General features: G+C 69.4%; 49 protein-coding genes and 1 pseudogene (1 of these 50 running past the window's edge). 29 read left to right on the top strand and 21 right to left on the bottom strand.

Annotated elements, in window-relative coordinates; all coding sequences use genetic code 11:
- On the bottom strand, nucleotides 1-102 hold the 5' end (the start) of the coding sequence (locus MTQ12_RS10330) for a carboxylesterase family protein (protein WP_247618546.1). Its footprint begins 1,734 nt before the window's first position; 102 of the gene's 1,836 nt are visible here — the first part of the coding sequence; its start codon is at nucleotides 100-102; the stop codon falls past the left edge of the window.
- A 228-nt stretch (nucleotides 103-330) separates the two neighbouring features.
- Between MTQ12_RS10330 and MTQ12_RS10325 the strand changes: the two genes are divergently transcribed.
- The 11 genes from MTQ12_RS10325 to MTQ12_RS10275 all read left to right on the top strand — a co-directional run bounded on the left by MTQ12_RS10325 (nucleotide 331) and on the right by MTQ12_RS10275 (nucleotide 14,856).
- Nucleotides 331-3,750 (top strand): Rib/alpha-like domain-containing protein, encoded by a 3,420-nt coding sequence (locus tag MTQ12_RS10325; protein ID WP_247618545.1) that lies wholly within the window; start codon nucleotides 331-333, stop codon nucleotides 3,748-3,750.
- Between the two features lie 275 nt (nucleotides 3,751-4,025).
- Nucleotides 4,026-5,240 carry an imidazolonepropionase gene (hutI, locus tag MTQ12_RS10320; RefSeq protein ID WP_247618544.1) on the top strand — a complete coding sequence of 405 codons (1,215 nt, stop codon included), beginning with the start codon at nucleotides 4,026-4,028 and terminating at the stop codon, nucleotides 5,238-5,240.
- A complete protein-coding gene (gene hutH, locus MTQ12_RS10315; RefSeq protein WP_247618543.1) occupies nucleotides 5,237-6,883 on the top strand; it encodes a histidine ammonia-lyase in 1,647 nt (548 codons plus the stop codon). The genes hutI and hutH overlap by 4 nt, the downstream gene beginning before the upstream one ends.
- 92 nt (nucleotides 6,884-6,975) lie before the next feature.
- On the top strand, nucleotides 6,976-7,842 hold the full coding sequence (locus MTQ12_RS10310; protein ID WP_137318425.1) for an IclR family transcriptional regulator: 867 nt from the start codon (nucleotides 6,976-6,978) through the stop codon (nucleotides 7,840-7,842).
- Between the two features lie 204 nt (nucleotides 7,843-8,046).
- On the top strand, nucleotides 8,047-9,303 hold the full coding sequence (locus MTQ12_RS10305; RefSeq protein WP_247618542.1) for a pyridoxal-phosphate dependent enzyme: 1,257 nt from the start codon (nucleotides 8,047-8,049) through the stop codon (nucleotides 9,301-9,303).
- An 11-nt stretch (nucleotides 9,304-9,314) separates the two neighbouring features.
- Entirely contained in the window at nucleotides 9,315-10,052 is a 738-nt protein-coding gene (locus MTQ12_RS10300; protein ID WP_247618541.1) for an MOSC domain-containing protein, read from the top strand.
- Between the two features lie 238 nt (nucleotides 10,053-10,290).
- Nucleotides 10,291-11,475, top strand: coding sequence for a zinc-binding alcohol dehydrogenase (locus MTQ12_RS10295; RefSeq protein WP_247618540.1), 1,185 nt, complete (start codon nucleotides 10,291-10,293; stop codon nucleotides 11,473-11,475).
- 51 nt (nucleotides 11,476-11,526) lie between these two features.
- On the top strand, nucleotides 11,527-11,910 hold the full coding sequence (locus tag MTQ12_RS10290) for a 6-carboxytetrahydropterin synthase (protein ID WP_247618539.1): 384 nt from the start codon (nucleotides 11,527-11,529) through the stop codon (nucleotides 11,908-11,910).
- Nucleotides 11,907-12,950: a glycosyltransferase family 4 protein gene (locus MTQ12_RS15225; protein WP_247618538.1), complete on the top strand. Its 1,044-nt coding sequence runs from the start codon at nucleotides 11,907-11,909 to the stop codon at nucleotides 12,948-12,950. The genes MTQ12_RS10290 and MTQ12_RS15225 overlap by 4 nt, the downstream gene beginning before the upstream one ends.
- A gap of 46 nt (nucleotides 12,951-12,996) precedes the next feature.
- Nucleotides 12,997-13,878, top strand: coding sequence for a hypothetical protein (locus tag MTQ12_RS10280; protein ID WP_247618537.1), 882 nt, complete (start codon nucleotides 12,997-12,999; stop codon nucleotides 13,876-13,878).
- 99 nt (nucleotides 13,879-13,977) lie between these two features.
- Nucleotides 13,978-14,856, top strand: coding sequence for a lysylphosphatidylglycerol synthase domain-containing protein (locus tag MTQ12_RS10275; protein WP_247618536.1), 879 nt, complete (start codon nucleotides 13,978-13,980; stop codon nucleotides 14,854-14,856).
- Here MTQ12_RS10275 and ribA read toward each other — a convergent pair.
- From ribA to MTQ12_RS10260, 3 genes are read right to left on the bottom strand one after another with little or no spacing between them, the layout of a single operon-like run.
- Nucleotides 14,795-16,195 carry a GTP cyclohydrolase II RibA gene (gene ribA / locus MTQ12_RS10270; protein WP_247618535.1) on the bottom strand — a complete coding sequence of 467 codons (1,401 nt, stop codon included), beginning with the start codon at nucleotides 16,193-16,195 and terminating at the stop codon, nucleotides 14,795-14,797. The two genes, MTQ12_RS10275 and ribA, sit on opposite strands and share 62 nt — an antisense overlap.
- A 10-nt stretch (nucleotides 16,196-16,205) precedes the next feature.
- Entirely contained in the window at nucleotides 16,206-17,006 is an 801-nt protein-coding gene (locus tag MTQ12_RS10265) for a CDP-alcohol phosphatidyltransferase family protein (RefSeq protein ID WP_247618534.1), read from the bottom strand.
- Nucleotides 17,003-17,599, bottom strand: coding sequence for a MarR family transcriptional regulator (locus MTQ12_RS10260; RefSeq protein ID WP_247618533.1), 597 nt, complete (start codon nucleotides 17,597-17,599; stop codon nucleotides 17,003-17,005). Before MTQ12_RS10260 ends, MTQ12_RS10265 begins: the two co-directional genes overlap by 4 nt.
- Nucleotides 17,600-17,712: 113 nt before the next feature.
- On the opposite strand from MTQ12_RS10260, the gene MTQ12_RS10255 reads away from it, so the two are divergent.
- The gene (locus MTQ12_RS10255) at nucleotides 17,713-20,139 is read left to right on the top strand and encodes an MMPL family transporter (RefSeq protein ID WP_247618532.1); all 2,427 of its coding nucleotides are present in this window, start codon (nucleotides 17,713-17,715) and stop codon (nucleotides 20,137-20,139) included.
- 129 nt (nucleotides 20,140-20,268) lie between these two features.
- Here the strand turns inward: MTQ12_RS10255 and MTQ12_RS10250 are convergent, their stop codons facing one another.
- Nucleotides 20,269-21,705, bottom strand: a complete 1,437-nt coding sequence (locus tag MTQ12_RS10250; RefSeq protein WP_247618531.1) for an MFS transporter — start codon at nucleotides 21,703-21,705, stop codon at nucleotides 20,269-20,271.
- A 46-nt stretch (nucleotides 21,706-21,751) separates the two neighbouring features.
- A complete protein-coding gene (locus MTQ12_RS10245) occupies nucleotides 21,752-23,029 on the bottom strand; it encodes a C4-dicarboxylate ABC transporter substrate-binding protein (protein WP_247618530.1) in 1,278 nt (425 codons plus the stop codon).
- A gap of 190 nt (nucleotides 23,030-23,219) precedes the next feature.
- Here MTQ12_RS10245 and MTQ12_RS10240 point away from each other — a divergent pair, with 190 nt between their 5' ends.
- Nucleotides 23,220-23,870: a pyroglutamyl-peptidase I gene (locus MTQ12_RS10240; RefSeq protein WP_247618529.1), complete on the top strand. Its 651-nt coding sequence runs from the start codon at nucleotides 23,220-23,222 to the stop codon at nucleotides 23,868-23,870.
- Nucleotides 23,871-24,222: 352 nt separating this feature from the next.
- Here MTQ12_RS10240 and ugpC read toward each other — a convergent pair whose 3' ends face one another.
- On the bottom strand, nucleotides 24,223-25,293 hold the full coding sequence (gene ugpC, locus MTQ12_RS10235; RefSeq protein WP_247618528.1) for a sn-glycerol-3-phosphate ABC transporter ATP-binding protein UgpC: 1,071 nt from the start codon (nucleotides 25,291-25,293) through the stop codon (nucleotides 24,223-24,225).
- 301 nt (nucleotides 25,294-25,594) lie between these two features.
- Between ugpC and MTQ12_RS10230 the strand changes: the two genes are divergently transcribed.
- The 8 genes from MTQ12_RS10230 (at nucleotide 25,595) to MTQ12_RS10195 (ending at nucleotide 34,497) form a co-directional block, all read left to right on the top strand.
- The gene (locus MTQ12_RS10230; RefSeq protein ID WP_247618527.1) at nucleotides 25,595-26,797 is read left to right on the top strand and encodes an acyl-CoA dehydrogenase family protein; all 1,203 of its coding nucleotides are present in this window, start codon (nucleotides 25,595-25,597) and stop codon (nucleotides 26,795-26,797) included.
- Nucleotides 26,794-28,020, top strand: coding sequence for an acyl-CoA dehydrogenase family protein (locus tag MTQ12_RS10225; RefSeq protein WP_247618526.1), 1,227 nt, complete (start codon nucleotides 26,794-26,796; stop codon nucleotides 28,018-28,020). The genes MTQ12_RS10230 and MTQ12_RS10225 overlap by 4 nt, the downstream gene beginning before the upstream one ends.
- Before the next feature lie 16 nt (nucleotides 28,021-28,036).
- Entirely contained in the window at nucleotides 28,037-29,107 is a 1,071-nt protein-coding gene (locus MTQ12_RS10220; protein ID WP_247618525.1) for an aldo/keto reductase, read from the top strand.
- Between the two features lie 65 nt (nucleotides 29,108-29,172).
- Nucleotides 29,173-30,627: an NtaA/DmoA family FMN-dependent monooxygenase gene (locus MTQ12_RS10215; protein WP_265809048.1), complete on the top strand. Its 1,455-nt coding sequence runs from the start codon at nucleotides 29,173-29,175 to the stop codon at nucleotides 30,625-30,627.
- A gap of 25 nt (nucleotides 30,628-30,652) precedes the next feature.
- Nucleotides 30,653-31,990 (top strand): sugar ABC transporter substrate-binding protein, encoded by a 1,338-nt coding sequence (locus tag MTQ12_RS10210; protein ID WP_101652808.1) that lies wholly within the window; start codon nucleotides 30,653-30,655, stop codon nucleotides 31,988-31,990.
- Nucleotides 31,991-32,114: 124 nt separating this feature from the next.
- Nucleotides 32,115-32,942 carry a sugar ABC transporter permease gene (locus tag MTQ12_RS10205; protein WP_247618524.1) on the top strand — a complete coding sequence of 276 codons (828 nt, stop codon included), beginning with the start codon at nucleotides 32,115-32,117 and terminating at the stop codon, nucleotides 32,940-32,942.
- Between the two features lie 124 nt (nucleotides 32,943-33,066).
- Nucleotides 33,067-33,819 carry a carbohydrate ABC transporter permease gene (locus MTQ12_RS10200; protein WP_247618523.1) on the top strand — a complete coding sequence of 251 codons (753 nt, stop codon included), beginning with the start codon at nucleotides 33,067-33,069 and terminating at the stop codon, nucleotides 33,817-33,819.
- Nucleotides 33,820-34,056: 237 nt separating this feature from the next.
- Nucleotides 34,057-34,497, top strand: coding sequence for an NUDIX domain-containing protein (locus MTQ12_RS10195; protein WP_247618522.1), 441 nt, complete (start codon nucleotides 34,057-34,059; stop codon nucleotides 34,495-34,497).
- Nucleotides 34,498-34,522: 25 nt separating this feature from the next.
- Here MTQ12_RS10195 and MTQ12_RS10190 read toward each other — a convergent pair whose 3' ends face one another.
- Entirely contained in the window at nucleotides 34,523-35,611 is a 1,089-nt protein-coding gene (locus tag MTQ12_RS10190; protein WP_247618521.1) for an alcohol dehydrogenase catalytic domain-containing protein, read from the bottom strand.
- Nucleotides 35,612-35,962: 351 nt separating this feature from the next.
- Here MTQ12_RS10190 and MTQ12_RS10185 point away from each other — a divergent pair, with 351 nt between their 5' ends.
- The 3 genes from MTQ12_RS10185 (at nucleotide 35,963) to MTQ12_RS10175 (ending at nucleotide 38,485) form a co-directional block, all read left to right on the top strand.
- The gene (locus MTQ12_RS10185) at nucleotides 35,963-36,736 is read left to right on the top strand and encodes an SDR family NAD(P)-dependent oxidoreductase (protein ID WP_247618520.1); all 774 of its coding nucleotides are present in this window, start codon (nucleotides 35,963-35,965) and stop codon (nucleotides 36,734-36,736) included.
- A 136-nt stretch (nucleotides 36,737-36,872) separates the two neighbouring features.
- Nucleotides 36,873-38,030, top strand: coding sequence for a thiolase domain-containing protein (locus MTQ12_RS10180; protein ID WP_247618519.1), 1,158 nt, complete (start codon nucleotides 36,873-36,875; stop codon nucleotides 38,028-38,030).
- Nucleotides 38,030-38,485 carry a Zn-ribbon domain-containing OB-fold protein gene (locus tag MTQ12_RS10175; protein WP_247618518.1) on the top strand — a complete coding sequence of 152 codons (456 nt, stop codon included), beginning with the start codon at nucleotides 38,030-38,032 and terminating at the stop codon, nucleotides 38,483-38,485. Before MTQ12_RS10180 ends, MTQ12_RS10175 begins: the two co-directional genes overlap by 1 nt.
- A 45-nt stretch (nucleotides 38,486-38,530) precedes the next feature.
- On the opposite strand, the gene MTQ12_RS10170 is transcribed toward MTQ12_RS10175, so the two are convergent.
- Nucleotides 38,531-38,941, bottom strand: a complete 411-nt coding sequence (locus tag MTQ12_RS10170; RefSeq protein ID WP_137318411.1) for a nuclear transport factor 2 family protein — start codon at nucleotides 38,939-38,941, stop codon at nucleotides 38,531-38,533.
- A gap of 179 nt (nucleotides 38,942-39,120) precedes the next feature.
- Between MTQ12_RS10170 and MTQ12_RS10165 the strand changes: the two genes are divergently transcribed.
- Nucleotides 39,121-39,585, top strand: a complete 465-nt coding sequence (locus MTQ12_RS10165; RefSeq protein ID WP_247618517.1) for a DUF3253 domain-containing protein — start codon at nucleotides 39,121-39,123, stop codon at nucleotides 39,583-39,585.
- A gap of 35 nt (nucleotides 39,586-39,620) precedes the next feature.
- Here the strand turns inward: MTQ12_RS10165 and MTQ12_RS10160 are convergent, their stop codons facing one another.
- From MTQ12_RS10160 to MTQ12_RS10135, 6 genes are all read right to left on the bottom strand, one after another.
- Complete coding sequence (locus MTQ12_RS10160; protein WP_247618516.1) at nucleotides 39,621-41,111, bottom strand: sodium:solute symporter family protein; 1,491 nt, start codon at nucleotides 41,109-41,111, stop codon at nucleotides 39,621-39,623.
- Nucleotides 41,108-41,329, bottom strand: coding sequence for a hypothetical protein (locus MTQ12_RS10155; RefSeq protein WP_247618515.1), 222 nt, complete (start codon nucleotides 41,327-41,329; stop codon nucleotides 41,108-41,110). The genes MTQ12_RS10160 and MTQ12_RS10155 overlap by 4 nt, the downstream gene beginning before the upstream one ends.
- A gap of 42 nt (nucleotides 41,330-41,371) precedes the next feature.
- Nucleotides 41,372-42,352 carry a GTP-binding protein gene (locus MTQ12_RS10150; protein WP_247618514.1) on the bottom strand — a complete coding sequence of 327 codons (981 nt, stop codon included), beginning with the start codon at nucleotides 42,350-42,352 and terminating at the stop codon, nucleotides 41,372-41,374.
- A complete protein-coding gene (locus MTQ12_RS10145; protein ID WP_247618513.1) occupies nucleotides 42,349-43,980 on the bottom strand; it encodes an amidohydrolase in 1,632 nt (543 codons plus the stop codon). The genes MTQ12_RS10150 and MTQ12_RS10145 overlap by 4 nt, the downstream gene beginning before the upstream one ends.
- A gap of 182 nt (nucleotides 43,981-44,162) precedes the next feature.
- Nucleotides 44,163-44,909, bottom strand: coding sequence for a class I SAM-dependent methyltransferase (locus tag MTQ12_RS10140; protein ID WP_247618512.1), 747 nt, complete (start codon nucleotides 44,907-44,909; stop codon nucleotides 44,163-44,165).
- 222 nt (nucleotides 44,910-45,131) lie between these two features.
- Nucleotides 45,132-45,371, bottom strand: a complete 240-nt coding sequence (locus tag MTQ12_RS10135; RefSeq protein WP_247618511.1) for a hypothetical protein — start codon at nucleotides 45,369-45,371, stop codon at nucleotides 45,132-45,134.
- A gap of 136 nt (nucleotides 45,372-45,507) precedes the next feature.
- On the opposite strand from MTQ12_RS10135, the gene MTQ12_RS10130 reads away from it, so the two are divergent.
- From MTQ12_RS10130 to MTQ12_RS10120, 3 genes are read left to right on the top strand one after another with little or no spacing between them, the layout of a single operon-like run.
- The gene (locus tag MTQ12_RS10130; RefSeq protein ID WP_247618510.1) at nucleotides 45,508-46,785 is read left to right on the top strand and encodes a C4-dicarboxylate ABC transporter substrate-binding protein; all 1,278 of its coding nucleotides are present in this window, start codon (nucleotides 45,508-45,510) and stop codon (nucleotides 46,783-46,785) included.
- On the top strand, nucleotides 46,782-48,194 hold the full coding sequence (locus MTQ12_RS10125; protein ID WP_247618509.1) for an aldehyde dehydrogenase family protein: 1,413 nt from the start codon (nucleotides 46,782-46,784) through the stop codon (nucleotides 48,192-48,194). The genes MTQ12_RS10130 and MTQ12_RS10125 overlap by 4 nt, the downstream gene beginning before the upstream one ends.
- Nucleotides 48,195-48,215: 21 nt before the next feature.
- Nucleotides 48,216-49,289, top strand: coding sequence for an alcohol dehydrogenase (locus tag MTQ12_RS10120; RefSeq protein WP_247618508.1), 1,074 nt, complete (start codon nucleotides 48,216-48,218; stop codon nucleotides 49,287-49,289).
- A 28-nt stretch (nucleotides 49,290-49,317) separates the two neighbouring features.
- Here MTQ12_RS10120 and MTQ12_RS10115 read toward each other — a convergent pair whose 3' ends face one another.
- The 5 genes from MTQ12_RS10115 to MTQ12_RS10095 form a co-directional block, all read right to left on the bottom strand.
- Nucleotides 49,318-50,760, bottom strand: a complete 1,443-nt coding sequence (locus tag MTQ12_RS10115; RefSeq protein ID WP_247618507.1) for a bifunctional PIG-L family deacetylase/class I SAM-dependent methyltransferase — start codon at nucleotides 50,758-50,760, stop codon at nucleotides 49,318-49,320.
- The gene (locus MTQ12_RS10110; protein ID WP_247618506.1) at nucleotides 50,753-51,883 is read right to left on the bottom strand and encodes an acyl-CoA dehydrogenase family protein; all 1,131 of its coding nucleotides are present in this window, start codon (nucleotides 51,881-51,883) and stop codon (nucleotides 50,753-50,755) included. Before MTQ12_RS10110 ends, MTQ12_RS10115 begins: the two co-directional genes overlap by 8 nt.
- On the bottom strand, nucleotides 51,880-52,590 hold the full coding sequence (locus tag MTQ12_RS10105) for a glycosyltransferase (protein ID WP_247618505.1): 711 nt from the start codon (nucleotides 52,588-52,590) through the stop codon (nucleotides 51,880-51,882). Before MTQ12_RS10105 ends, MTQ12_RS10110 begins: the two co-directional genes overlap by 4 nt.
- Nucleotides 52,591-52,707: 117 nt before the next feature.
- Nucleotides 52,708-54,696, bottom strand: a complete 1,989-nt coding sequence (locus MTQ12_RS10100) for a hydantoinase B/oxoprolinase family protein (RefSeq protein ID WP_137320340.1) — start codon at nucleotides 54,694-54,696, stop codon at nucleotides 52,708-52,710.
- Nucleotides 54,697-54,701: 5 nt separating this feature from the next.
- Complete coding sequence (locus tag MTQ12_RS10095; protein WP_217494891.1) at nucleotides 54,702-56,786, bottom strand: hydantoinase/oxoprolinase family protein; 2,085 nt, start codon at nucleotides 56,784-56,786, stop codon at nucleotides 54,702-54,704.
- A gap of 233 nt (nucleotides 56,787-57,019) precedes the next feature.
- Here MTQ12_RS10095 and MTQ12_RS10090 point away from each other — a divergent pair, with 233 nt between their 5' ends.
- Nucleotides 57,020-57,562: a hypothetical protein gene (locus MTQ12_RS10090; RefSeq protein WP_137318403.1), complete on the top strand. Its 543-nt coding sequence runs from the start codon at nucleotides 57,020-57,022 to the stop codon at nucleotides 57,560-57,562.
- Here the strand turns inward: MTQ12_RS10090 and MTQ12_RS10085 are convergent.
- Nucleotides 57,545-57,671: pseudogene (locus MTQ12_RS10085) on the bottom strand (IS5/IS1182 family transposase); the annotation flags it as partial. The gene MTQ12_RS10090 and the pseudogene MTQ12_RS10085 overlap by 18 nt on opposite strands.

Genomic DNA, 57,671 nt, shown 5'->3' with positions numbered 1-57,671 from the left:
GAGGAACTGCGAGCACCCTGATGCGGCGCGGCCGCGGACGGGGCCCGCAGGCGGTGTGACGAGCGGTGCAGAGGTGCGCGACGCATCGGCGGGTTCGATCATGCTCGCACGCTACCAGGAGAAACATTCGCGGCTGAGACCGGGATCACATCGATCCATAACAGTTCAGACCATAATGATCAGAACTGGCATTCGGTAGGAACCGATGAGTAGTTTGCATGTACACTCCTTGTGTATATCCGGGGAATCAGCAGTCCTCCCCCACCGTCCTCCGCGTCCACGCGCGGTGAGCGCCCCGGGTCGTTTCGCGCACCAGAGGAAGGGACTCCGATGTCCTCCATGTCCAACCGTCGTCCTCGCCGCTCGCTCCGTCGCGGAGCCGCCGGCATCTCACTCGCACTGGCGGTCGCACTGGCACCCGGCGCCGTGCCCACCATCCTCATGGCCCCCGCCTCCGCCGCCGTCAGCGCCGACGGGCAGACCCAGATCGGTGTGCCGGAGTACCGTGCGGCCGGCAACGATATGGTCGACAAGCTCTATGCCGGCGCCGACGCCGGAGTCCCGCGTCCCGGGAACATGGACATCTGGCCCACCGACGACATCAACCAGAGCCTCAACATCCAGACCCAGTCGAACCAGCAGTCCTGCGCCGTGACGATGATGGGCCAGTCCCAGGGCTTCCCCATGCGGGCCGACGGCGTCTACGCCGATGTCGACCGCAATTTCGCGCAGACGACTCCGCGGGTCACGCGCAACTTCTACGATCAGCGTCCGCACTTCGACAACGGCTACATGCTCACCCGCCCCGCCACGGATGCCGATTCGGAGGACAGCCTCACCACCTCCGGTCGCGTGCAGGTCACCAGCGCCGATGCCGGTTACCTCACCCTCGCCATGGACGGCTGGGGCAACAAGATCGGCGTCTCCTCGCCGAACAACATCATGCAGCACTCCCGCCTGCGCCTGGCGACCAAGGAGCCGATCGAGAACTTCCGACTCGTCCTCCGGATGGACGAGCACGCGAAGGTCGACACGCGCATCACCACCATGGGCAACTGGAACGGCTGGTGGGCGCCGGGCTACACGCAGGCTCCCTCCAGCAACTTCACCATCACCTACGAGACCGATGCGGACGGCCTCACCTACGCCGTCATCGAAGCTGACGAGGTGCCGGCCGAGTCGTGGGCCACCGTCACCTTCCGCGGCGAGGTCCTCGCAGATGACTTCGCCGAGGGCGGCCAGCTCTACTCGTGGTCGGCCGCGACTGCGGACTTCTCCACCCTCCAGTGCGAGGCGCCGCTGCCCCAGTGGGACAAGCAGACCGTGCGCCCGGGCGACTCGGTGACCGTCGAGAACACCGGGGACGCCATCCCGCAGGGCACTCAGCCGGATGCGACCACCGCCGTCGCGACCCCGCCCGAAGGCTGGGGCGAGATCGCGATCGACGCCGAGACCGGAGTGCTCACCGCCGAGGTCCCCGGCGACGCGGCCCCCGGCGACTACACCTTCCCCGTCGAGATGACCTACGGCGACGGCACCACGAAGACCGTCGAGGTCACCATCACCGTGCTCCCGATGCCGACCTACGAGGACACCACCGTCCAGCAGGGCGAGGAGAAGACCGTCCCCGTACCCGTCGACCAGAGCGGTGAGCCGCTGCCCGAGGGCACGGAGTTCGCCCCCGGTGAGGGCGGCCCGGACTGGGCGACCGTGAACGAGGACGGCACCATCACTGTCAATCCCGGATACGACGTCCCCGAGGGCGAGTACACCGTGCCCGTCGTCGTCACCCGCCCCGACGGCTCGACCGAGAACGTCGAGGCGAAGGTCACCGTGGAGAACCCGAACGATCCGGCCTACGAGACCGAGACGGTCGATCAGGGTGAGACGGTCACCGTCCCCGCGCCGACGAACCCGGACGGCTCGTCACTGCCGGAGGGCTCGGAGTTCGCTCCGGGTGACGACGTGCCGGACTGGGTGACGGTGAATGAGGACGGCACGCTGACCGTGTCCCCGGGCACGGAGGTGACCCCGGGCGGGCACACCTTCCCGGTGGTTGTGACCTACCCGGACGGCTCGGAGGAGACGATCCAGGTCACGGTGGTCGTCAACAACCCGAACGATCCGGCCTACGAGACCGGCATCGTCGATCAGGGTGAGACGATCACCATCCCGACCCCGGAGAACCCGGACGGCTCCGCGCTGCCCGAGGGCACCGAGTTCGCCCCCGGCGAGGACGTGCCGGACTGGGTGACGGTGAACGAGGACGGCACGCTGACCGTGTCCCCGGGCGCGAATGTGACCCCGGGCGGGCACACCTTCCCGGTGGTTGTGACCTACCCGGACGGAACCTCCGAGACGATCGACGTCACGGTGGTCGTCAACAACCCGAACGATCCGGCTTACGAGACCGGCATCGTCGATCAGGGCGAGACGATCACGATCCCGGCCCCGACCAACCCGGACGGATCCGCGCTGCCCGAGGGCTCCGAGTTCGCCCCGGGTGACGACACGCCGGACTGGGTGACGGTGAATGAGGACGGCACGTTGACCGTGTCCCCGGGTGCCGATGTGACCCCGGGCGGGCACACCTTCCCGATCGTCGTGACCTACCCGGACGGCTCGGAGGAGACGATCCAGGTCACCGTGGTCGTCAACAACCCGAACGATCCGGCCTACGAGACCGGCATCGTCGATCAGGGCGAGACGATCACCATCCCGACCCCGACCAACCCGGACGGCTCCGCGCTGCCCGGAGGCTCTGAGTACGCCCCGGGTGACGACACGCCGGACTGGGTGACGGTGAATGAGGACGGCACGCTGACCGTGTCCCCGGGCGCCGATGTGACCCCGGGCGGGCACACCTTCCCCGTCGTGGTGACCTACCCGGACGGAACCTCCGAGACGATCCAGGTCACCGTGGTCGTCAACAACCCGAACACTCCGATCTACGAGGACGGCGAGGTCGACCAGGGCGAGACGATCACCATCCCGACCCCGGAGAACCCGGACGGCTCACCGCTGCCCGAGGGCACCGAGTTCGCCCCCGGCGACGACACGCCGGACTGGGTCACGGTGAACGAGGACGGCACGATCACGGTGTCCCCGGATGAGTCGGTGACCCCGGGTGACCACACCTTCCCGGTCGTGGTGACCTACCCGGACGGCTCCGAGGAGACGGTCGACGTCACTGTCACCGTGAACAACCCGAACGATCCGGTCTACGAGAACGGTGAGGTCGAGCAGGGTGAGACGATCACCATCCCGACCCCGGAGAACCCGGACGGCTCACCGCTGCCCGAGGGCACCGAGTTCGCCCCCGGCGAGGACGTGCCGGACTGGGTGACGGTGAACGAGGACGGCACGCTGACCGTGTCCCCGGGCACCGACGTGGAGCCCGGCGAACACACCTTCCCGGTCGTCGTGACCTACCCGGACGGCTCCTCCGAGACCATCGAGGTCACCGTCACGGTCACCGAACCCGGCGACAACGGCACCGGACCCGGTGACGACGACAACGGCTCCGACGACTCGAACCCGGGCGACGGCCCCTCGGACGAGCCCGGCCCCAAGCCCGGTGACGACGGCGACGAGGCGCCGAACCAGGACCCGGGTGACCGGGACCAGGGTGACCGGGACGACAGTCCGCTGCCGCGCACCGGAGTCGACGTCGCTGCGACGATCGCCGCCGCGGTGCTCCTGCTCGGACTCGGCGCGGGCCTGATCCTGCGCGCCCGCCGCCGCAGCTGACACCCGGCTCGCCGGAAACCCGGCGGACCCGACACCGCGCCCGCGCCGACACCACGTCGGCGCGGGCGCGGTCCGTTGCGGCCGCCGGGCCCGGTGGACCCTGTGAACCGCGCGCCGGGCACCCAGCGCCCTGATCCCTCCCGGCCCCGTCGGACGAAGTCCGAGATCTCGGACATTCCGTTCTGCGGGGGCGCTGTCGTCCGCACGCGGGTGCGCGACACTGAGGTGTGCGGGTCGAGGAGGATCCGCACCCGTCGACCCGACAGGAGGCGCCCGTGGCCCTGCTCATCACCACGATCCCGGAACTCGTGACGAACGATCCCGAGGCGCCCGACCTCCTCGGCGTCATCGAGGACGCGGCCCTGCTCGTCGAGGACGGCACCGTCGCCTGGGTCGGACCCGAGGCCTCGCTCCCCGCCGAGGTGCGCGCTCGGGCGCAGGAGACCGTGGAGGCCCGCGGCGCCGTGATCCCCGGCTTCGTCGACAGCCACAACCACCTCGTGTTCGCCGGTGACCGCTCCGCGGAGTTCGCCGCCCGGATGGCCGGCGAGTCCTATTCCGCCGGCGGCATCCGCACCACCGTCGCCGCCACCCGCGCCGCCTCCGAGGCCGAGCTCGAGGCCAACCTCGTCCACCTCGTGGAGCAGGCCGAGCGCTCCGGCACCACGACCTTCGAGATCAAGACCGGCTACGGCCTCACCAACGCCGACGAGATCCGCGGCCTCGAGATCATCCGCCGCCACACCGACGAGGCGACCCTGCTCGCCGCCCACGTCGTCCCGCCCGAGTTCGCCGCGGACCCCGACGGCTACGTCGACCTCGTGATCGAGGAGATCATTCCCGCCGCCACCGGCCTCGCGAAGTGGATCGACGTGTTCTGCGAGGAGGGCGCCTTCACCGAGGAGCAGACCGCACGCATCCTCGACGCCGGTGTCGCCCACGGGATGCGCCCGCGGCTCCACGCCAACCAGCTCACCGCCGGCGGGGCGCTGCAGCTCGCCGCCGCCCATCGGTGCGCCTCGGCCGACCACGCGACCTTCGCCTCGGACGAGGACCTCGCGGCGCTGGCCGCCGCGGGCACCGTCGTCACCCTGCTGCCCGGCGTCGAGTTCTCCACCCGCCAGCCCTACCCGGACGCCCGCCGGTACCTCGCCGCGGGAGTCACGCTCGCGATCGCGAGCGACTGCAACCCCGGCTCGTGCTTCACGAGCAGCATCCCGTTCTGCATCGCACTCGCCGTGCGCGACATGCACTTCACCGTCGAGCAGGCCGTCTGGGCCGCCACCGCCGGAGGTGCGGCCGCCCTCGAACGCACCGACGTGGGCCGCCTCACCCCCGGGTCCCGGGCCGACCTGAGCATCCTCGACGCCCCGTCCTACCGCCACCTCGCCTACCGGCCCGGCGTCCAGCTCATCGCCGAGGTGTACCGCGCCGGTGAGCGGATCGCCGGCTCCCCGGCGAAGAACTCCGATGAAAGGGACACCCGATGACGCAGAACTCTCCCCGCCCCGACACGAGCGCACTCGCCGGGCCTGCGGCAGTCGACCTCGACCCCGACGGCCTGACCTTCGCGCAGGTCGTCGCTGTCGCCCGCCACGACGCGCCGGTCCGCGTGCCCGAGCAGGTGCGCGCGGCCGTCGCGGAGTCCCGCCGCGCGATCGAGGCGCTCGCCGATGCCCCGCGCCCCGTCTACGGGGTGTCCACCGGGTTCGGTGCGCTCGCCCAGCGCCACATCCCCGCCGCCCTGCGCACCCAGCTCCAGAAATCGCTTATCCGCTCCCACGCGGCAGGCGTGGGCGACCCGGTGGAGCGCGAGGTCGTCCGTGCGCTCATGCTCCTGCGGGCCCGCACGCTCGCCACCGGGCGCACCGGGGTGCGCACCGAGGTGCTCGACACCTATGTCGCGATCCTCGACGCCGGCATCACCCCCGTCGTCCACGAGTACGGCTCGCTCGGCTGCTCGGGCGACCTCGCGCCGCTGTCGGCGTGTGCGCTCGCCGCGATGGGCGAGGGGCCGGTGACGGTGCGGGGCGCCGACGGCACGGAGCGCCGGACCACCGCCGCCGAGGCGCTCGCCGCCGCCGGCATCACCCCCGTCGTGCTCGCGGAGAAGGAGGGCCTCGCCCTCGTCAACGGCACCGACGGCATGCTCGGGATGCTCATCCTCGCGCTGTTCGACCTCGAGAACCTCCTCACCGCCGCCGACCTCACCGCCGCGATGAGCGTCGAGGCCCAGTACGGCACCGACCGGGTGTTCATGCCCGACCTCCACACCCCGCTGCGCCCGCACGCGGGTCAGGCGGCGAGCGCGGCGAACATGCTCACCGCGCTCGCGGGCTCTGGGATCGTCGCAGGCCACAAGGACTCCACCCACCTCGTGCAGGACGCGTACTCGCTGCGCTGCTCCCCGCAGGTCACCGGGGCCGCCCGCGACACCGCGGCCTTCGCCGCGCAGACCGCCGCTCGCGAGCTCCGCGCCGCGATCGACAACCCCGTGGTGCTGCCCGACGGCACCGTGTCCTCCAACGGCAACTTCCACGGCGCCCCGCTCGCCCACGCGCTCGACTTCCTCGCGATCGTCGCCGCCGATGTCGCCTCGATCGCCGAGCGCCGCACCGATCGGTTCATGGACGCCGCCCGCAACCAGGGCCTGCCGCCGTTCCTCGCCGGGGACGTTGGGGTGGACTCCGGGCTGATGATCGCCCACTACACGCAGGCGGCGATCGTCAGCGAGATGAAGCGGCAGGCGACCCCGGCCTCCGTCGACTCGATCCCGTCCTCGGCGATGCAGGAGGATCACGTGTCGATGGGGTGGACGGCCGCCCGCAAGCTCCGCACCTCGGTGGTCAACCTCGCCCGAGTGCTCGGCATCGAGTACTACACCGCCGCCCGCGCGATCGACCTCCGCGCCGAGGCGCCCGGCCCGGTCACCGGCGCCCTCCTCGCCGAGCTGCGCCACGAGGTGCCCGGACCCGGACCGGACCGCTTCCTGTCCCCGGAGCTCGCCGAGGCGATCGAGCGGGTGGCCGACGGGCGCGCCGTCGCGGCCGCGGAGACCGCGTCCGCGCTCACGCATACGCTGGTGGACATCGACGGGACGGTGCTCGACGGCCGGACCATCCCGACGGACTGAACCGAGCCGCCCGGCCGACGGGGGCCGGTGACCAGTCCGGCCTGCCGGTGGGATGATCGGCGGACCGCGCCGACGACGAGACGAGGAGCCCCATGCCCGAGGTGCCGGCCCTGCGACGATCCGTCGCGATCCTCCGCCACCTGGCCGGGTCCAACCGGCCGGTGAGCGCCGGGGCGCTCGTGCGCGCCCTCGAACTGCCGCGCTCGAGCGTCTACGAGCTGCTCGCCGTGCTCGAGGAGCTCGGCCTCGTCACGAAGTCCTCCACCGGCTACCTGCTCGGCGCCGGAGTGTCCGAGCTCGGCAGCGCCTACATGCGGACCAACCCGCTGCAGCGGATGGCGCAGCCGATCGTCCGCGAGCTCGCGGAGCAGACCGGCGCGACAGCCCAGCTCGCGGTGCTCCGGGGCTGGGAGACGGTGTACCTCGTCAAGGAGCAGGCGGTGCGCTCCGCGGCGGTCATCACCGCGACCGGGGTGCGCATGCCCGCCTACCTCACCGCCACCGGCCGGGCGATCATGTCCGCGCTGTCCGGACGCGAGGTCCTCGCCCTCCTCAGCGGCGAGGACGCGTTCGTCAACCGCACCGGGCGCGGGCCCACCTCGCTGCGGCAGCTCAACGAGCTCCTGCGCCGCACCCGGGAGCTCGGATACGCGGTGGAACGCGGCGAGATCAGTACGGAGATCACCACCGTCGCCGCCCCGGTGTTCGACGTCCTCGACCGGCCGATCGCCGCCGTCGGTCTGTCGGTGCGCGCGGAGGAACCCGGAAGGCCGGGGGATACCGGGGGAGCGGGCGATACCGGAGAACCGCGGCACACCGGGGGAGCGGGGGGCCCGGGCGGGTCCAGTGGCGCGCGCACAGACGGCCGGGGCGCCTCGGTCGCGGAGATCGACATCGCCGGCGACATCGCCCCGCATGTCGTCCACGCCGCCGCCCGGCTCACCTCCAAGCTGCGCTGAGGCCGGCGGGCTGCGCTGAGGCCGCCAAGCTGCGCTGAGGTCGGCGGGCTGCGCTCAGTTCGCCAAGCTGCGCTGAGGCCGGCGGGCTGCGCTGAAGCCGGCGGGCCGTGCGGTGAGAACTCGGCCGCCGCGGCTCTGAGACCGACCTGAGCCCGCACCTCGTCTTCGATAGGGTGGCGGGACCCCGACGAGGAGGAGCTCCCGGTGACAGACCCCCACAACACCCCCGCCGCATCCGCCGCCGCGGCACCCACGATCCACGCGAACCCGGAGGCCCGATCCTGGCGCACCGAGCACGCGCCGGAGGTCATCGACTTCCACCGCTCGATCCCCGGCTACGCCCCCACCCGGCTGATCGAGGTGCCCGCGCTCGCCGCCGAGCTCGGCGGCGCGCGCGTGCTCGTCAAGGAGGAGTCCGCCCGTTTCGGACTGCCCGCGTTCAAGATCCTCGGCGCCTCCTACGCCGCCTGCCGTGCGCTGTCCGCCCGCCTCGGCTCACCCGAGGCCGCTCTGCCGACGGACGAGCTCCGCACCCGGCTGGCCGAACGGGACCCGATCGAGCTCGTCGCCGCCACCGACGGCAACCACGGCCGCGCCGTCGCCCACACCGCCCGCCTCCTCGGCCTGCCCGCGCACATCTTCCTGCCGGCCGACATCACCGCCGAGGCGAAGGCCGGGATCCGCGAGGAGGGCGCGGACGTCGACGAGCTCAGCGCCCCCTACGACGCGATCGTCGCCGCCGCGGCCGCCTACACCGATGCCGGTGCCGCGGAGGGCGCGGAGCGGCTGCTCATCCAGGACACCGCGTGGGAGGGCTACGAGGAGATCCCGCAGTGGATCGTCGACGGCTACTCGACGCTCCTCGTCGAGGCCGAGCAGCAGCTCGCCGAGCTCGGAGTCGGACGGGTCGACCTCGTGGCGATGCCGGTGGGGGTGGGCTCGTTCGCCGAGGCCGTCGTCCGCCGCTGCCGGACCGCCGACGGTGGGCTGCTCTCTGGCGGGACCGCTGCCGACACCCGTCGAGAGGTCAGTTCCCTTCGGAATCCCGCGGAGAACCGCAGCGAAGTGACCACTCGAGCGGAGGAGGCGCCTGCGCCGAGTGTGCTCAGCGTGGAGCCGACCGCCGCGCCGGGCCTCATCGCCTCGCTCGCGGCCGGTGAGCTCACCGCCGTGCCGACCGGGGCGACGATCATGGCCGGCCTCAACTGCGGCACCCCGTCCGCCGCGGCCTGGCCGGTGCTCCGCGCCGGCATCGACGCCGCGGTCACCGTCGACGACGCCCAGGCTGCGCAGGCCGTCCGCGACCTCGAGGCGCACGGCGTCGACTCCGGGCCCTGCGGCGCCTCGACCCTGGCCGGGGTGCGCGCCTGGGTCGACGCCCATCCGCTGCCCGCCGATGCCACCGTGCTGCTGCTGAGCACCGAGAGCCGCCGCGCGAATCCGCTCCCGGCAGGGATGTGAGGAGCGGTGCCGTGCCGCCCCTGACCGGTGACCCACAGCCGGCCGGCGCCCCTCAACCCGCCGGCAGCCCGCAGCTGACCGGCACCGTCGAGCGGGTGTGCACCGGGTCCGTCACCGTCCAGCACTGGTCGGGCCGCGAGATCTCCACCGGCGCCCGCAAGACCCCGCACGCCGGTCCCGTGGAACTCGGAGCGCTCGGTCTGAGAGGCGACGCGCAGGGCAACACGAAGGTCCACGGCGGTCCCGACAAGGCCGTGTGCTGCTATCCGGCGGAGCACTACCCGCGCTGGGCCGCCGATGGGATCGCGATCGGGGAGGACGGCTTCTTCGAGAACCTCACGGTGTCCGGTCTGCCGGAGGACGCGGTGCACCTCGGCGATGTCTTCGCGCTCGGCACCGCGCGCGTCCAGGTCACCCAGCCGCGCCGGCCCTGCACCACGGTGTCCGCGCGCTGGGGCGATCGCGAACTGCCGCGCCTCATGCAGTCCACCGGCCGCTGCGGCTACTACCTGCGCGTCCTCGAACCCGGTGCGGTGGGTCCCGGGGATGCGATGGTGCTGGAGGAGCGGCTGCCGGATTCGATGTCCGTCGCCGAGGTCAACCGTGTGATGAACGTCGACCGGACCGACCGGGAGGGCATCGAAGGCCTCCTCGCCTCGCCCGAGCTCCCGGAGAAGTGGCGCACCCAGCTCACCCGGCGGCTGCACACCGGCACGGCCGAGGACGACGCCACCCGCCTCGGCGACTGATTCCCCGCCCACTCCGGGGCCGACCCCCGCTCCTGGGCTGCCGCTGCCGCCCGACGGCGGCCGGCATCGCCGCCCTGCCCCAGATGCAGGTGTTTCTCGAGATGACAACTGAACATCGCTCGTGAGCGGGCGCTGGGGGTGGGATTCGGTCGTGTTCTGCAGGAACACTTGTATCCGCGGTCCGCGCGCCCCTGCCGCCCGGCCGGGCGCAGGACGCCCTGCGGCGTAGAGTAGGGGCATGGCTCGGCAGTATTGGACGGAGGCCGCGCAGCGCGGCGCATGGCGCGAGGTGCCCGAACCCCACGTGCCCGACCCCGTCGGCACTGCTGCCGGTGACCCCGCCTCCACCGATGCCGCCGACCCCGTCGGCACTGCTGCCGCCGACCTCGCCGGCACTGCTGCCGACTCCGCCTGGCTGCGGGTGCGGACCACCGCCACGGCGATCTCGAAGGGCACGGAGACCCTCGTCCACACCGGCTCCGTTCCGGACGCAGTCGCCGCGCTCATGCGTGCTCCGCACCAGCTCGGCGACTTCCCGTTCCCCGTGTCCTACGGCTACCTCGCCGTCGGAGTCGTCGACGAGGGTCCCGCGGAGTGGCTCGGCGCGCGCGTGTTCGGACTGCTGCCCCACCACAGCCACCATCTCGTCACCGCCGAGGACGTCCACCGGATCCCCGACGGCGTGAGCGACCGGCGTGCGCTGCTCGCCGGAGCGGCGGAGACCGGCATCAACATCCTGTGGCAGGAGCCGCCGCGCCTCGCGGACCGGGTCGCGGTCGTCGGCGCCGGGATGATCGGCGCCGCCACCGCGCTCCTCGCCGCGCAGATGCCGCTCGCCCGGCTCGAGGTGGTCGAGACCAACCCCGAGCGTCGCCGCCTGCTCACCGGGCTCGGCCTCACCGCTGTCCACCCCGACGAGGCGAGCGGCGACTGCGACATCGTCATCCACACCTCCGGCTCCGAGGCGGGACTCACCCGGGCGCTCGCGCTCACCGGCGACGACGGCACGGTGGTCGAGGCCTCGTGGTACGGCACCCGCAGCCCGGCCGTGCCGCTCGGCGCGGACTTCCACGCCCGCCGGCTGTCGATCGTCGCGAGCCAGGTCGGGCAGGTCGCCGCCGGCCGCCGGCTCCGCCGCACCCGCGCGGACCGGATGCGCGCCGCACTCGACGCCCTGACCGACGAGCGGTTCGACGCACTCCTCACCGGCACCTCGCCGTGGCACGCGCTGCCCCAGGTGATGGAGGAGATCAGCGGCGACACCGCGCTCGCCGCCGCGACCCTCTGCCACGTCATCGACCACACCGCCCCGGAGCCGGAGGCGCCGACGGAGTCCGGCACCGCCCCGCACCCCGGCACCCCCCCGGAGGCCGACACTGCCCCGCAGCCCGGCACCGACCCGGGAGCCCGCGACCGCCACTGATCCGGACCCACTGACCCCCGCACCCACTGAACCCCGCAGAGAGGACACCGGATGTTCAGCCTCACCGTGAACGACCACGTGATGATCGCCCACAGCCTGCCCGACGAGTTCTTCGGCCCCGCCCAGGGCGTCCACGGGGCGACCCTCACCGTGGACGCGACTTTCACCCGCGCCGAGCTCGACGCCCACTCCGTCGTCCTCGACATCGGGTATGCCTCACAGCTCCTCGACGAGGCGCTCGCCCCGCTGCGCTACGCGAACCTCGACACCCATCCCGACTTCGCCGGCCGCCTCTCCACCACCGAGGTCGTCGCCCGCTACATCGGCGACCGGCTGGCCGCGGGGCTGGCCGAGCAGCCCGACATCGGCATCACCGTGAGCATCGTCGAGAACCCCCGGGCGAGCGTGTCCTACACCGTGCCCGGCCGCACGTGACCGTTCACCTCCTCGAACCTGCGCTCGGCCGCGTGAGCGGCGGCCTGCGCTACAACGCGGCCATCGCCGAGGCGGCCGCGCCGCAGATCCTCCGGCACACCGTGCCCGGCGCCTGGCCCGAGCCCACCCCGGGGGACACCGCCGTGCTCGCCGGGATCGTCCGCGGGCTCGACGGGCCGGTGATCCTCGACGGCCTCATCGGCTGCAGCCTGCCCACGCCGCTCTCCGGCCCGATCGTGCAGCTCGTCCACGCCCCGCTCGGCAGGGCCGCCCCCACCACCGGCGCCACCACCGGCCCCGGCACCGACCCCGGTGATGACCCCACAGCCGGCCAGACTGCCGACCCCACGGCACGCGACCGCGAGCGCGCCGCGCTCGAATCCGCCGCGGCCGTGGTCACGACGAGCCGCTTCGCCGCCCGTGAGCTGGCCGAGCTCTACGGGGTGCAGGCGCATGCGATCCCACCCGGGGCCGCACCTCGACCCGTCGCCGCGGGAGGCGACGGCGGGAACCTCATCTGCGTCGCCTCGATCGAGGAGAACAAGAACCAGCTCCTCCTCGCCGAGGCGCTCCGTGCCCTGACGGAATCCGGCACCACCGGCTGGCACGCCACCTTCGCAGGCCCCGTGACGGATCCCGCCTACGGCGAGCGCCTGCGAACGGCCCTCACAGCACTGCCCGACGGCAGCGCCGCGCAGCCCGGTGAGCTCGACGAGCCCGCCCTCGCGGACCTCTACCATGCGTCCGACCTGCTCCTCCTGCCCTCGCGCCGCGAGGCCTTCGGGATGGTCGTGAGCGAGGCGGCCGCTGCCGGGATCCCCGCGTTCGTCACCGCCGGCACTGGCTCCGAGGAGGCACTCGCCGCCGGCCGCGCGCTCCCTCCCGAACCGGCCGCCTGGGCCGACGCGCTGCGCGACTGGCTCACCGACCCCGCCCACCGTGCGGCCCTCCGCCAGGAGGCGCTGCAGCGCCGCGCAGGCCTGCCGACCTGGGACGATGCCGCCGCTGAGCTCCTCGACCTGGTGCAGGGCCTGCGATGAGCACGTCGCCCTCACCCACCACCATGACCCCGAGCGAAGGACGCCGATGACCGCCGCCGACCACGACTGGCTCGACCTGCGAGCCCCCTTCGACGACGCCGCCCGCGAGCACTCGCTCGCCCTCCTCGACCAGGCCGTCGAGGCGCTCGCCGGCACCGCGGAGGCGGAGCCGCTCACCGTCATCGACATCGGCGCCGGCACCGGGAACTCCGCCCGCTGGTTCGACCGCGCCCTGCGCCCCCGGCTGCCCGGGCGGGAGCTGCGCTGGATCCTCCTCGACGCGGACGCCGCATCGCTCCGGGTCGCCTCCCGCTCGATGCCCGACGCGACCACGGCGACCGCCCCGATCACCGAACTGCCCGCCATCGCCGCCGAGCACCTGCCCGGGGCCACCGCCGCCCATGAGTCCGACGGCGCCGCCGCTGAGCACGCGCCGGGTCCGCCGGCCCCCGCCCGCCTGCTCATCACCTGCAGCGCGGTGCTCGACGTCCTCGCCCCGGCCGATGTCGAGGCGGTCGTCGACACGCTCACCCGGTTCTCCGGCCTCGGGCTGTTCCTGCTGAGCATCACCGAGCACTGGCCCCTCGATCCGCCGGACCGGCGCGACGCGCTCATCGAGCACGCCTTCTCCGAGCACCAGGCGCGCGAGGGCCGGCTCGGCGATGCCGGCGGGGCCGTGCTCGCAGCCGCCGCGCGCCGCGCCGGAGCCCGCGTGATGACGGGCGACAGCCCCTGGGACCTGCAGGGACCGCGCGATCGCGAGTTCCTCACCCGTTTCCTCTCCGAACGCATCGACGCGGTCATCGAAGAGGATCCGGAGCTGCGTCCGATCGCCGCGGCCTGGCTCGCCGACAGGCTCGAGCAGGCCGGGACGGATCTCCGCGTCGCCGTCGAGCACCTCGACGTCCTCGTCGACGCCCGCGGCTGAGAAGCCGGTGTGCGCAGCGACCCCGAGGTGCCCAGCGGGTCCGAGGTTCCCGCCGGACCCGGGGTGCGCAGTGAACCCGAGGCGCTCAACGGATCCCGTGTGCCCAGCAGGACTTCCTGGCTGCGGCGGGTGCTCATGCTCGCCGTCACCGCAGTTCTCCTCGTGCTCACCGCGCGGCTCGTCGGCACCGAGGCGCTCCTCGCCGGCTGGGACGTCCTCACCCCGACGACCATCGCCGCGGCGCTCGGCTGCGGGCTCCTCGTCACGCTCGCACAGGCACTGCGCTGGACGCTGCTCGCCCGGGAGAAGGGCATCCCCATGCGGTATGCGCGGGCCGTGGCGGACTGCTGGTCCTCGAGCCTGGGGAACATGGTGCTGCCCGGCGGCATCGCCGGTGACGCGGCGCGGGTGGCGGTCTACCGCGGTGCCGGCGACCGGCGCTGGTGGTCACCGGCGGCCGCGCTCGGAGCGGAGCGGCTGACCTCGACGACCCTGCTCCTCTCCCTCTCCGCCGTGATCCTCGCCGGCATCTCAGCGCGGTTGGCGGTGATCGCCGGAGCGGTCGCGGTCCTCGCGCTGGCCGCCGCGCTCGCCTGCATGCGCGGCATGGCCGCACGCACCGCGGTGCTCGTGTGGGCTGCGGCGGCGGTGGGCGTCGGCGCGCTGCTGGGCCTCTATCTCATCGGGATGGCGGAGCTCGGCGGACCGGTGACGCCGGGCGCGGCAGCGGTGGGGCTCGCCTCGATGAGCGTGCCGCTGGGAGTCGGCGGCTGGGGAGTGCGGGAGATCAGCGCCGGGGTCCTCGCCGGCGAGCTCGCGGTGACGGCCGAGTGGGCGGTCACCGCGGCGACCGCCTACGGGCTGCTCGCGACGATCTCCACCCTCCCGGGCGCGGTGACCCTCCTCCTCGCGGCCCTCAGGCGCCGTCGGCCGGCCGCGCCGGCCGTTCGGCCGAGTGCGCCTGCGCCGCATCGCTGAGGACGAACTCGGTGCACACGTCCTCGCCGAACGCGTAGCGGCGGAACGGGGTGCGCATCGCCTGGGCCATGACGGGCGAACCGCGGAACCGGATCCCGGGCACCCCGTCGCCGATCAGCACCGGGGCCGAGGTGAGGAAGATCCGGTCGAGCACGCCGGCGGCGAGGAAGTCCGAGACGGTGCGGCCGCCGCCCTCGACGAGGATCGAGCCGGGCACCCGCTCGCGGACGAGCGCGATCACCGCCGCCGGGTCGACGGGCTCGCCGTCAGCGGAGTGCGGCAGGCGTGCGATCTCGACGTGATCTCCGATCCCGGCGGGCACCTCGGCGTCGGGGCCGACGAGCCACAGGGTCGGGGCGTCGGGAGAGCGGAGGACGGCGCTCCCGGCGGGGATGCGGGCGTGCGGGTCGAGGAGCACCCGCAGCGGGTTCGTGCCGGCGACCGCGCGGACGGTGAGCTGCGGATCGTCGGCGACGACGGTGCCGGCGCCCACGACGACGGCGTCGACGGCCGCCCGGAGCCGGTGGAGATGGGTGCGGTCGGCCTCGCCGGACACGAACTCCGCGTCCCCGCCGCGTGCGGCGATGAACCCGTCGGCGCTCTGCGCGAGCTGCGCGACGACCTCGCTGTGCGCGGCGAGCGCGGCGTACAGGGGCAGGTCCTCGGGGTCGTCGCCCACCGGCTGCCCGGACAGCGAGTCGTGGCGCATGCGGCTGCGCTTGGTCTGCAGATAGCGGACGTTCTCCGGCCGGTCGGGCACCTGGAGGGCGAGGCGCTCCGGCACCTCGATGCCGAGCCGGGCGAGCGCCTCGGCCTTGGTCGGGTTCGAGGACAGGAGCCGGATCCGCGGGCAGTCGAGCTCGTGGAGGATCGCGGCGGCGGCCCGGTAGTCGCGGGCGTCGTCGGGCAGGCCGAGCGCGCGATTGGCGTCGACGGTGTCGAGCCCGTCGTCCTGGAGCGCATAGGCGCGGAGCTTCGCGGCGAGCCCGATGCCGCGGCCCTCGTGGCCGCGCAGGTAGAGGAGGATCCCGGTGCCGGCGGCGGCGATCGCCTGGAGCGCGGCCTCGAGCTGGTCGCCGCAGTCGCAGCGGTGCGAGCCGAGCGCGTCCCCGGTCAGGCACTCGCTGTGGAGGCGGACGAGCGGGGCCTCGACGGCACCCGGGTCGCCGCGGTACATTGCCACGTGCGTGACGCCCTCACTCGTGTAGGCGCGGGTGGTGAACACACCGTGGTCGGTCGGCAGGGAGGTCTCCGACTCGAGGACGAGCGCGGGCAGGTCGTTCTGCGCCGCGCTCGGGCTCGCGTTCGGCCCGTCGTCGGGCTGGGGCAGTGAGGACATGGGTCACAGTCTACGAGGGTCGCGCCCCGGGAACCGACAAGGTGCCTGGGCCTTCTGCGCGGTGCCGCTCGAGCCACACGATGTCCCGGCCGAAGGACCAGCCGAGGGCCAGCAGCGCCGCACCCGTGCACAGCACGCCGAGGATCGGGAACGCGAGCGCGGGCGGGGAGCCGGCCGTGAGCAGGAGGACACCCTGGGAAGCGGCGACGACCTTGCGGGCGCGAGACGGCGGGAGCGCTCGCCGCCACGCGGGGCGGAGCAGGGTGACCCCGCGGAACCCGTAGAACAGGAGACCGGGGAGCGCGCACCACCAGCCCCACAGCGGGACGAGGCCGAGCGACAGGACGAGGACGACGAGGGCGTCGACGGACTCGTCGTAGGCGGCACCGGCGTCGGTGCAGCCGGGATCGCTCGAGCGGGCGTTCCGGGCCACCTTCCCGTCGACCGCATCGAGGGTGAGGCCGAGCGCGGCGACCGCGACCGCGGCCCACCCGAATCCGGTGCCGCCGAGGATCAGCGCGGTGAAGATGAGGAGGAGGCCGAGGCGGACGGTGGTGATGTCGTCGGCCCGGCCCCACGGCTCGCTGCGGACGAGGCTGCGTCCGGCACCGATCGCGGCGAGGAGCACCGCGAGCCCGACCATGAGCGGGGTGGGGCGGAGGACGGCCGCGGTGACGAGCGCGAGGGTGAGAATGCCGAGCGGGAGCATGCGTGTGCGGGTCCGGGCGGTGCGGACCGGGGACTGCGCGGGTCCGACCGGGGACTGCGCGGGTCCGGGCGGGACGCGCTCGGAACGGGCGGAGCCGCTCACCACGCGTCGTCGCCGTCCTCGAGCTCGGCGGCCATGGAGGTGAGGAACTCGATGACGACCGCGCGCTGCTCGGGGGTGAGGCGGGCGGCGGCGTCGAACCGGCGGGCCTGCTGCCGGCCCACGGTCTCCACCGCGGTGTGCCGGGTCTCCGGGGTGATGCGGATGGCGAGCGCACGGCGGTCGCTCGGATGCGGGGAGCGGGTGATGTGCCCGGCCCGTTCGAGGCGGTCGAGGAGCTTCGTCGTCGAGGCGCTCGACACGTGGAGGTGCGCGGCGATGGCTCCCGGGGTGGCGACGGTGTCGCGGTTCTCGCACACGATGAGGAAGTGGAGGGCGCGCATGTCGTTGCGGCCGAGCTTCATGTAGTCGAGCGAGGCCTCCATGAGCCGGTTCTCCGCATCACGCAGGTTCCCCATGGCCTGCATCACCGCGCTGATCTGGGCGAGGTCGTCCTCGGACACGCGACTGCGGTCGACGAGCCGGCTGTCCGGGTCGTTCGAGGCGATGTCGTAGACGTGCGCCGAACGCGTCTCCGGACGCGCTGATCCGGCCTCGGCGAGCGAGGCGGCAGCGGGGCGATCCGGCGCGGTCATCCCGTCATGATATCCCCGTTGATCTCATGCTAGGTTTATTGTTTGCCAGGCTAGGTAAATTATCCGGAAGGTCTCCCCACATGGCGACTCGCGTGCCTCGTTGGCTGCGCATCATGCTCCCTGCCGTCCTCATCGTCCTGTGGGTGGCCGGTGCTGGCCTCGGCGGGCCGTACTTCGGCAAGGTCGAGGAGGTGTCGTCGAACGACCAGACGACCTTCCTCCCCGAATCCTCGGACGCCACCCAGGTGCAGGAGCGGCTGAGCGAGTTCACCGGCAGCGACGCGATCCCCGCGGTCGTCGTGTTCGTCGGGGACTCCGAGCTCTCCGACTCCCAGCTCGAGTCGATCCAGGACGCCGTCGACGGTGCGACCTCCGTCACCGGGGTGGCCGACGATGTGTCTCCGGCGATCCCCTCCGACGACGGGCTCGCCGCCCAGGCCTTCGTGCCGATCGACGAGAGCGCGGACGTCGGCGAGGTGATCCCCGAGCTCGGGGATGAACTCCGCGCCGAGGTGGGCGACGGCATCACCGTCTACGTCACCGGGCCGGCCGGATTCACCGCAGATCTCTCCGCCGGCTTCGCCGGGATCGACGGCCTGCTGCTCGCGGTGGCGCTCATCGCGGTGTTCGTCATCCTCGTCATCGTCTACCGGTCGCTCCTGCTGCCGATCATCGTGCTCTCGACGTCGATGTTCGCGCTCTGCGTCGCGCTCCTCACCGTGTGGTGGCTCGCGTACTACGACGTCATCCTGCTCAGCGGACAGACGCAGGGCATCCTCTTCATCCTCGTCATCGGCGCGGCCACGGACTACTCGCTGCTCTACGTCGCGCGATTCCGCGAGGCGCTGCGCGCGGAGCGGAGCACGTGGGCGGCGACGTGGACGGCGATCCGCGGGTCGATCGAGCCGATCCTCGCCTCGGGGAGCACCGTCATCGCCGGCCTCCTGTGCCTGCTGCTGAGCGATCTCAAATCCAACAGCACACTCGGCCCGGTCGCCGCGATCGGCATCGTGTTCGCGATGCTGTCCGCGCTGACCTTCCTGCCCGCGATGCTCTACGCCTGCGGTCGCGCGGCGTTCTGGCCCAAGCGGCCCCACTACGACCCCTCCGCGGTCGAGGCCGAGCACGGGATGCCGCGGAAGGGAATCTGGGCGCACGCTGCCCGCACCGTGGCCAAGCGGCCGCGCGCCATCTGGATCGCGACGACGATCGTGCTCGCGATCGGCGCGGCCTTCGTCCCGCAGCTCAAGGCCGACGGCGTGCCGCAGTCCGACCTCGTCCTCGGGGAGTCGGAGGCGCGCAACGGGCAGAACGCGCTCGGCGAGCACTTCCCGGGCGGCTCCGGTTCGCCGGTCTACGTCATCGTCCCTGAGGACGAGATGCCCGACGCGGCACGCATCCTCAGCGACAACGAGGACATCGACGGGGTCAGCGTGACCGCCGCCGATTCCCCGGCAGGCACCGTGCCCCTCAATGCGGACGGAGAGATCGAGCTGCCCCAGGGTGCCGGGCCCCCTCCGGGTGTCGCCGACGGCGCTGCGGCTCCGGAAGGGTCGGGTGCTCCCGAAGGTGCGGGTGCACCGGGCGGGGCCGGCGCCTCGGCTGTGGACCCGGCGGACTTCGAGCCGACCGTGCTCGAGGGCCAGGTGCTCCTCCAGGCGACGCTGACGCAGGCGGCGGACTCCGCGGCGGCCTCCGACACCGTGCGCGAGCTGCGCGACGAGCTCCACGAGCTGCCGGGCGAGGTGCTCGTCGGAGGCGTGACCGCGACGTCGATCGATACGAACGACGCCGCGATCCACGACCGGAACCTCATCATCCCGATCGTGCTCGTCGTCATCATGTTCATCCTCATGCTGCTGCTGCGCTCGATCCTCGCTCCGGTGCTGCTCATCATCACCACGGTGCTGTCCTTCGGCACGGCGATGGGCGTGTCCGCGCTCGTGTTCAACGGGATCTTCGACTTCCCGGGCGCAGACCCCGCCGTCCCGCTCTACGGATTCGTGTTCCTCGTGGCGCTCGGCATCGACTACAACATCTTCCTCATGACCCGGGTGCGGGAGGAGTCGCTCGTCCACGGCACACACGCCGGTGTGCTGCGCGGATTGGCGGTCACCGGCGGCGTCATCACCTCGGCGGGAGTGGTGCTCGCCGCGACCTTCGCAGCCCTCGCAGTCATCCCGATCCTGTTCCTCGTCCAGCTCGCGTTCATCGTCGCGTTCGGCGTGCTCCTCGACACCTTCGTCGTCCGCACTCTCCTCGTGCCTGCGCTCACCTACGACATCGGCAAGAAGGTCTGGTGGCCCTCGAAGCTCGGGAGGTTCGACGGTCCGAAGGGCGCGGCCGAGGCCGCGATCCGCGGGGAGTCCGACGGCACGGATGGTGGCTCACCGGGCTCGGGAGGTTACGGCTCGGGCGGGACGGGCTCGGGTTCCGGTGGCTCAGGCTCAGGTGGCTCGAGCGCCTCGGACCGGGATTCCTCCGGTTCGGGCAGCTACCGCCAGGGGAAGAAGACCTACCTTCTCACGAGCGGGGACTAGCTCCACGGGGCGGGGACGACTCCCGGCCCGCACCCCTTCGAGTGGTCATGTTCGGTCGAATACTCGCGAGTATTCGACCGAACATGACCACTCGACGGGATTAACTGACCACTCGACGGGAGAACGCCGTCAGACCCCTCGGCCGTGGGCTCTCAGGCGCACGGTCGCGAATGCGAAGACGAGCGAGAGCACGACGGTGCCGAGGGTCGTGATGCCGTAGGCGGTGGGCATCGGCAGGATCTGGGCGAGTCCGGCGAACACCGTCGACAGGATCGCGATGCCGAGCCCGATCCCCGTCTGCTGCGCCGTGGCGATGAGTCCGCCGGTGAGACCGGCCACCTCGTCGGGGACGGCGGTCATGACGACGGAGACGAGCGGACCGAGCATGAGCCCCTGACCTCCGCCGATGAGCACGGCGGCGACCATGAACCAGGCGGCGAACGGGCTGAGCCCGAGGAGCGCAATGAGGCCGACGCTCGCGAGCCCGCAGGCCTGGAGCACCGAGGCGAAGAGGAGGACGCGAGGTCCGCCGCGGGCCGGGCCTCCCGCGCGGGACACGAGGCGAGGGGCGATCGCCGAGCTCGTGACGAAGGCGAGTGCGAGGGTGAGGGTCGCGAGGCCCGATTCCAGCGGTGTGTAGCCGAGCCCGATCTGCGACAGGATCGCGAAGTTGTACATGAACCCACCGATCATGAGGAACAGCAGGCAGGACAGCGTGACGCCCAGGCGCACGCCGGGTTCGCGCATGACCCGGGCAGGGAGGATCGAGGGCTTCCCGGCGCGCTCCCGGCCGCGCGAATGGGGAACGAGCAGGCCGAGGCCGAGGGCGGCCGCCGCGAGCAGGACGGCCGAGCTGACGAGGGGGCCGGGTGGTGAGAGCGGGGAACCGAGGTCGATCCCCGCGCTGTTCGTGAGCCCGGCGATGAGCAGGAAGAGCGAGATGCCGAGGATGATCGAGCCGCGGAGGTCGAGTCCCATGGGGTTCGGGGAGCGGGTCTCGGTGAGATAGCGGGCGCCGACCCACGCGAAGATCGCGAGCACACCGACGCTGCCGAACGCTGCTCGCCACCCGAACTCCGGGCCGAAGCCGCTGTTGACGACGCCGCCGATCACCTGCCCGCCCACGGTGCCGCTGCCGGCGAAGACGCTGTAGAGGCCGACGGCGCGCAGACGCCGCTCGCCGGTGAGGATCGCCTGGATGCTCGACAGCACCTGCGGGGTGGTGGCCGCGGCCGCGCAGCCCTGGAGGAGGCGGGCGATGAGGAGGAGTTCGAGGTTCGGCGCGGCGGCGGTGAGGAACGCGGTGATCGCGAGGCCCGCAGTGCCGAGCTGGAACATCCGGCGGCGTCCGTAGCGGTCGCCCAATCGCCCGCTCATGATGAGCCCGGCGGCGAAGGTCGCCGAGTACGCCCCGATGACCAGGGAGGTGCGGGTCTCCGGGATCTCGAGCGAGTGCTGGATGCCCGGAGCCGAGATCGAGGCGACGGCGATCGTGTACGTCGCGAGGAACGTCACGACGTACAGCGGCCAGACCGTGGGCCGGTCAGAGGGCGGTGTGGGATTCACGGGACTTCGGCCCAGCACTCGGGGTCAGCGGTGTCCGACTGTGAGTTCACTCCGGGCGGTGCGGGGCGACGACGTCCTCGAACAGCCGCTCGGCGATCGGGGCGAAGTCGACATCGCCTTCGGTGTACCAGGTGTCCATGTCGGCGGTCGTGCCTCCGTCCTCGTAGCCGAGCTCCTCGACCACTCCGGTCCACTTGTCGAGGGACTCGCCCATGCGACCCTCGAAGTCATCGCCGAGCACCCCGCCCTCGACGACATCGGCCATGAGCTCGTCGTTCGTCTCGACGATGACCTCGGTCGCCTCGGGCCCGTACTCGGCGACCTCGCCGCCGTTCTCCTTGGCGCCCTTGACGCCGAGGTAGTTCGTGTCGACCGCGAGCGCGAGGCCCTCCTGCACGACCTGCTGGAGGGAGTCGAAGATGATCTGCTGGTACGGCAGCGGCAGCGACTGGTAGTTCATGCCGGCGGCGTAGGAGCCCCAGCCCTTCGGCATCCCCTCGTCGGTGGCGTAGCCGACGTGCGGCGCCACCTCGTGGAAGCCCGCCTGGACGGCGGCGTTGAACGGGGTGAAGCTGCAGTCGATGGTGTTGCGCTGGAGCGCCTCGTACGCCTCGACGTACTCGAGGGAGACGGGGGACGCCCCGAGCTTCTCGGCAAGGGTGGCGTGCGGGGCGGCCCCGATCCGCACCTGCCGGCCGTTGTAGTCCTGGAGGTCGGTGCCCGGTTCGGTGCACAGCGAGTAGTAGCCGTTGTTGGGCGTCGTCGGGAGCAGCGGGGTGAGGCCCTTGGACTCGAAGTCCTCGGTGATCTGATCGCTCTGCCACGCGAGGTCGGCGAGGACGGCGTTGGAGATCAGCTCGCCGACCATCGGCGACTGCGGGAGCGCGCCCGAGGCGGCGATGAGCCGGTCGTTGCCGGAGTACTCCGTGGGTTCGTACATCGGCTGGGTGTAGGAGATGTCGACGCGGCCGTCGGCCAATGCATCGTCGACCTCGGAGTAGCCGGCGATCGCCTGCCCCCAGACGACATCGAGGGTGATCTTGCCGCCCGAGCGCTCCTCGACCGCCTCGGCGAAGGCGATGTTCGACTTCGCGACGATCGACTCCGGCGATGCGGACGACGCCTGGAACACGAGCTGGACGGGGTCGAGGTCGGCGATCGCGGTGTCGACGTCCTCCTGCGAGGCGCCGAAGGCGTAGCCTTCTGCCTCGGATCCGCTCCCGCCGCCGTTCCCCGCCGAGCCGGCGCAGGCTCCGAGGACGAGCGACAGGGCCGCCGCGCTCGGGGCGAGTACGAGGGCACGGTTCTTCATGGTTCGCTTCATCGTCCACATCTCCTTCGATGCACGGCGCGGTGTCTTGATCTCGACCCGGTACTGACCGAGTGATCGTTAGGTATCACTTTACGTCAGTCGGGGAGAAGGTCAACCGGTGGCGGCGAATCCCGCTCGGGAGCAGACCGAGGCGGTGGGCTCGGGCGTGAATCGCCGACCGCTCCTCGACTACGGTTGCCGCATGAGGATCCTCGTGACCGGTTTCGAACCCTTCGGCGGTGACCAGGAGAACGCCAGCGAGCAGGTGGTGAAGCGCCTGCGGGAGCGCGCACTGTGCCCGGGCGTCGAGCTCGCGACGGCGATCCTGCCGTGCACCTGGGCCGGAGCGGGTCCCGCGCTCCTCGACGCGATCGCCGCCCACCGACCCGAGGTGATCCTCTCCCTCGGCGAGGCGGGTAGCCGCACCGCAGTCACACCGGAGCACCGTGCGCACAACCGGGGAGCCGGCCGCATCCCCGACAATGCGGGTGTCGTCCGCCCCGCCTCCCCGCTCGACGCGGGTCCCGAATGGCTCGAGACGCGCATCCATCCCGCTCCGCTGGCCGAGGCGATCCGGGCCGTCGGCGTCCCGGCTCAGGTCTCCGAGACCGCCGGGGCGTTCCTCTGCAACGCCGCTTTCCGCACGCTGCTGCGGGATACCGAGGTCCCAGGGACCTTTATCCACCTGCCCGCCGTGCGGAACCGGGGACGGGCCGGGGTGGGTGCGGAGACCGACGCGGGCGCAGCGGTGAAGGACTCGGGGCTCACCATCGACCAACTCGTCGATGGTGTCGAGGCCTCGATCCGGTGCGTGGCCGAGCAGCGGCGCGAGAGCGCATTGGACGACTGCTGACCGGTCGCGTGCGCCGTGTTTCGGGCACCTCGGCAGAGGAGCCGGGCACCTGGCACCGACACCAGTCGCCGACACTCGCCCCGATCGCTCACCATCCGGCCATCCTGGCCGCTCGAGAACCCGGCCGCTCAGCGAGTCGGGTCAGTGTGACCGCTCACTGCGTCGGGTCGAGCACGATCTTGCACACGCCCTCGGCTCGACTGTCCATGAGCGCATACCCCGTCGCGCATATTCGTGCGATGCGATGCGGCGCGCGGCGCGCAACTGTATCCAGAGCCCTTCACCAGGCAATCAGCTCCGTCCGGAGGAAGTCCAATACGGCCGCAAAGAACGGATCCGGTCACCCGGAATGTCATACGTCGATTCGCAACTCGGTCTCCCGGTCGAAGAAGTGGAGGCGTGACGGGTCGGTGCTGACACGGACGACATCACCCATTGCCGGCCGTGCATCCGACAGCAGCCGCGCGACGATCCGCTGTCCGTGACGTGAGTTCTCGCTCTGGCCGTGGATGAAGGCGTCGGCGCCGAGTTCCTCGATCAGCTCGATCCGCAGCGGCAGTCCACCTCCATCAACCTCCACAGCCAAGTGCTCGGGGCGGACGCCGATGATCACGTTCGCAGTGCCCGCCGACGCCGGCGCCGGCACTGCGCTCCCGCCGAGCAGCCGACCGAGGTCCTCCGGCGACAGGTCGAGCAGATTCATCGCGGGAGAGCCGATGAAGCCGGCGACGAAGGCATTCACCGGGCGTTCGTACAGCTCCCGGGGCGGGGCCACCTGATGCAGCCTCCCATCGCGCAGCACCGCGACTCGGTGGCCGAGCGTCATCGCTTCGGCCTGGTCATGGGTCACGTACACGGTCGTCGCCCCCAGGCGCTTCTGCAGAGCCGCGATCTGGGATCTCGTCTGCACGCGCAGAGTGGCATCCAGGTTCGACAGCGGCTCGTCCATGAGGAATGCCGTGGGCTCTCGCACGATCGCCCGCCCCATCGCCACCCGTTGACGCTGGCCGCCGGAGAGCTCCCGGGGCCGTCGGCGGAGGAGATCGCTCAGCTCGAGCAGTTCGGCCGCTTCGCTGACGCGGCGGCGGATCTCGTCCCTGGGCACCTTCGCCAGTTGCAGGGAGAAGCTCATGTTGTCCTCAACGGACTTGTGGGGATAGAGCGCGTAATTCTGGAACACCATCGCCAGGTCGCGATGTGCGGGCTCAACCCTGGTGACATCCTCTCCGTCGACCAGGACGGTGCCCGAGGTGGGGCGCTCGAGTCCAGCGAGGATGCGAAGCGCCGTTGATTTCCCGGATCCGGACGGCCCGACCAGTACGAGGAATTCACCCTCCTCGATGTCGAGGGTGAAACCATCGAGGGCCGGCTGCCTGTCCGCGGAATAGCGCAGGGTCACATCGTCGAAGAGAACAGAGCCCACCACATCCCCTTTCCCATGAGTCGAGTCGAAGCCGAGATTCCGAGTATCACCGCAGGTCGGATGAGATAGAACGTCGCGGCCGACACTCAACTTAAGCGGCGCGTGCCGGGCGATTCCAAATTTCATGTGCCTGCATGACGCGGCGTGACGCGGCGTGACGATTCTCATAACGACCATGGAGAAGCAGCCCCATAGTGAACCCGAAACCTGCCCGAGCGACCGAGAGATCTGGCTCTACGACGTCGCGGCACCGTGAGCACTTCCGCCTGCTCGAGGTGCTCATCCCCAGCGAGGAGGACGAGTGGCTGCATCCCTGCCTGTGCCCGAGTCGCTCGCCGGCGCCATCAGGCGCGCCGGTGAGAGCGCCCGTGGACGAGAGGTCGAGCGCGCCCTGCCCGTCGACGTGATCCGCTCGCTCGCGGACGAGGGGATCGGACGTCTGCGAATCCCTGCGGCCTTCGGAGGGTTCGGACTCGATTGGGTCCACACCACCGAAGTGCTGCTGGAGCTCGCTGCCCAGGACAGCAACATTCCGCAGGCGCTGCGCGGACATCTGGCGGTCCAGGAAGAAGTTCTCTGGCGGGGCGTCGATGGCGAGGCTGCCGCGAGCTGGCTGGAGCGCTTCCGGACGGGAGAGATCGCCGGAAATGCCTGGACGGAACCGGGTTCAGGCGGCTACAACCGCTCCGGCACGATCGTATCCCAGGGGCCGGAGGGGCCGGTGGTCAATGGCGTGAAGTACTACACGACCGGGTCGATCTTCGCCGATTGGCTCGACGTCACCGCGAGGGACGAGAACGGCAACGAGCTCGCAGTGCTGGTGCGAAGGAATCAGCCTGGAGTCCACATCGAGGATGACTGGACGGGCTTCGGTCAGCGGACCACCGGGTCCGGCACCGCCACCCTCACCGACGCGGAGGTCGCCGAGTACGAGGTGCGCCTGCTCGCGGACCGCTTCCCCTACCAGACTGCGCTGTACCAGCATGTCCTCCTCATCGTGCTCGCCGGCATCGCCGAGGCAGCCGCGCGAGATGTCGCCGAATCGCTGCTGACCAGGAGGCGGATCTACACACATGCCAACTCGACCTCACCCGCCTCCGACCCGCAGCTCCTGCAGGCGGTCGGTGAGGTGGACGCAACCGCAGCTCTGGCGCGGGCACAGGTGCTGGAGACCGCACGCGCGCTCGACGCCGCCTTCGCTGCACGCGGTGCTGATGAAGCAGCGCAGATCGCAGCGGCGAACGCCGCCGAACTGGCGACGGCGCGGGCACAGGTGGCCCTGCACAGGCCGGTGTTGGAAGCTGTGACGCGGATTTTCGACGCGCTCGGCGCATCCGGCGTCGACGGTGCGAAGGCGCTGGATCGTCACTGGCGCAACGCGCGCACTGTGACCAGCCACAACCCCTGGGTCTACAAAGCACGCATAGCCGGTGACCATCGCGTCAGCGGCACGGATCCTGTCCGCCTCTGGAGTGTGGGCGTACCTGAAGGAGCATCGAAATGACAGAGCACACTATCGCCCAGCGCTCGCACTGGAGCGGAGCGGCCTCTGCGGAGGAGATCGCCGCGTGGACCGCTGTCGCCGAGGACGTGGCGCACACCCTCGCTGCTGACGCTGTCGCCCGCGACCGTGCCAACCGGACCCCGCATTCGGAGGTTCACCTGCTCAAGGAGTCCGGGCTGGTGACCCTGCTGGAGCCCAAGGAGTTCGGCGGGGGAGGTGCCCACTGGGAGACGGCGTTCCTCGTCGTGCGGGTTCTCGCGCGCGCCGACGCCTCGATCGCCCAGGTCCTGGCCTACCACTACATCAACGCAGCCAACGTCGTCTTCAACATCGCGAACCCCGCCGACCGTGAGCGGTGGCACCGGGCGACGATCGAGGGCAGGTGGATCTGGGGCGATTCGGTCAACCCGACCGATCCCGATCTCGTCCTGGTCCCGGAGGCGAACGGATATCGCCTGACAGGGAAGAAGAGGTATTCGACGGGTTCGGCGGTCGGCGATGTTCTCCTCGTCAACGCCACCGTCTCCGAAGGGCCGAGAGCCGGGGAGGTCGGGGCCCTTGTCCTGGATCACGACCGGGACGGTGTGGAGTACGTGGACGACTGGGACTTCCTCGGCCAGCGGCTCTCGTCGTCGAACACCGTCATCTACCACGATGTGCGGGTTGAGGAATCCGACTTCCTCGGCTTCCTCGGGGAGGAGCCGTTCTCCACGCTCGTCACCCCGGGCATCCAGCTGGCTTTCGGCAACCTTTATCTGGGCATCGCGGAGGGAGCGCTGGAAACCGGGCGCAGTCTCACCAACAAGCGGCCCAACGCGTGGTTCCTGTCCTCGGCGGAGCAGTACCGGCACGACCCTTTCGTCCAGCGGCTCTACGGAGAGCTCAAGTCGCGCACAGCCGCGGTCTCCGCCCTGGCGGACAGGGTCAATCGACGATTCGACGAGGTCATCGGCCTGGGCCGGGAGGTGACCTCCGAGCAGCGTGGTGAACTGGCGATCGAGATCGCTGAACTCAAGGTCGTCTCCTCCGATGTCGCCACGGACCTGACGAACCGGATATTCGAGGCCACCGGCACCTCGAGCACCGCCTCGTCGATCGGGTTCGATCTCTTCTGGCGCAACATCCGCACGCACTCGCTGCACGACCCGGTCGACTACAAGAAGCTCGAGGTGGGCGCTCACTACCTCAACGGCGAGTTCCAGCCACTCTCGCTCTACACCTGACCACGAAGGAGCACATATGACGCAGACAGTCGACGTTTCCGCCTGGGGCACCGAGACCCACACCCCGTATGCAGCCGCCGACGATCGGTACTCCCGCTTCGGGTACCGTCGGGTCGGACGCAGCGGGCTGCTCCTGCCGCCCATCTCTCTGGGCCTGTGGTGGAACTTCGGTGACACGACCCCGTTCCAGACGCAGCGCGACATCATCCGGCACGCCTTCGACTCCGGGATCACGCACTTCGATCTCGCCAACAACTACGGGCCGCCCGCCGGCGCGGCGGAGGAGAACTTCGGACGCGTCCTGGCGAAGGATCTTAGACCCTACCGAGACGAGCTCAGCATCTCCTCGAAGGCCGGCTGGGACCAGTGGCGCGGGCCCTACGGGAATTTCGGCTCGCGCGGCTACCTGCTGTCCAGCCTGGACGAGTCGCTGCACCGCCTCGGACTCGATCACGTGGACATCTTCTACTCCCACCGGGTGGACCCGGAGACTCCGCTGGAGGAGACGATCGGCGCTCTCGACGCCGCTGTGCGCTCCGGAAAGGCGCGCTATGTCGGGATCTCCTCGTACTCGGCGGAGCGAACTGCCCAAGCCGCGGCTATCGCAGCCGAGCTCGGAACACCGCTGACCATCCACCAGCCGGCCTACTCGATGCTCAACCGCTGGGTCGAGGACGGGTTGCTCGACGTCCTCGAAGAGACGGGACTCGGGTCGATCGCCTTCACCCCTCTGGCGCAGGGGCTGCTCACGGACAAGTACCTGAAGGACCCCCATGCCGAGCCTGCCGGGGGGCGCACCTCGCTGCCCGCTCACCACCTCAGCGAGGACAATCTCGACCGCCTGCGCAGACTCGCTGAGGTCGCTCGGCGGCGTGGGCAGACTCTGGCCCAGCTCGCGATCGCCTGGCTGCTCCGCGACGGTGGAGTGACCTCCGTACTGCTGGGGGCCTCATCCACTGCGCAGCTCGACGAGAACCTCGGAGCGCTGTCCTCGACGTCCTTCAGCAGCGAGGAGCTCGCCGAGATCGACGAGATCACCCGGGGCGAGGCCGGCATCAACATCTGGTCGGTCTCCTCGGACCTGTGATCCCCACTACGCTACGGCAGGCCGCCGGCCCGCCGACCGCATTCCTGACCCCCTGGAGGTCCGACGTGTCCCGCTCCCCCCTCATTCTCTCCGCCTTTCTCATGAACACCACGAGCCACATCATCGGCGGCGCGTGGCGCCGTCCCGAGGCGCAGCAGCATCGGTTCAACGAGCTGCAGCACTGGGTGTCGCTCGTGCAGCGGCTCGAGAGCTCCGGATTCGATATCGCCTTCTTCGCTGATGTCGTCGGGCTCTACGGCGACCACGAGGGCGGATGGGCGTCTCATGTTCGCCGGGGGCTGCAGATCCCGGCGAACGACCCTCTCGTGCTCATCTCCGCGCTCGCGGCGGTGACCGATCGGATCGGACTGGCGCTCACTTCGTCAGTCATCCAGGCGCACCCCTTCGCCTTCGCCCGCCAGCTCTCCACCCTCGACCACCTCTCCGGAGGGCGCGTGGGCTGGAATGTGGTGACGAGCGCCTCGGAGAACGCCCACCGGAACTTCGGGAGCGACGGACTGGCCGAGCACGACGACCGCTACGACTGGGCGGAGGAGTACCTCGAGGTCTGCTACAAGCTCTGGGAGGGCTCGTGGGAGGACGGTGCGCTGGTGCAGGACAAGCACCTGGAGCACGACCGAGGACGCGGCCTGCACGGGGATCCGGACAAGGTGGCCAAGATCGAGCACACTGGCGCCCGCTACCGGGTCGAGGGCCCTCATCTCTCGGCGCCCTCGCCGCAGCGCACGCCGTTCCTGTTCCAGGCTGGGTCCTCGTCCCGCGGTCGGGACGTCGCTGCCCGACATGCCGAGGCCACCTTCTCCATGGCGCCGCGGCGCGACATCGCGGCTGCACATGCGAAGGACGTCAGGGAGCGTGCCGCACGGGCCGGGCGCCGGCCCGAGGACGTCAAGTTCATCCAGGGACTCTCCTTCGTGGTCGGTTCGACGGAAGCCGAGGCGAGGGCTCGGGCGGAGGACCTCGACAACTCGCTCGACATCCACGCCCTCATCGCGCACACCGCGGGCAGCCTGGGGGTCGACGTGGGTCACCTGCCGATCGACGCCCCGCTGGATGATCTCGAGCACACCGAGGGTGCCCAGGGACACCTCTCGGAGCTCAGAGCGATGGCACCCAACGGGCGCGTCACCCTGCGCGACCTCGCCCACTTCCGTGCCCATGCGACCAGGATCGTCGGCACGCCCGATCAGATCGCCGATGAGCTCGAAGCCTGGCAGGACGCGGGGATCGATGGGATCAATGTCATCAACTCGACGATCCCGGGCAGCTACGACGAGTTCATCGATCACGTCCTGCCCGTTCTGCGCAGCCGTGGACTCGCCCGCACCGCGGAGGAGGAGCAGACCCGCCGCCCGACGAGCCTGCGCGCGCGTGTGACGGGGGCCGACCGGCTTCCCGACTCCCATCCGGCGGCTGCCTACCGAGGCGCCTTCGGCCACCTCAGCGCGACTTCCACCGAAACCCCGAAGCAGCAGCTCCTCGCAGGCCGAGGACTCTGACGCACCCGACGAAAGGACATGCCCCATGAGCAGCACACGATCGGCCCCCGGCCGCCTGAAATTCCTCGCCGCCGGCGTCGTGGCCGCGCTGACGCTCTCCGCGTGCGGCAGCGCCAGCGCCGCCGAGGGTGATGCCTTCGCGGGCGAATACGAGGGCGAGGAGCTCAACCTCCTCCTCAATGCCTCCCACGAGGGCGCGGGTGCCTGGTTGGCCGAGAGCTTCGAGAAGGAGACCGGCGTGACGATCAACGTCACCACCGTCCCCTACGACGAGATCGCCTCGACGCTCACCCTCGATCAGCAGTCCGGAGCGAACGTCTACGATGTGTCGGCTCCGTGGTACGTCTCGCTCGGCGACCTTGCCGCTGACGGCAGCATCCAACCGCTCACGGAGTTCGTCGAGGGATCGCCGGACCTCGACGTCGACGACTTCATCCCGTCCATCTGGCAGCCGTATGCCCACGTCGGCGAGGAGATCTACGGGGTGCCCTTCGACGGGGACATCCACGCGCTCTTCTACAACACGGAGATCCTCGAGCGGAACGGCTTCGATGCGCCTCCTGCCACGTGGGACGAGTACGCCGAGCAGGTTCAGACCATCACGGAGAACGAGGGGGACGAGGGAGTCTACGGGGCTGCCGTCTTCGGCGAGCAGTCGCCGCTCATCCTCGGGGCGAGCTTCGCCAACCGCCTGGCCGGCTTCGGAGGCGAATTCCTCGACGATTCCGGTGCCCCCGCCATCAACTCGGCAGAAGCCGTGTCCGCCCTGGAGGCGTTGGAGGAGACCTGGGACGACGCTCTGCCCACCCCGGCGGAGACGGACTTCGGTGCCGGCAACTCGGCGTGGTTCGCCGGCAAGGTCGCCTTCATTGAGAACTGGACAGACCTGGGCGTGCGGTCGCAGGATCCCGAATCCGGCTCCGAGGTGGTCGACAAGTGGGGTGTGACGTACCTGCCCCGCGGAGCCGAGGGAGAGAAGCCGCGCGCCTCGCTCGTGGCGGGCTTCAGCTGGGTGGTGGCGGGCAATTCCGAGAAGACCGACCTCGCCCAGCAGTTCATCCAGTGGGCGGCATCCTCCGAGGTCAACTCCGAACTCCTCACGGCGCTGCCGCCCACCGGGATCGATCCGAATCGAGTCTCCTCTCTGGAGGACACGACCTATGGCGAAGAATTCCCCGAGCTCCAGGAGGTCAACAGGTCGACGCTCGACGGGGCATTGGCATGGCCCACAGGTGAGAACGCCACTGAGGCCGCACAGATCCTCACCGATGAGATCGCCGCTCACCTGTCGGGTCAGCGAGGCTCGGCCCAGGAGACCCTTGATGGTGTCCAGGCAGAGTGGGAGAGGCTCCTTGGCGACTGATCTTCACCCGCACACCGAGCCGCGGGTCACCGGCGTCCCATCGGAACCCGCTGGTGAGAGGTCGTCCAGGCCCTGCCGCCGAGTGCCCGCGCGCGTGCATCGAGCGATCTTCGTCAGCCCCAGCGTGCTCGTGCTGGTGGTACTGGCGGCGTATCCCCTGGTGTTCATCGCCTCGGCGGCCTTCACCGAGTCGAGCCTGGGCCGACCGTTCCAGGAGTTCGTCGGCACCGCGAACTTCGAGGCAGCCCTCGCCTCTGCGGATGTTCGCACCTCGCTCGCCCTTGGCACGGGTTATGCCATCGGGGTTGCTGTTGCGAGCACGGTGCTCGGGACATTGACCGCTATAGCGCTGTGGCGCTCGCTGTGGGCGGGAGCATTCGTGCGGACCGTGCTGCTGCTGCCGATGATCGTCCCGCCGGTGGTGGTCGGCATCCTCTTCAGCTTCATCTTCAGCCCTTCCGGTGGCCTCCTCCACACCCTTGTTCAGCACTTCACTCCGTGGTCGGGCACGTTCGCAGTTCTGTCCGATACGACGTGGGCGGTCTTCGGAGTGGCTCTGGCCGACGTCTGGGAGTGGACACCCCTCGTCGTGCTGCTGGTGTTCACCGCACTGCTCGGCCAGGACCCGCACGTGACCGAGGCGGCACGACTGGACGGCGCCACCGGCCTGCGCCTGTTCCGCCACATCACCCTGCCCGCGATCGCGGGCACGATCGCCGCCGCGTTCCTCATCCGCCTCATTCTCGCCTTCAAGGTCTTCGACTTGGTCTACGTCATGACCTCTGGCGGTCCGGGCTCCTCCACTCTGGTGCCCGCATACCTGATCTGGCGAACCGCGCTGCGCGGCTTCGACGTCGGCATGGCGGCCACCGTCACGCTGCTGCTGGCAGTCGTGGTCACCGTCGTCACGCTTCCCATCTTCCTGATCGTCAGGAGGCTTCGCGATGTCTGAGGCTGTGCAGGAAGCCGGGCTGAAGGGGGTTCTCTTCAGCCGGAGCCGCCGACGGCGCTCGGCAGGAGCAGCCCGCTGGCAGTCATGGGTCGGGGGCGGTTGGGTGATCCTCAGCGTCCTCGTCGTGCTCGTCCCGCTGCTCTACCTCGTGTCGATCTCTTTCATGACACAGGGGCAGATCGCCGCAGGCATCCTCGTTCCGACCGAACCCGCAGCGGGCAACTGGAAGAGAGCGTTGGATTCCGCAGTGCCGCGCGGCGTACTCAACTCGCTGCTCGCCAGCGTCTCGGGAGCGCTGCTGACGCTGGCGCTCGCTCTCCCCGGGGCCTGGGCGATGGCGCGGTTCAGAACCGGGGGAGTGCTGCTGAGCGGGCTCATCCTCAGCCCGTGGCTGCTGCCGCCGATCGTGGCGATCATCCCGCTGCTCACCCTGCTGCGTGTTCTCGGGCTGACGAACAGCCTGCCCGGCTTGATTCTGGTGTATGCGCTGATGAATGTGCCGGTGGCCATCTGGCTGCTGGACGGGTTCATCCGGCGCCTTCCTGTCGAGATCGAGGAGGCCGGGCGTCTCGACGGCGCGGGGGAATGGCAGCTGCTGCTGCGGATCGTCACGCCGATGCTCGTGCCTGCGCTCATCGCCGTCGGGGTGATCGTGGCGATCCTCAACTACAACGAGCTCCTGTTCGCCACCTTCCTCACCCAGAGCGAGGACGTGCAGACGGTTCCGGTCCTGCTGGCAGGAATGCTCAGCGAGCGGGTGCAGGACTTCGGGCGGATCGCCGCCTCGTCGCTGTTGGCGGTTGTTCCGGTGTTCACCATCGCGGTACTGCTGCAGCGCTACCTGATCGAGGGCCTCACCTCCGGTGCGATGAAATGAGCCGCTCCAGAGTCGAACGATCCGCTTCAGAACTGTCGACTCGCGCGCGGAGGCGACGTTGTGGTTGAGGCGGAAGAGAGTCATGCACGCCTGCATCGAGTAGCACGCGACTGACGGCGAGGTGCTCGGCTTCGCTCTGACCTCACTGCCGATCGTCATCCCTCCAGGCAGGGCTATTCCCGGAAGGGTTCGAGTCATAGAATCTTCGGGTGCATTTCAACCAAGTACAACACGCGGTTGGCCGCCTACGCGGTGGTGGTTAACGACGCCAATGAGATCCTGCTGACCTGGTTCAACGGAGGAGCGGCGGGATTCCATCCGGGCTGGTCGCTGCCCGGGGTCGGTGTGGAGTTCGACGAGGACATCGAAAGTGCTGCCGTGCGCGAGGCCCACGAGGAGACGGGGTACCTCGTCGAGCTCGGCTCTCTGTTGGCGATGCATCACTTCACCGCGCCATTCAGCCGGCGCACCGGGCGCCCTTTCCGGGCGCAGCGCTTCATCTTCGACGCCACCATCGTCGGCGGGCACCTGGGCGCCATCGAGGAGGGCGGGACCATCGAGTTCGCGCGCTGGGTTGCCCGGCCCGATTTTCCGCTCCACGATGGCGTTGCTCACTCGAAGGAGCAGGGAGAGTCGCTCGCTCCTTCTTTTCCCCTCCAGCCAATGCGCAATCCCTGACGCCCAGGTGGCCGGCCCTGAGCGATCATTCGGTTTCGGCCTGTGAAGAAGGAAGCAGTCTTACGGCAAAGCTGCTGGAATCAACCAGGCTGGGACCCCACGACTTTGTGTCCAAGCAGGTATAGGCGGCCGGACCCTCGGACAGCGGGAGCCGGTGCGTGATGACGACCTCGGGATCGAGGCGGCCCGCCCGGGTGAGCTCGAGGAGCGTGGGCAGCTCGAACTGGACCGAGCACAGGCCGATGGCGAACTCGAGCTCCTTCACCTGGGCCCGCTCCATGTGGAAGGAGTACCGCTTGTTCTGATTGACGCCGACGACGCTCACCCGACCCGTGCGCCGCACGAGGCGCTGGGCCATTTCGATCGTCGCGTCGGCGCCGACCGCCTCGATCGCGGCGTGGGCACCCTGCCCGCCGGTCCACTCCCGGACCTGGGCGACCGGGTCCTCGGCGTCGACGACCCGAGCCCCCTGGACGGCGGCCATCCGGCGGCGCTCGGGAACGGGGTCGATGCCGAACACCTCCGCCGCACCCATGAGGCGCGCGTGCTGGACGGCCGTCTGGCCGATCGGGCCGAGGCCGATGACCGCCACCGATTCGCCGGGGGCGATGCGGGCGCGTCGCGCTCGGTACCAGGCGGTGGCGGTGGCATCGGTCATGACGACTGCGGCGTCGTCGGAGATCCCCTCGGGGATGATCACGGTGTTGCGGTCGGCGTCGGGGACGGCGACGAGCTCCGCCTGCGACCCCTGGAGGGCAGTGCTCAGGCCGTAGCACTTCTCGGTCGCACCGCTGCGCGAGGTGCACTGGCTGGTCCGGCCCTCATCGCACGCCTGGCAGCGCGTACATCCCACGGACGCGGGAATGAGGACGCGGTCGCCCACCGAACGGCGGTCGACAGCGGCGCCGACCTCGGTGATGACCCCGACGGCCTCGTGACCGACGCAGAAACCGAGGTCGTCGCTGAAGCCCTCGCCGTGGTAGATGTGCAGGTCGCTGCCGCAGATGCTCGCACGCGTAACCCGGACGACGGCCGCCCGTTCGTCGATGAGCTGCGGGTCGGGCACCTCGGAGTACCGGATGTCGCGCGGGCCGTGGAAGGTCAGAGCTTTCATGGGTGCGGGTTCTCCTCGGTGCGGCTGCTGTCGGGGTCCGGCGCACGCGGCGCGGGTGCTGGACCCGATGCGCCGGTGCTGAAAATGTTTCGAACGATTGTTTGGGACGTTGACAGGGGGAGGTCTCCGGGGCAAGGGAGCGCCGCAGTGCATCTCGGCCGGCCGGAGGCCCCGCGGCTTGATCCGCCCCCAGGGCCGAGTGCCGCGCGGAGCGCCGTAGCACGCGGCAGGCCCGTGTGCGACAATTCACGCGAACCGAACGCTTGATCGGCAGACTTGAGAGCAGTGCGACCGACGGTGCCCTGCCGTCCCGTCGGCCCAGGTCTGCCCGTGACGAACAGGACACCTGCCATGCCCTCCAACCCGCTCGATCGCTTCCGGCTCGACGACAGGGTCGTCGTCATCACCGGAGCCAGCTCCGGCCTCGGCGTCGGCTTCGCCCGTGCCACGGCTGCCGTCGGTGCGACGCTCGTCCTCGCCGCGCGTCGCGAGGACCGCCTCGAGGCCCTCGCCGAAGAGCTGCGTGCTGCGGAAACGTCCGTGCTCACCCGGCGCACGGACGTGTCGGTGCAGTCCGAGTGCGAGGCGCTGGCCGCCGCGGCCGTCGAGGAGTTCGGCCGGATCGACGTGCTCATCAACAATGCGGGGATGGGTCCGGCCGGTGTCGCCCTCCATGAGGACCCCGAGGTCTTCCGGAACGTCGTCGACGTCAATCTCAACGGAACCTACTGGATGGCCCGGGCGTGTGCGCCGCACATGCCGCGGGGGTCCGCGATCGTCAACCTGTCGAGCGTCCACGGGCACGCCTCCTCGCGCTATCCCCAGGCGCACTACGCGGCGAGCAAAGCCGGCGTCCTCGGGCTCACCCGCGATCTCGCGCAGCAGTGGTCGGGGCGCAAGGGTATCCGGGTCAATGCGCTGTGCCCGGGGTACTTCGCGAGCGAGATGACCGAGGCCGAGGGCGGCGACCTGCTCCAGGAGATGGTCGCCGACAATGCGATCCTCGGGCGGTTCGGCGAACAGGAGGAGCTCGACTCCGCGCTCCTCTTCCTCGCGAGCCCGGCCTCGTCCTATATGACCGGCGGCTCGCTCATCGTCGACGGCGGACTGAGCGCGACGGTGTAGGCGGGGCGGTGATGCGCCCGAGGCCGGTAGGGGAGGGGCGGGTCGCTCCGTCGCGCTCGATGTCCGTGCAGCCGGGTCGCGTATGCCTCCGTGGTAATATTTCCTAAGTTGAACGAACGATCACTAGGAGTCAATGATGACGATCCGTGGTGCGGCGCTCATCGCGGGTGCCTTTGAGCATCCGCTGCGCAAGATCCCCGACAGGTCCGTGGCGCAGGTCCACGCCGAGGTCGCGGTCGGCGCGCTCGCCGATGCCGGCCTGACCTTCGATGACGTCGACGGGTACTTCTGCGCCGGTGACGCGCCGGGCTTCGGTGCGCTGTCGATGGCGGACTACATGGGACTGAGCCTGAGCTACCTCGATTCGACCGAGACCGGCGGCTCGTCCTATCTGGCGCACGTCGGGCACGCCGCGGCCGCGATCGCCGCCGGCAAGTGCGAGATCGCGCTCGTGACGATGGCGGGCCTGCCCGTGTCCGCCCCGAGCCCGGGCGCCGTGACCCCGAGCGCTCCGGAGTACGCGTTCGAGAACGTGTTCGGCACGTCCACCCCGTCGATGTACGCGCTGGCCGCTCGCCGCCACATGCACGAGTTCGGGACGACGAGCGAGCAGCTCGCCGAGGTCAAGGTCGCCGCCTCGCTCCATGCCCAGCACAACCCGAATGCGCTCCTGCAGAAGGTCGTCACCGTCGAGGACGTCGTCAACTCCCCGCTCATCGCGGATCCGCTCCATCGCCTCGACTGCTGCGTCGTCACCGATGGCGGCGGGGCCGTCGTCGTCGTCAGCCCCGAGGTCGCCAAGCGCCTCGATCGCCATTCGGTGGCGGTACTCGGCCACGGCGAGGCGCCCAAGACCGCGAACCGCGGACGCATCGACCTCACGCACACCGGTGCGGTGTGGTCGGGGCCGCGCGCCTTCGCCGAGGCCGGGGTGACGCACGCCGAAATCGATTACGCCTCGATCTACGACTCCTTCACGATCACCGTGGTGGAGACCATCGAGGACCTCGGCTTCTGCCCCAAGGGGCAGGGCGGCGCCTTCGTCGCCTCGGGCGCGCTGCGAGCACCGGACGGCGGGCTGCCGTTCAACACCGACGGCGGCGGACTGTGCAACAACCACCCCGCCAACCGCGGCGGAATGACGAAGATCCTCGAGGCCGTGCGCCAGCTGCGCGGCGAGGCGCACCCGGCCGTGCAGGTGCCCGACTGCGAGATCGCGCTCGCCCACGGCACCGGAGGATCGCTGGGGACCCGGATGGGCAGCGCGACGCTCATCCTCGGACGGGAGGCATGATGAGCGAGACAGCGGACACCCACGGCGCTGAGGCGCAAATCGGCAGCGATCTGCCGGCCCCCACTCCACCGATCTCTGCAGAGACGCGTGCGTTCTGGGAGGCGACGACTCGAGGCGAGCTCCAGGTGACCCGCTGCCGGACGTGTGAGGAGTACACCTGGTACCCGCGCGGCTTCTGCCCGCACTGCGGAGGGCTCGAAGTCGAATGGGCCCGGGTCTCCGGCAAGGGCGAGGTCTACAGCTGGAGCGTCGTGCGCCGTGGCGGCCTGGGCGACTACCGGGGCGCGGAGCCCTACGTGCTCGCCTACGTCGAGCTCGCCGAGGGCGTGCGGATGATGACGAACATCGTCGACGTCGACGAGAGCGCGCTCGCGATCGGCCTGCCGGTCGAGGTGGTGTTCCACTCGACCGAGGGCGAGGCGGCGTTGCCCCGCTTCGCGCCCGTGCAGGGGTGAGGGTTCTCTCCTCAGAACCCCTGCCGACCGACCTCGTGCGAGGCCTCAGCCGGTCTGCCCGGGCGAACCCTTCTGCAGTTCGGCTCCCATCGCCCCGATGACGGCCTGGAGCCCCTTGAGCGGGCGGACCATGACGGTGAAGTCGGTGATCTTCCCCTCGACGTCCCATTCGATGATGTCGACGCCGCTGACGTCGAGGCCGTCGACGGTGGCGCTGAACTGGAGCACCGCGGAGTTCGCGTCGTACCACTCGTGGTCGTAGGTGAGCGTGGGCCGGAGCACCTGGGTCGCCGCCCACAGGTAGGCGAAGGTCTTCTCCGCACCCTCCTGCGGGGTGTGGACGGCAGGGGAGCGGAAAGTCACCTCGGGGGAGAGGAGCGCGCGGAGCTTCTCCGGCTCGGGCGAGCGGACGAGATCGTGCCAGGCCTGGATGGGGGCGGGTGCTGCAGCGGTCATGTGCGGGTTCTCCTCGTGGTCGTCGACTCTGACGGTCTGTACGAGTGTATTGCGTGCGCGTGATACTTGCTGAGACGCCGAAAGAGTGATCCGAGCTGCAGGGACGATGCTCCGCTTCTCACCAGTAGGCGGTGATGGATCGCCCACCTGCACAGACCGTGCCCGTAGACTCGGGTCGCATGAACGCAGAGCACCGGTACACCGATGACGGCCGATACATCGTCGTCAACGGCCGCCGGTGGCGGGCCACGGATCCGGAGATTCCACCGGACCTCAAGAGCGAACTCGTCGGCGAACTGATGTGGGCCCGGCGGCAGATCAAGACTGCCGGTGATTCCGCGCGTCCCCGGGTGCACGAAGCGAAGATCGCCCTGGGTGAGCGCGGCGAACCGTGGTGGGAGCCGACCGATAAGGGTCGGCGGCGTCGGGCAGAAGCTGTCATAAACGCTCTTCTGCGGGCTCGCGACGGAGGTCCCGTATGCGCACTCGAAATTGCACGGATTCTAAGCGGCGCAGACCCGGAGGTCCTTGTGTCGCTCGTCGAGTCTGTGATTCGTAATCGGCTCCGCGATCAGGCATGGGTCCTGTGCCGGATCGGTGACGAGCTGTGTGTGCGGTGGCCGCCTGATGACGGAGGTGGGTGACGGACTTCGTGACCTCTCCCGTTGGGAGCAATCGGTCACCGAGGGCGGTGATGATCATCGGCGAGCTCACGGGCCGGCGCATCGTCGAAGAACCGTGCCAGAGTCCCGCGCGACGCAGGCTTCGTGAGGAACGAGACCACGACGAACACGGGGACATTGACCGCAAGACCCCAGATGCCGGCGTGCACGCCCAGAGGATGGACGAACACGAACGAGAACAGCACAGTGACGATGAATCCGGCGATGAGTCCAGCGATCGCACCGGGCGCCGTCGCGCGGGGCCAGAAGAAGATCCCCATGAGAGTCGGGAACAACTGGCCGATGAACCCGTAGCCGATGAGCAGGATGTAGACGAGGCTGGCCGGTTCCATGATGGAGATCGGTGCGATGACGAGCGCCATGATCGGGAAGATCAGCCACCGCGTCAGTCGCCCGGCCTTCGTGTCCGACATCCTGAACAGCGGCTGCACGACATCTTTGCTGTAGGTCAGAGCGGTCGCATGGATATTCGGCTCGCTCGAGGACATCGATGCCGCAAGCGTTCCTGCGCCGAGCAGGCCGGCGACGATGAACGGCATGTTGTCGACGGCCATCTGGATTGCGACCTGATCCGATTTCGCGATGTCCGGGTACTCGAAGATCCCGATGAAACCGACGATGATCATCGGAATGAGAACGAGGTAGTAGAGAGGAAGGTAGGTCGTGGCCCTGCGAAGGCCCTGCGCCGAGCTCGCGCCCATCCACGCGATCCAGTGCGACTGCCAGATAGAGAAGAAGGAGATGAGGATCGACGTCGTCCAGAAGGCATAGTTCATGTCCCCGAGGGCACCGGGAAGAGTGAGGAACTCCGGCGCCTCGGTCTGGAGCCGCTCGAAGATCGGGCGTGCGTTGAAGCCGCCGGTGAACCACTGCACTGCCCAGAGGCCCACCAGCCACGCGACGATGAACATCAGCGCACCCTGGAACGCGTTGGTCAGACCGATCGCGCGCAGACCGCTCCGGAAGAGGTAGATCGAAATCACCGCCAAGGTGACGACGACACCGAGCCAGATCGGGATGAGTCCGAAGCTCATGACATTGAGGATGTACGCCGATCCGATTGTCTGCAGGACCGCGTATGCGAGGCCGCCGATCGATCCGACAATCGCTGTCAGGCCCCCGAGCAGCTTGCTCTCGTAGCGGTCTGCGACCGCAGAGGACTGCGTTGTGTGCCCGTACTTCCGACCGAGCTCCCAGACGCGCGGCCCGAAGTACCAGGCGATGATCGCCATGTACGCGAGATAGACGACGACGTAGAGTGCCGGAGCGCCCTTGTCGTGGGCCCAACCCGGTGAACCCATGAACGTGTATGCGCTGACTCCGCCGGCCGCGACGAGCAGATACACCACGATCGAACTCATACTGCGACTGCCGACACCCCACCCCTCGGCGGTGTTCATATCGTGCCCGCGGCCCGCCCGGAAGCCGATGAGGACTGCGACGACGAGGTAGGCGGCGGTGATCATGAACGGGATGTACTGGGTCATGACCGATCACCCATGATGAAGTTGACGACGACCATCGCGCCAGTGGTGAGAAACAGGATCACGATCGACCAGAACACGAGTGCGGGTACCCCGAGCACCAGACCGGCGTGATTGAACAGCGCGACGATCGGCCAGAGCCCGACGATCACCACCGCCATGATGATGGCGAAGCTGATCCATCCGCGTCCCGTGCGGGGCCATCTGACTTTCATATTCATGAGCTCATCCCTTCTCGACGGCATGGGGTGGGTTTCATAGGGTTACGGTGCGGATTCTGTACTGGCCGGGACTTGGACGAAGGCCGCCAGTCCTCGGACCGCCCGGTGCAGCTCTGCTTCGGCGTCGGGCCCGGCGGCGATGAGCACGAGGGACGACCCTGCCTCCGGTCGCCCGGGTGAGGAGCGGTCGGCGACATCGACCCGGCCGCTGGCGAGGTGGATCTCGCGCCAGACGCCATCCGGGCCGCGCACGGTTCCCTTGGCGCGGACGAGTCGGCCGGTCTGCTGCTCGAGGCCCGCGGTCAGAGCCAGCGGGTCCACCGGTTCAGCGCATCGAACGGTGATCGAACGGTGGACGTCGGCGTGGCCGCCCGCCGAAGAATGAGGCGCGGTGCCGAGCACGGCGGAGTTCGTGGTGTGTGCAGGGGCGGATTGTCCAGTCGTGGAGACCGGTGCGGCGAGAGTGGCCGTGAGGTCGTCGACATCGTTGAGGTGGATGTCGGCCGAGGGAGCGAGGTCGTTGCAGACGGCGACTGCATCTGCGACCTCGGCGTCGGTGGCGAGATCGACCTTGGTCAGGAGGATCGCCTCGGCGGAGGAGGTCTGTTGCCGAACGACGTCCCCGACGTAGGCATCGCGCGTCAGCCTGCGCGCGGTCGTCGCGTCCACGCAGACGACGATAGGACCGGGGGTCAACCCGGGGTAGTTGCGCCATCGGGCCATCTGCCCGGGGTCACCGACCCCGCTGACCTCGCAGACGATGTGCTCCAGGTCTCCACGGGCGGCCAACGCCGAGATCGTGTCGATCATCTCGGTGCTGATCTGACAGCAGATGCACCCGTTCGTCAGAGCGATCGTGTCGCCCTCGGCAGAGGCGATGAGATCCGTGTCGATGTTCACCGACCCGAAATCGTTGACGATGACCGCGGTGCGCCCGGGGAGACCCCCGCGGAGCAGTGCGTTGATCATCGTCGACTTCCCGGCCCCGAGGTAGCCCCCGATGATGCTGAATTTCGCGGTCACGATCCGGTGCGATCCTGTGCGATCGCGCTCGTGTAGTGCTGACCCCCGACCATGGTCCCGTGGATACCTATCTGCTCGAAGTCCTCGGGTGCGAGCTCGAACGGATCGTCGGACAGCACCGCGAGGTCGGCGAATTTGCCCGGTTCGATCGAGCCGACCTCGTGATCCATCTTGAGCATGTAAGCTGCGCCGATGGTGATCGCCTCGAGCGCGGCGGACACGCTGATCCGCTCGTGCTCGCCCATGACCCGGCCGGACTGGGTCAGGCGGGTGGCGGCGTGCTTGGCGGTGAGCAACGGGCCAAGTGGAGTCACAGGGGTGTCGGAGTGGATGCTCAATGGGACGCCGAGCCGGGCGGCGGTTGCCGCGGCGTTGTTCCGCCGAGCTTTGTCCGGGCCCATGGTGATGTCGAGGTGCTGATCACCCCACGCCCAGATGTGGTTGGCGAAGATATTGGCGCAGGCGCCGAGTGCGGCGAGACGACGGTACTGGGCCGGACGGGTCATCTGCGAGTGGGTGCACGTGTGACGGTGGTCCCTGCGCGGGTGCGCGTCGAGGACCGCCTGCAGGGTGTCGATGAAGAGCTGCACCGCCTGGTCGCCGTTGCAGTGGACGTGGATGAGCAGCCCGGCCCGGTGGAACGCCTCGAACGCCGCCCGGTACTCCTCCGGGGTGACGTTCCACATGCCGTTGGGCTGGTCACCGTAGTACCCGGGCTCGAGCACTCGTGCGGTGAAGCCCTGGAGCGTCCCGTCGAGCATGAGCTTGACGTTGCCGAACCGGAGCCGGTCAGTCGAGGTCTCCTTGAGTCGGACGATGCGTTCGACCGCTTCGGGCAGGGACTTGGATACCGGACCCGCGCCGGCCCCGAAATGGAAGACGTTGAGCCGGACGGGGCTGTCGTTCGACACGCAGCTCCGATACAGTTCGACGCCCGCGTCGTCCATGAGGATCATCGACCCGAGGTCGGTGAGGGTCGTCGTCCCGGTGTTGACCCCGTTATGGGCGTACCGACCGATGGAGTTCTCGTCGATCTGCAGGATGCTGCCGCCCTGCACGAGGTGCGCCGCCAGCCCCATCGCCGCGAACTCGTGCAGCTCACCGGTCGGTCGTCCGTCCTCTCCTTTGACTACGCCGTCGACCGAGGTCGTCTCGTCGATCCCGCTGGCGCGCATGGCCGCGGAGTTCACGGCGCAGGCGTGCCCGCTCGTGTGGGTGATGTAGATCAGCCGGGTGTCGGTCGCGCGGTCGAGCTCGACAGCGGTGAGTGATTCACCTGGGAAGTAGATGGGATCAAGGCCCCAGGCCATGAGCGTGCGATCGGGATCGGAGAGCTCTGCCGCGCCTTCGTGCAGGCGTTCGACGATGTCGTCGATCGAGCGGCACCCCGGCCAGAATCGTCCATCGGGATCGGTCCGGTCGACGTAACCGACATAGGTACCTTCCCAAACGGACCCCGTTCCCGCATGGCCGTGGGCTTCGACGAACCCCGGCATCAGCACGCAGTCCTCGTAGCGGGAGTCGAGCACGGCGCCGGGATAGTCCATGAGTTCTTCGACGGTGCCGACGGCCCGGAATAGGTTTCCTCGGACGGCCACCGCCTCGGCGGACGGGCAGGCCGGATCCATAGTGCGGACCATACGGGCAGGAAATACGATCGTGGGTTCCATCGCTCACCTCAGCGAATAGCGGTCGGTGTGGTGCCACTCACACTAGGGTGCCGGGTGCGTGCGGACAAGGGTGGCCCGCCGATCGTGAGACCGCACCGTGCAGTGCGCTTCAGGAGCCGTCCGACGGTGTCCCGCAGGCCTCACCCCGCCCGCAGCACGAAGAACACGTACGAGTAGTACTCGCCGAACTGGTCGTACATCGCGGCCTCGTCGAGACCGGAGTCGAGGAACGCGTCGATCTCCGGATCGCGGCCGTGCGCTTCGCTGAATGCCTCGGACCGCTCCCGGATGGGCGTGTAGTAGCCATCCGTCCACGCCTCGGGCGGCAGGACGAAGTGTTCGATGCACGTGTACCCGGCCCGTTCAGCTTCCGCGAGCTTCTCCTCCACCGTCCCGATGCCCGGATAGCCCTCGGCCCAGTACTCCCCGATCTCCGGCGGCCGGTCATCGGTGAGCCAGCACAGCTCCGACACCACGAGCGCACCCCCGGGAGCGAGGAACCGCTTCCAGTAGCGCAGCCCCGCCTCGAACCCCACGGTGTACGCGCTGCCTTCCGACCACAGCAGGTCGTAGTGCTCCGGCGGCAGGTCGAGGTCGATCATCGACGCCTCGAGCGTGGCGATCCGGTCCGCGAGCCCGGCCGCCCGGGCGCGCGCCTCGAGCTCCTCGAGGAACTCCGGCAGGATGTCCACGGCCGTGATCGTCGCCGTGGTCTCCTGCGCGAGCACGAGCGACTGCGCACCCGTCCCGCACCCCAGATCGAGCACACGCCGGATCTCGCCGACGCCCGGCACCAGCGCAAGCGCTCGACGTGTGCTGTCGTCGCTGCCCGGCGCCTGCCGAGCGGCGTTCCGATGGAACTCGATCATGTAGTCGGGGATGCTCATGCGGACCATCGTTCCACGCATCGCTGACATGGGAATGCGAGCATGCCCGGGATTCGACATAGTCCCAGGCTGCCGTCCACAGCACCAGCTCCGTGATGCAGCTCCGGCCCCGTCCGCAGCAGAGGTGCAGCAGAGGACGGGGCCGGAGCCGGCGGATCGGCAGGCGCGTCGATGCCGGGAACCGGCGGGCACCTCGGCCGAGGCGCCCGCCGAGCGGGATGATCAGTTGCCGATGGGCGGGGGAGCGACGTCGCGACGCGCCTCCCCGGTGTGGATGACCGGCGCCTCGGCGTCCGTGTCACCCTTCTCAGCGGCCGCCCTCTGTGCTTCGAGCTTCTTCTGCGAGGGCACGGTGAGGATGATCGAGGCGAGCGCGATCACCACCATGAACACGTTGAACAGTAGGCCGATCGCCCCGCCGAACCGGAGCGCGACGTTATCTCCAGCGAAAGCTGGACTCAACAACGGGTTATCGATTCGTTATGCGGGCGGAGCAAGTGGGGCGTTGTGAAGCATTGACACCGGCGGATGTCCATCGTTGACTTGAGTCATCGTCGGTTAATGTGGCCGGACGTTCGTTAAGTTTCAAAGGAGAGACGTGGAACTCAGAAAAGCGACCCGACTCGTCATGGCAGGCGCGCTGCCGATCACTCTGGCCCTGCTCGCAGGATGCGGCGGCAGTGTCGGCACCGGCGGCGGATCGGGCTCCGCTGAAGGATTCGACTTCGGCGCCTCGCAGGAAGACGTCGACAGCGTGATCGCCGATCTCGAACCCGTGACGCTCACCATCCAGCCATACGCGGCGTCGCCCGATGCCGCGGCCGCGGTCGCGGAGCGGTCGTTCATGGAGGCGGTTGAGGAGCGCTCGGGCGGGAAGATCAGCTTCGACGTGGCATGGGGCCAGTCGATCGCCGGCTACCCGGAGGTCGACGACGCACTGGCCGACGGTCGACTCGATATCGCATACAGCGTGCCCGTCTACTTCCCGGCCGAGTACCCGGTTCTCGACGCGTACAACAAGCTCAGCCACTATGCGAGCGCCGCGCCGCTGACCGGTGAGGCGACCATCCAAGCGCAGATGAGCGAGGCGGCGTGGAACAACCCGGCCGCGATCGCCGAATACACCGATAAGGGACTCGTTCCGCTCAATCCTTTCGTCACCTCGGGCAATTATTGGGCCGCTTGCAACTCCGAGGGCACCTCTGCAGACGACTGGAAGGGCCGTCAGGTCCGGATCGGCGGATCCGCACAGACTCCGATCTCCGAGGGGATCGGTGCGTCTCCGGTCTCCATGGAGTACGGCGAGGCGTTCGAAGCGCTGCAGCGCGGAACCGTGGACTGCTCGTTCATCCAGGGCATGGTCGCGGGTTCCACCGGTCTGCTCGAGGCCGCCCCGCACGTCTCGACCTTCGGCGAGGAGCGGATGACCGGCGCAGTGACCGCCGGGCACGTCGCAGGTGCGAGTTTCGAGCAGCTGCCGCTGCCGTACCAGCAGATCATCTTCGATGCTGCGGGTGTCGACTGGTTCCACGGTCAGATCTCCGCGATCGTGTCCTCCAGCGCTGATGCTGTTGCAGATGTCCGGGACGCGGGCGGCACCTTCTCCGAGATGGACCAGGACGTCGAGGAGAACATCCTCGCCACCCAGGAGGAGATCGTCGACGGCCTCATCGAGGACGGTGTGATCGAGGAGAGCAACCGCGAGGAGCTCAAGGAGACTGCGCAGACCTGGGCCGACGCCGTCGAGGAACTGGGCTACACCGACGATGGAGAGCTCGCCGAGCTCGACCAGTGGTACGACGCCGAGGGCACCGATTTCCGCCCGCTCGGCGAGCAGGTGTTCGAGAAGGGCGCCCTGGAGCACCGCCCGTCATGATTGAGCGCGCGTTCACCATGACGGTCGGCGGCAGTCCGGTTCACACCGCAGAATCCATCGAAGTCATCGACCCAGCGACCGAGGCGGTTCTCGCGGAGGCGCCGCGGGCGACCGAGATGGACCTGGAGTCTGCTATCGCCGCCGCACGGGATGCATTCCCGGGGTGGCGGTCACGCGGTCTCGACGACAGGCGCGCCGCGGTGCGAGCCATCGCAGTTGTCCTCCGTGACAACCGGGACGAACTCGCTGCGCTGCTCACCTCGGAGCAGGGGAAGCCGTTCGCCCTTGCGCGCGGTGAGATCGACCGGGCGGCGATGTGGGCCGACGGCGTCGCCGACCTGGAATGGGAAGAACGGGTCGCCGAGGACACCGAACAGCACCGGGTTCGTGTCCGGCGAGTGCCACTGGGTGTCGTCGGGGCGATCGTGCCGTGGAACTTCCCGGTGACCCTGGCAGTGTGGAAGATCGCCCCGGCGCTGCTCACTGGCAACACCGTCGTGCTGAAACCCTCACCCATGACACCCCTCACCGGGTTGCGTCTGGGCGAACTGCTCCGGGACGTTCTGCCCGCCGGGGTGCTCAACGTGATCACCGGCGGCGACGAACTCGGACCGTGGATGACGAGCCATCCCGGGTTCGACAAGATCGCCTTCACCGGATCTTCTGCCACAGGTAAGCGGGTCATGGCCTCGGCCTCCGAGCACTTGACCCGAGTGACTCTCGAGCTCGGTGGCAACGACGCCGCGGTAGTGCTTCCAGACGTCGACGTCGCCGAGATCGCCCCCACCCTCTACTGGGCGTGCTTCTCGAACAGTTCCCAGTACTGTCTGGCAACGAAGCGCCTGTATGTGCACGACGATGTCTACGACGACCTCGCCCGTGCTCTGCGGGATTACGGACTTTCGGTGCGGATCGGCAACGGGATGGCGGAGGGCGTGCAGCTCGGCCCAATCCAGAACCGCACTCAGTTCGACAAGGTGCAGGGCTACATCGAGCAGTCGAGGGAAGCCGGTCACCGGTTCGTACTCGAGACCCCGATCGAGGAGCCGTCCGGTTACTTCATCGGGCCGGTCATCGTCGACGATCCGCCGGCAGATGCGCCGATCGTGACCGAAGAGCCTTTCGGTCCGATCGTTCCGATGCTCCGCTTCACCGATGTCGACGCCGTGATCGATGCGGTCAACTCCAGCCCCTACGGCCTCGGCGGGTCCGTGTGGAGCGCAGATACCGAGGCCGCGACGGCGATCGCCGAACGCATCGAGTCCGGTGTCGTCTGGGTCAATGAGATCCATGCATTGTCCCCGCAATTCCCCATGGGCGGCCGGAAGGAATCGGGCATCGGACGCGAGAACGGAATAGAAGGGCTCCTGGAGTACACCGCCACACAGGCACTTGCGGTCCGCAAGTAGCCGTAGACGAAAGGTCGTGACATGAAGTCATTTGCAGTACCCGTGGCGGGTTCTCCCGTCGCTGAGCAGTCCGTGGAAATCCAGGAGCCCACAGGGTTCGAAGTGCTGCTGACGGTGACTCACGCCGGAGTGTGTCACACGGACACCCACGTGCAGGAAGGAGGGTACGACCTCGGCGAACGCGGATTCATGGAGATGACCGCACGAGGGATGGAGTATCCGGTCGTCATGGGCCACGAGACCGTGGGTGAAGTCATCGCGGTGGGAGATCGGGTGACTGGGGTGTCCGTGGGCGACAGGCGCCTCGTCTTCCCCTGGATCGGGTGCGGCGAATGCCGCCGGTGCGTACGCGGGGAGGACAACTACTGCGCGAAGAGCCAAGCCCTCGGGATCTTCCGCCCCGGTGGATTCGCCGAGCAGATCCTCGTTCCGCACGAGAAGTACCTCGTCGATATCGACGGGCTCGATCCGGCGTGGGCGGCGACCCTCGCCTGTTCGGGCGTCACCGCTTACTCCGCCGCCCATAAAGCGCTAGCCCATGTATCCGATGAGGATTGCGTTGCGGTGATCGGCACCGGCGGTGTGGGCTTGATGGCGATTGCAACTCTTCAAGCGCTGGGACATCGGAACATCGCCGCGGTCGACGTTCGTGCGGAGAACCTCGGCATCGCACGGGACATGGGAGCGACGATCACCGTCGACTCCTCTTCCGGAGATGGCGCGACCGGACTCATCGACGCTGCCGGCGGGCCTGTCGCCGCGGTCATTGATTTCGTCAACAACGGAGCCACTGTGGCACTCGGGTTCGATGCGTTGGACAAGGGCGGAACCTACGTCCACGTCGGTCTGTACGGCGGAGAGTTCCGACTTCCGACCGCGCTCATGGCGCTCAAGGCACTGTCGCTGCTCGGCAACTACGTCGGTTCCCTGTCCGAACTCATCGAGGTCGTCGACATCGCGAAGGCCGGCAGGTTGCCGAGGATCCCGATCGTGGCCGGGCCGCTGAGCGCTGATGGAGTCAACACCGGTCTCACCGGACTCCGCGAAGGAACCGTCGCCGGTCGAACTGTGCTCTCACCTGCGCCTGCCACCTGACCACGATGCGAGGCCCCCGCCCCCGGTCTCACCCCTCCGCGTCGAGGAACTCCGCACTCGCCACACTCGGGCCGGGCGGTCCGAAGGTCTCGATGAGGACGTCGGCGTCCCGGTACGAGGCGTGTCGCACCCAGCCCGGCTGTGCGGCGAGTGCGGTGTGGATCGCCTCGGCGTCCCGGTAGGCGCCGGGGATCGGATGACGCCAGTGCACGGCGACCAGCACCCCGCCCTCCTCGAGCGATTCCGCAGCGCGCGCGAGCGCATGCTCGAACTCCGCGTCGGCGAGGTAGTAGGCGAGCTCGCTGAGCACGATGAGGTCGAACCGGCCCTCCGGCCAGTCGTCGATTCCCGCGACCCGAAGGTCGACGTGGTCGGCGGGCACCCGACGGCGCGCCGACTCGATGGCCTGCGGGATGATGTCGGTGCCGATGAGCTGCTCGCACCTCTGCGCCAGCTGCGCGGTGAGGACGCCGATCGAGCATCCGGGCTCATAGGTGCGGCGGAACGTGCGCCGGGGCAGGATCGCGAGGGTGAGGGCGTACTTGCGCTCCTCGTACCACCGGTCGGCGAGGTTCCACGGGTCCTCGCCGTGCGCATAGAGGGCCGCGAATCCGCCGCCCGGATGCGGGAATACGATCTGGCGGCGGCGCAGCATCCGCTCCCGCACCTGCGGCGGCAGCACGACCGCGGTCTCCGGATCGTCGCCGGTCCGATCGACCGGCACCCCGTGCTCGAGGCTGATCTGCGATCGGAACGCTGCCACCGCCCGCTCGCGCGCGGTGAACAGCTCGTCGTCGACATCGATGGCGCGGGCGGCGTCCCACTCCACCTCGAGGTGCGCGCCCGGCAGTGAGTGCTGCCACAGCCACACCGGGAACTCCACGACACGGACGCTCGGGAACCGGGCGGCGGCACGGCGGGCGGCCCGGCCGCTCGCATCGTGATCGGGGTGCCCGTCCACACACAGCGGGGCCGCGAGCCATGTGCCCGCCGGCTGCTGTTCGAGGACCGCGGCGATACCGTCGACCGCCTGGTCCTCGCCGCCGGCGACATGACCATCGGGCAGGCCGAGGCGGATGCGGCGGATCCCGGCGCCGCTTCCACCTGCGGGTGCCAGCCTGTCGAACTCGGCAAGTGCCGCCTCGGATTCCCGGGTGCGGATCCGCGCGAGCTCCTCGGGGTCGATGGCTGCCGCCGGGTGGGAACCCTCTCCATCCGTCACGGCGACCACGGTCACCGGAACGCCCGCACGCACCGCCGCGCCGAGCAGCGCGCCAGCGCCGACGACCTCGTCGTCCGGGTGCGGGGCCACGACGACGAGCGCGGGCATGTCCACCGGCGCCCACCGGCCGTGCCGATCCCGCTCTCCCGCCCAGTGGGGAACTCCGGCCTCGAACGCGGCGAGGTCACCCGCCGAGGTGGTGGGCGCGTCCCGGCCGGAGAACGCGGTGGGGTGATCCGCCTCAGTCATCAGTGCCGCGCAGCGGGGTCGAATCGAAGCCGATGAGCGTGTCCCAGTGAGCTGCTGCGACGACGTCCACGTCGGCAGTCCCAGGCCCGTTCCCAGGCCCGGTTCCGGTGCTCGTACCGGCGGCGCCTGCCCGCTCGGCGTGGGCGCGCACCTCGGCGGCGATCGTCGCCTCGTCCGCCTCGGCATGGGTCTGCCGGATGTAGACGCCGAGGTCTGCCACCCGCTGGGCGTGCTCCCCGTCCGAACACAGTGGTCCGGCCCCGAGCGCCCGGCCGACCCGGTCGATGACGCCGGCTGCCATCCGGTCGATCCGCGTGCGCACGGTGAGCGCGCGGGCCATGAGCAGGCCGCGTTCGTCGTCCGGGTCCGCGTCGACGAACGCGGCCGTGTGCTCGAGGAGGCTCCAGCCGGCGGCGAGCTCGGCGGCGACCGCACCGGCATGGGCCCGGACGAGCGGAGATGCGTTCGCCCGCGCCGCCCGCTCGAACAGCGGCGCGGCCACGGCACGTGCACCGCCGAACCAGCAGGCGGCGACTCCCACCCCGCCGTGCCAGAACCCCGGCCGCTCGAGGTAGTCGGCGTGGCCGCCGAGGCGCCGGGCGGGCACGTCGTCGAACTCGACCCAGCCGGAATCGCTCGCGGCCATCCCGACCGCAGGCCAGGTGCCCGGCACCGCCCGGACCCCCGTCTGCCAGAGATCGACTGCGAAGAGGGCGACCTCCGCGGGCGAATCCGGGGTGCGTTCCCGGGTGGTGGCGGTGACGAGCGCATGGGTGCACAGCGAGGCGCCCGAGCACCACGGTTTGGTGCCGTGGAGGACCCAGCCGCTGGGTTGTCCTGAGCTCTCCGACGCGGTGAGGAGCGGCCGGGGCGGTTCGGCCGCCCACACGCCCCAGTGCGAGTCCGCGGTGACGAGCCCGGAAGCACCCAGATCCGTGGTGATCGCGATCGCGTCGGCATGGGCCTCGATGAGACGGCCGGTCACGATGTCCTCTGCGGTGAGCCGCGCGAGGTGCTCCCAGCGGCGAATCGTCCCGCCGCGCCCGGGCAGCGGCAGGGTGAGGGTGCGGAGCCGGGTCGCGAGTTCCCCGCGGGCAGTCGAATCGGTCGGGTGAGCGGTCATGGAACCATCGCCTTGAGGTCGTCGGAGAAGCCGCCGGGGGAGCGGCCGTGGGTGCGGCGCGAGGTCGCGACCGGGATGTCGAGCGCCCAGGCCACGGACAGGCCGGAGGCCGCAGCGCGCTGGACGAGGTCGACGTCCTCGTGGAGTGCGAGGGCGCTGAAGCCACCGAGTGCGCGGTACGCCTGCGCGGTGAAGCCGAGGTTGGCGCCGTGGATGTGATGGTGCCGGCCGGCCTCGATCTTGAGGGAGTAGGCGCTCGTCCACCGCTCGTGGAGGGGGTCGATCGCCGGGCCGGGTTCGAGGACCACGGTGCCGGCGACGAGGTCGGCGCCGGAAGCGCGATAGGCGAGGTGGCGGGAGAACCACGTGGACGGGACGGTGCTGTCCGCGTCGGTGGTCGCGAGCCACAGCGCGCTGCCCGCGGAGTCCGTGGGATCGCCGACAGCGCTCGCGGGACCGAGGAGGTGCTCGAACCCGGCTCGGCGGGCCGCACCGACGTTCCGTGCGTCGATCTCGACGACCTCGGCCCCGGATCGGTGGGCGATCACGGCAGTGGAGTCGGTGCAGGCGTCTGCGACGACGATGACGCGCGGCGCGATCCGTGCGGTCGCGGCGGCGGTGCGGAGGGAAGCGAGGGTGCGACCGATGAGCTCCGCCTCGTCGTGCGCCGGCACGACCACGCAGCACTCGACGCTTGCAGCTGACACCGGTGCCTCCCCTGACGAGTGCGCCGTCAGGCGCACGCTCGTGGCACAAGGAGCCTTGTGCCCGGGAGCCATCTTAGCCGCCGTGCCCGAGAAGAAGGCTCAGATCCGACCTCTCGGTCAGCTCCAGTGCGCGGCCGACCGGCTGCGCACACTGTCGCGGAACTGCGCAGTCGACTTCTCAAGCAGCTCCCCGGTGCCCCAGTCGAGGATCACGGCGTATTGCCGGACGACATCGTGCACAGTGAGGTCGCCCGACCTGAACCGCGCTGCGACCTCAGCGGGGTCCGCATCGAGCCGGTCACCCCGCTCGCTCCGGATCCGCGCACGCAGATCGGTGGTCGCGTGGTGGTCGATCTCGAACTCGTCGAGCTCGGCATCGATCTCCCGGATCACCACCCCGTAGTCGATTGCGGCGCGATCGATCGAGACGTACTCGTCGATGACGTCCTCGAGCACCTCCTCTGCAGGGCGTTCGAGAGGATCGCCGAATCCTCCGCCGCCCGCGGAGGGCCGCTCGAAGACGTCCCCTGGGGCGAGCGCCACACTGGAGAATGTCGCTCCGAGGTATTTCGCGTCAGCGGTGCCGGGGTTGAGCCAGACTCCGTGGGGGACGGAGGGCAATCCGCCTTCGATGCCCCAGGTCACCGACCGTCCACGGTCGCAGCAGTAGCTCATGACCGTGCCGCTCGCATCCGTGAGAATGCCGCCCTTCTCGATCCCGCAGCCGCCCCGGAACCGTCCCGGCCCTCCGGAGTCGGTGCTGATGGCGTGCTTGGTGGTGATAACCGGACTCAAGCGCTCCTGGCCCTCGAGCGGTTGGACTGCCAGTCCGGTGCCGAACACGGGTGCGGTCGCGGAGGACCCGTCCTTGGTGGAGCGTCCGCCCCACCCGCCGGCCATCCAGTCGTACCACATGAAATACGGGTTGCCGGCGACCCGGCTGTCGTGGCCCCCGACGAGCAGGTACTCCAGATTGAACGCGCAGGCCATGGCGCGTTCCGGCATGATTCGACTCCACAGCTCGAACACCGCATTCATGACCTTCTCGTACGGTCCCGAGCAGAACCCGGTCACCGCGTGCGGCCATCCGGCGTTGACGACGGTCCCCTCCTCCCCGATGTCGGCGGTCACCGCCTGATAGAACCCGGAGTTGAGCGGCACCTCGGGGAAGAAGGTCTTCGTGCCGGCGTAGACCGCCGAGAAGGTCGTCCCGTAGCCAGAATTGAGGAAGGTCGAGACCGCTGGAGCAGAACCGGTGAGATCGTAGTGGATGCCGTTGCCGTCCAAGGTGAGTTTGACCCGGATCGGCACCAGCCCTTCGCCCTTCGCCGGGTCGGCGTCGATGTAGTCGACGGTCTCCCACTCGCCCCGGGGCAGATTCTTGAGGCTGGCGAGGACCGTGCGGCAGACGTAGTCCTGGGTCTCCTGCATCGCGTCGAGGACCGTCTGCTTCGAGTACTTGTCGACCAGACGGAGGACCTCGCGCTCACAGACCGCTGTCGCCTCCGACTGGGCGTGGAGGTCGCCCATCGCTTGGTCAGGCGCCCGGGTGTTGGAGACCAGGAGCTGTGCGACGTCGTGGAGGAACTCCCCGCTGCGCCAGATCCGGACCGGCGTGATGCGCAGCCCTTCACCGAAGTGCTCGCTCGCCGAGACGTCGAACGAACCGGGAACACTGCCTCCGATATCGGCCCAGTGACCCTTGTTCTGGGCGAATCCGATGATCTCGTCCTCGGCGAAGATCGGACGGATGAAGCTCACGTCGTTGAAGTGCGTTCCGCCGCGGTAGGGGTCGTTGATCGCGAACACGTCCCCGGGATTGATGTCGTCGCCGAACTCCTCCATCACGGCTTTGCACTGGAAGTGGAGGGTGCCGACGTGGACGGCGATGTCGGCGCTGCCCTGCATCACCGTGTTCCCCTCGCGATCGCACAGGGCCGAGGAGAAGTCGCGGGAGTAGATGACGAACGAATAGCACGTGCGAAGGATCTGCTCGCTCATGAGATCGACGCTCGTCGCGAAAGCATTCTTGAGGACTTCGAAGGTCACCGGATCCAATGCCCGGTGCGATGCGGTCGAGGAGTCGGCCCGCTGTGCCGTGTCCATGGTGGTCATCGCGCACTCTCGCTTTCATCGTGATCGGTTTCCGGCTCGGACGCGGTGTCCCGGTCGGTGAGGACGATGCGGATATTCATCCATTCGTCGATCTCTGCACGGGCATTCGGCGGCACCACTGTCGTCGAGTCGAGTTGGCTGATGATCGCGGGCCCGGTGAACTCCGTCCCGGCGGCCAGTCCCGCGCGCTCGTGGACCGGGGTTGGGATCCATCGGCCCTCGAAGTACACGTCTCGGACCTCGACCGGCTCGCCCGGGCTCTGCGGTGCGGTGTTCTCGGGCCGGAAGCTGGGCTTGGGGGTCTTCCCCAGGGCCTTGAGGTGGATCTGGTAGATCTCGACCGGGGTGTCGTCCTGACGGAACGCGTACTGCTTCTCGTGCTCCTCGTGGAAAGTCTGCACAGCCGCCTGCAGCGCATCGGGATCGGAACCGATCGGGACCTGGAGGGAGCGCCACTGGCCCTGGTACCGCATGGAGATCCCGCGTTCCAGCACGGCCTGGTCGTCGCTCACCCCTTCATGGCGCAGGCGTTCCGCGCCCTCGGACTCGAGGGCCCGGAACTGCTCGGCGAGGTCTTCGGCGTCGACCTCGGATGCACTGGCGGTGAACATCTGCGACAGGTCGTGCTGGATGTCCACGAGGAGGCAGCCCAGTGCCGAGGTGACACCCGGGCTGGGTGGCACGATGACGACCGGGATGCTGAGCTCGCGCGCGACCTCGGCGCCGTGGAGCGCGCCGGCGCCGCCGAACGCGATGAGCGCGAAGTCCCGCGGGTCGAGCCCGCGGCGGATCGAGACCAGCCGGACCGCATCGGCCATGTTGGCGTTCGCGACCTTGAGGATCGAGTCCGCCGCCTCGTCGACCTCGAGTCCGAGCGGCTCGGCGATCGTGCTGCGGATAGCCTGCTCTGCACGCCGACGGTCGAGGGTCATCTCGCCGTCGGCCAGATCGGTGCCGAGACGGTTGAGCCAGAGGTTCGCATCGGTGTTCGTCGGTTCCTCGCCGCCTCGGTCGTAGCAGGCAGGACCGGGTGCGGCACCTGCGGACTGGGGGCCGTTGCGGAGCGAGCCGGCGATGTCGATGTGCGCGAGGGAGCCGCCGCCGGCACCGATGGTGAGCACCTCGATGCTGGGGAAGACGATGGGGTGGCCGTACTCGACCTCCCATTCGTTGGTCACGCGCAGTTCGCCCTCACTGATGAGGGAGATGTCTGTCGAGGTGCCGCCCATATCGAGGCCCACCGCGTTGACATACCCGCACTGCTCCGCGATGTGCTTCGCGGCGATCGCCCCGGCGGCGATGCCCGATGCCGCCAGCCTGACGGGGAACTTCTTGACCATGGTCGAGGTCATGGAACCGCCGCCGGAGTGCAGGAGCAGCAGTTCTCCGGCGTAGCCGCCAGCGGTGAGCTTCTCGTCGAGCTGCTCGACGTATCCGGACACCAGCGGGCCGAGGACGGCGTTGGCGACGGTGGTGTTGAAGCGGTTGTGCTCGAATATCTCCGGCAGGATCTCCGCCGAGGTCGAGACGTTCGCATCGGGGAGGTGCTCGGTGAGGATCGCGCGCATCCGCTCCTCGTTCTCGGCGTTGGCGTAGGAGTTGAGGAAACACACTGCAACGGTGTCGACTCCCCGCTTCTTGAGCAGTGCCGCCAGTTGCCGCGCCTCGTCCTCGTCGAGGGGTTCGACGACGTTGCCGGTGTAGTCGATCCGCTCGGACACCTCGAACCGGTCGCGGCGCCGGATGTACGGTCCGCTGACATCTCGGTATGCATCCCACAGGTCGTCCTTCGTGCCGTCGCGGATCTCCAGGACGTCGCGGAAGCCCTTCGTGGTCACCATGGCGGCCTTGGGGAATTTCCTAGTGATGAGCGCGTTCGTCGCGACGGTGGTCCCGTGCGAGAAGAGCTCGACCTCGGAGAGGTCGATCCGGGCGCGTGCGACGCCGTTGAGGACTGCCTCCATCGGGTTGTCCGGGGTCGAGGGGACTTTTGTCACTCTCATGATCTGGGATTCTTCATCGAAGATGCAGACGTCCGTGAACGTTCCGCCGACATCGACTGCGACTCTGAGGTCTGCCACATCCACTCCTTCATTCGTGATGTGGTTCATATCCTGGGTGTGCGGAGTTGCCTCGTCAATGGATCAACTCAAGGATCCGACGGGTATCCTTGGGGAATCCACAAAGCAGGGAGTCTGAGGTGGAACGATCCCGGGAATGGGTGCTCGACCAACTTCTCATTGCGATGGCGCAAGAGGACCCGCTTGAATCTCTCGTGCGTCGCGCAGCGCGGGTCTGCAATGGTTCGGCACTCGTGATCAATGAGCACGGTGAGATCGTGCGAAGCGTCGGCGCTGCTCCGGGACAGCTGGTGTCCCGCTGGGTTCTCGACCCCCGGACCGGGCGGAAGTCCCTTGCGGACCGTGAGGTCGTCGGCGACGGTGGATCCGGCATCGCCGGGACCGTCGGCAAGTGGCAGGTCCATGCGCACCGGGTGTCGATTCGCCGAAGGACGTACGCGATCGTCGTCGCCGTGCTCCCGGGGAACCCGCGCTCCGAGATGCCGGCGCTCGTGCTCGATTGCGTGGCGAAGCTCCTTCGCTCTTTCGAGAGCCTGGAGACGTTCGCGATCACCACGCGACGCGAGGAATCGGCTCAGGTCCTCAAGGAGCTCATCGTCGGGGTGAGCCCCGGCCGTGAGGGGTCGATGTGGAATCGGCTCGCCGAGTTCGGCTTCGCGGCGTATCAACCGCTGCGCATCGCCCGGGCTTCCATCGTGACGGGGGTCGGAGATGCGCCCAGCCCGAGTTCACCGCAGACGATCCCGGACGGTGTACACCTAGGGCGTGTCCGATAAATGGTGTAGCCACGCAATAGCCGCGTTGAGTACGACTGCTGCGCGGTAGACGATGGCGAGTTTGTCGTAGCGGGTGGCCAGGGCCCGCCACTGCTTCAGGCGGCTGTAG

The organism is Brevibacterium sp. R8603A2, from assembly GCF_023072605.1.
Taxonomy (GTDB): domain Bacteria; phylum Actinomycetota; class Actinomycetes; order Actinomycetales; family Brevibacteriaceae; genus Brevibacterium; species Brevibacterium pityocampae.
This window is presented reverse-complemented; position numbering and strand designations above follow the sequence as displayed.

Excerpts from the sequence above, each read along its gene's own strand:
- MTQ12_RS10170 (WP_137318411.1), bottom strand. The coding sequence starts at position 38,941 with ATGACCGCTGCAGCACCCGCCCCCATCCAGGCCTGGCACGATCTCGTC.
- MTQ12_RS10225 (WP_247618526.1), top strand. The coding sequence starts at position 26,794 with ATGACAGAGCACACTATCGCCCAGCGCTCGCACTGGAGCGGAGCGGCC.
- MTQ12_RS10165 (WP_247618517.1), top strand. The coding sequence starts at position 39,121 with ATGAACGCAGAGCACCGGTACACCGATGACGGCCGATACATCGTCGTC.
- MTQ12_RS10280 (WP_247618537.1), top strand. The coding sequence starts at position 12,997 with ATGACCGCCGCCGACCACGACTGGCTCGACCTGCGAGCCCCCTTCGAC.
- MTQ12_RS10110 (WP_247618506.1), bottom strand. The coding sequence starts at position 51,883 with ATGACCGCTCACCCGACCGATTCGACTGCCCGCGGGGAACTCGCGACC.
- MTQ12_RS10185 (WP_247618520.1), top strand. The coding sequence starts at position 35,963 with ATGCCCTCCAACCCGCTCGATCGCTTCCGGCTCGACGACAGGGTCGTC.
- MTQ12_RS10160 (WP_247618516.1), bottom strand. The coding sequence starts at position 41,111 with ATGACCCAGTACATCCCGTTCATGATCACCGCCGCCTACCTCGTCGTC.
- MTQ12_RS10220 (WP_247618525.1), top strand. The coding sequence starts at position 28,037 with ATGACGCAGACAGTCGACGTTTCCGCCTGGGGCACCGAGACCCACACC.
- MTQ12_RS10175 (WP_247618518.1), top strand. The coding sequence starts at position 38,030 with ATGAGCGAGACAGCGGACACCCACGGCGCTGAGGCGCAAATCGGCAGC.
- MTQ12_RS10155 (WP_247618515.1), bottom strand. The coding sequence starts at position 41,329 with ATGAATATGAAAGTCAGATGGCCCCGCACGGGACGCGGATGGATCAGC.
- MTQ12_RS10325 (WP_247618545.1), top strand. The coding sequence starts at position 331 with ATGTCCTCCATGTCCAACCGTCGTCCTCGCCGCTCGCTCCGTCGCGGA.
- MTQ12_RS10115 (WP_247618507.1), bottom strand. The coding sequence starts at position 50,760 with ATGACTGAGGCGGATCACCCCACCGCGTTCTCCGGCCGGGACGCGCCC.
- MTQ12_RS10295 (WP_247618540.1), top strand. The coding sequence starts at position 10,291 with ATGGCTCGGCAGTATTGGACGGAGGCCGCGCAGCGCGGCGCATGGCGC.
- MTQ12_RS10180 (WP_247618519.1), top strand. The coding sequence starts at position 36,873 with ATGACGATCCGTGGTGCGGCGCTCATCGCGGGTGCCTTTGAGCATCCG.
- MTQ12_RS10310 (WP_137318425.1), top strand. The coding sequence starts at position 6,976 with ATGCCCGAGGTGCCGGCCCTGCGACGATCCGTCGCGATCCTCCGCCAC.
- MTQ12_RS10125 (WP_247618509.1), top strand. The coding sequence starts at position 46,782 with ATGATTGAGCGCGCGTTCACCATGACGGTCGGCGGCAGTCCGGTTCAC.
- MTQ12_RS10100 (WP_137320340.1), bottom strand. The coding sequence starts at position 54,696 with ATGGACACGGCACAGCGGGCCGACTCCTCGACCGCATCGCACCGGGCA.
- MTQ12_RS10260 (WP_247618533.1), bottom strand. The coding sequence starts at position 17,599 with ATGACCGCGCCGGATCGCCCCGCTGCCGCCTCGCTCGCCGAGGCCGGA.
- MTQ12_RS10190 (WP_247618521.1), bottom strand. The coding sequence starts at position 35,611 with ATGAAAGCTCTGACCTTCCACGGCCCGCGCGACATCCGGTACTCCGAG.
- MTQ12_RS10245 (WP_247618530.1), bottom strand. The coding sequence starts at position 23,029 with ATGAAGCGAACCATGAAGAACCGTGCCCTCGTACTCGCCCCGAGCGCG.
- MTQ12_RS10120 (WP_247618508.1), top strand. The coding sequence starts at position 48,216 with ATGAAGTCATTTGCAGTACCCGTGGCGGGTTCTCCCGTCGCTGAGCAG.
- MTQ12_RS10145 (WP_247618513.1), bottom strand. The coding sequence starts at position 43,980 with ATGGATCCGGCCTGCCCGTCCGCCGAGGCGGTGGCCGTCCGAGGAAAC.
- hutH (WP_247618543.1), top strand. The coding sequence starts at position 5,237 with ATGACGCAGAACTCTCCCCGCCCCGACACGAGCGCACTCGCCGGGCCT.
- MTQ12_RS10240 (WP_247618529.1), top strand. The coding sequence starts at position 23,220 with ATGAGGATCCTCGTGACCGGTTTCGAACCCTTCGGCGGTGACCAGGAG.
- MTQ12_RS10210 (WP_101652808.1), top strand. The coding sequence starts at position 30,653 with ATGAGCAGCACACGATCGGCCCCCGGCCGCCTGAAATTCCTCGCCGCC.
- MTQ12_RS10255 (WP_247618532.1), top strand. The coding sequence starts at position 17,713 with ATGCTCCCTGCCGTCCTCATCGTCCTGTGGGTGGCCGGTGCTGGCCTC.
- MTQ12_RS10140 (WP_247618512.1), bottom strand. The coding sequence starts at position 44,909 with ATGAGCATCCCCGACTACATGATCGAGTTCCATCGGAACGCCGCTCGG.
- MTQ12_RS10290 (WP_247618539.1), top strand. The coding sequence starts at position 11,527 with ATGTTCAGCCTCACCGTGAACGACCACGTGATGATCGCCCACAGCCTG.
- ribA (WP_247618535.1), bottom strand. The coding sequence starts at position 16,195 with ATGTCCTCACTGCCCCAGCCCGACGACGGGCCGAACGCGAGCCCGAGC.